Raw genomic sequence first — 57,515 nt, forward strand, 5'->3', positions numbered from 1 at the left:
GTGTATGTGCGCGAGTCGGAGCAATTGATGGACGAGGCGCGCGAAAAGGTGAAACAGTCCCTCGAGAAATTCGAGAACAGCGGCGTCACCGAGTGGGCGACAATCAAAACCGGCGTCCGTGACGCTCTTGGTAAGTTCCTCTACGAGCGGACCCGCCGCCGGCCGATGATTCTACCGATTATTATGGAAGTCTGATAATCGCCGCAAAGCGGCCAACCGTATGGTTGGCCGCTTTTTAGCGTTTGTATCTATTGTATTATTTGTCGCTTGTGCCTCCATACTATTTATGAAAAGGAACGGGAGGGACAACGATGATACAAAGCGACAATCCTGTCGTGCCGCAGCCCGGCACCGAACATCCTCACCCCCAGGGTCCGGCCGAGGCGCCCAAGCAGCGGCGGGCGAAGAAGAATGCGACGACGGAGAATATCGAGGAGTTGGGCGCCACCGAGGTGCCGACCGCCAAAACCAATATCCATGTGATGACCATTATCGGCCAGATCGAAGGCCATATGGTGCTGCCGCCGCAGAACAAGACGACCAAGTACGAGCACATCATGCCCCAATTGGTCGCCATTGAGCAAAACCCGGAGATCGAGGGCCTGCTGCTGCTGCTCAACACCGTCGGCGGCGATGTCGAGGCCGGTCTGGCGATCGCCGAGATGATCGCCAGCATGTCCAAGCCTTCGGTATCGGTCGTCCTCGGCGGCGGTCACAGCATCGGCGTGCCGATCGCCACTTCGGCCACTTATTCGTTCATCGTGGAAAGCGCCACGATGACCATCCACCCGATCCGCCTCACCGGGCTGGTTATCGGCGCCCAGAGTTCGTTCGACTACCTTGAGAAGATGCAGGACAGAGTGAATAAGTTCGTCACCGTTCATTCCGGCATCTCCGAGAAGAAGTGGAAGGAACTGCTGTATAAGACCGGCGAGTTATCGCGCGATATCGGCACTTCGGTCGTCGGCGGCGACGCCGTGCAGATGGGCCTCATCAACGGCGTGGGCGGCGTATCCCAGGCGTTGGCCAAGCTGCGCGAGCTCATCCGGGTAAGCAAAGAGGCCGGCAGGGGGCTAAGGCAATGAGTGTGCTGTGGACGGTGCTGCCGATGGAGCTGGTGCTCGACGGTTTTGAGAAGGGCTCCGTCTATGAGGAGGCGGAAGTGGCCGGCGCAAAGGTGATGGTGGAAAGGGTGGCGCCTTTTGCGAGCCGCATCGTCCGCTTGCTGTCGACCGCCCCGGACGACTACCTGCGCCCCGAACTTCAGCCGGGAACGATGCTGACGTACAAGCCGGCCCTGATGGCGCCCGAATAAGGACGAGAAGGCGCTCCCAATAACAATGGGAGCGCTTTATTTGCGCTGATAATAGAGGATTTCGCCGCCTTGCGGCGAAATTTCACCCTTGAGGTGGTATGTTTTGGCTAAATCCCTGTCCGAGCTGACGCCTGAGCTGAAGTGCGAACTGTTCGGCATCGCTCTTGTCACCGCCGCCGTCCTGACTCTGGCCAGTCTGGTCGGACTCAATATCGGCCCGGCGGGCGATTTTGTCGCCAAAATCCTCCGCTACTCCTTCGGCGCCGGCGCGCCCGTTCTGCCGATCATCGTGCTGGCGGTGGGTTCCCGCTACGTGTGGACGCGCAAAGCCGTCCATTATTCGCTGCGCTTCTGGGGCCTGATGCTGGTGTACATCACCGCGCTGGCCATCTACCATCATTTCAAAATTCCCGTCGACCGCGAGGTGCTCCCCGAAAGCCTTACGCCGGGCGGCGGTCTGATCGGCGGCATGGTGTTGTTCTCGCTCCGCAAATTGTTCGGCGTCTCCGGCGGCCTGATAGTGCTGATCGGCGTCGCTTTGTCCTCGCTGCTGCTGGCGACCGCCTGGTCGATCGGCGGCACGCTGCTCGCCGCCCGCAACAAAGCCGGCAAGGGCCTTGCAACCGCCCGCGACGCGGTTGCGACTACGCTCGAGAAAGCCCGCGACGAAGCAGCCGCGGACCGGGAACGCAGCTTTTACAACCAGGAGCGCGACGCTCCGCCGGTATTCGCTCCGCCCACAGCCCCGCCTCCGCTAGCCGTAAAACCGGACATCGAACCTGCGCCCTCGCTCCGTCTGGTCGAAAAACCCGCCCCTCAGCCGCTGCCGGCGCCGGCGGCGCTTGCCCACTACTCGCTGCCGCCTTTGTCGCTGCTGAGGAAACCGTCTAAAGCGCGGTCTCTCAAGACGACTAAGGAGCTGACCGACACCGCCCGGCTGCTGGAAAGTACCCTCGACGATTTCGGGGTTGGCGCGAAAGTGCTCAACGCCTACCAAGGCCCGGCCGTCACCCGCTACGAGCTTGAGCCGGCCGCCGGCGTGAAGGTGAGCCGCATCGTCAGTCTGTCTGACGATATCGCCCTGAAGCTCGCCGCCCACGGTGTGCGCATGGAGGCGCCCATCCCCGGCAAGGCCGCCATCGGCATCGAGGTGCCGAATAAGGAGGTTTCCCCCGTGTCGCTCCGCGAGGTCGTCGAAAGCGACGACTTCCAGCGCGGCGTCTCCCGTCTTACCGTCGCCCTCGGCAAGGATATCGCCGGCCAGCCGATAGTCGCCGACCTGGCGAAGATGCCTCACCTGCTTGTCGCCGGGGCGACCGGCTCGGGTAAAAGCGTCTGTATCAACACTCTCATTGTCAGCATCCTGTTCAAGGCCCGCCCCGACGAAGTGAAATTCCTGCTCGTCGATCCCAAGATGGTCGAGCTGTCCAATTATAACGGCATTCCTCACCTGCTGACGCCGGTTGTGACCGACTGCAAGAAAGCCGCCGCGGCCCTCAGATGGGCGGTGGGGGAGATGGAGCGGCGCTACGCGCTGTTCGCCGCCGCCGGGGTGCGCGATTTTGCCCGCTACAACGAGCTGCTGCCCGACGAGCGCCTGCCGCTCATCCTCATCATCATCGACGAGCTTGCCGATCTTATGATGGTCGCCCCGGTGGATGTCGAAGACGCCATTTGCCGCCTCGCCCAGATGGCCCGGGCCGCCGGTCTCCACCTCGTGCTCGCCACCCAGCGGCCGTCGGTGGATGTCATCACCGGCACCATCAAGGCCAACATCCCTTCGCGCATCTCATTCGCCGTCTCCTCCCAGGTCGACTCGCGCACCATCCTCGATATGGCCGGCGCCGAGAAGCTGCTCGGCAAAGGGGACATGCTGTTCTACCCGGCGGGTGCTTCGAAGCCGCTCCGCGTCCAGGGCGCCTTTATCGCCGACAACGAGGTGGAGGAACTGGTGGCCTATCTCAAGGAACAGACCGATCCGGAATACACCGAAGGGGTGACCAACTTCGTCGAGTACGGCGACCGCCAGGGCCGTGAAACGATGGAGGACGAACTGCTTGAGGAAGCGGTGCGCATGGTGCTGGAAACAGGCCAGGCGTCGGTGTCGATGCTGCAGCGCAAGTTTCGCGTCGGCTATACCCGCGCCGCCCGGCTGATCGACATGATGGAAGAGATGAAGATTGTCGGCCCTAATATCGGCAGCAAAGCCCGCGAAATTCTCATGACGACCGACCAGGTCAACAACCGCTATTTCAACAAGGAGTAGCGCCGATGCTTGAAAAGCCGTCGTTGCGGGCAGAATAAATATGATTTTCCTAGATGTGGTGATTGCTTTTTGCACAGAGTAATAGATTTGGCTGACGCCCTTAAACTTGACAACCCCATATTCATCGATATGCGCTCGCCGTCGGAATTCACGAACGGCGCCATTCCCGGCGCGATCAACATCCCCCTGCTCGACGACGCGGAGCGCGGCGAGGTCGGTACGATTTACAAGCTGACCGGACCGGAGGAAGCCAAGCAGCAGGGGCTGGCAATCGTGTCCGCCAAGCTGCCGGATTTGGTCGGCAGCATTCGCGCCCATTACCGGAGCGGCCGTGAGGTCGTCGTCTACTGCTGGCGCGGCGGCATGCGCTCGAAATCGGTCGTCGGCATCCTCGAAATCATGGGGATTCCGGCGTACCAATTGCTTGGCGGGTACAAGGCCTACCGCCGTTATGTGCTCGAAGCCCTCGAAGCCTTCGACCTCAAACCGACTGTTGTCACCTTGTGCGGCTCGACCGGCGTGGGCAAAACGACGCTGCTCTCGCTCCTCAAGGAACAAGGTGTGCCGGTTATCGATCTTGAAAAGCTCGCCAACCACCGCGGTTCGGTGTTCGGCAGCGTGGGACTCGGCAAACCGGCTACCGCCCAGAATTTCGACGCTCTCATCCTCCGGGAACTGATCCGTTATAACGACGCGCCCTATATACTGGTGGAGTGCGAGAGCAAGCGCATCGGCAATGTCTACACGCCTGAGGCGCTGTTCGCGGCCATGAAGAAGGGGCCGAAGATTCTCGCCTACGCCGATATCGAGACAAGGGTCACGCGTCTTATCGAAGAATACCTCGATGTTTACAACTCCCGCCGCGACGAAATCCACGCCAGTATCCTGGCGCTGCGCAAACGCCTCGGGGCGGCCAAGACCGACCGGCTGTTGGCCGCCTTTGCCGCCGACGAGGTGCGGGATGTCGTCCGCACTCTGTTGACCGATTATTACGATCCGCTGTACGGTTACGAAGCGGCCGATTCCGCCGACTATGCCTTTAAGGTCGACGCCGCGGACTTTTCCCGGGCGGCGGCCGGTATAATAGATTATCTCAATACTCTAAGGGGGGATATCCGTTGCCGACAGTAGGCGAGCTCCTGCGGGCCGAGCGGGAAAAGCAAAATTTGACCGTCAAGGATATCGAGAAAGCTACCAGCATTCGCGCTATCTATATCCAGGCGATCGAGGACGGCAAGTATGACGTGCTGCCGGGAGAAGTGTACCTCAAGGGCTTTATTCGTAATTACGCGTCCTTCCTCGGGCTCAATCCCCAGCAGGCGCTCGATGTTTACCGCGAAAGCCTGGCTCCCCAGCCGCAGGCTCCCCAGGCCGCTGCGCCTGCAGCGCCTGCCCCGTCCGCCATGCCGCCTAAGGTGGAGGCCGGCCGGGAGGAGGAGAAGAGCGGTTCGCTCGGCCGTTGGGTGATGGTCCTGGTGGTGTTGGCTGTCATCGCCGGCGCCGCCTGGGCGGTCTTCAACCACCTGAACCAACCGCCCGCCCCGCAGCCCAAACCGCCCCAAGTCCAGGTCCAGCCCGCACCGGCACCGGCACCGGCGCCCGCGCCCCAGAAAACGCCCGCTCCCGCCCCGGCGGCAAGGCCGATCGTGGTCGTCGCCAAGTACACCGCCGACTGCTGGACTCGCGTGACCGCCGATGATCGCGAGTTGTACGAAGGCATCCCGCGGGTTGGGGAGACCTTCACCTGGAACGCCAACCAGACGATGACCGTCCACCTCGGCAACGCCGCCGGCGTCGATCTCACCTACAACGGCCAGCCCCAGGGGCGGCTCGGCGGGGACGGAGACGTAATAAGCAAGACTTTCACCGTAAATACTACCGGTACGCAGAGATGACGATGAAGGCTGTGGATAACAGCCTTCATTAATTTGACCGACGGAGCGGACAATGAACAACGATTTTCTGCCGATATCCAAAGCGGATATGGACAAACGCGGCTGGGACAGGCTCGATTTCCTGTTCGTCAGCGGCGACGCCTATGTAGACCACCCCAGCTTCGGCCCGGCGATTATCGGCAGGCTGCTGGAGAAGTCGGGCTGGCGCGTGGGCATCATCGCCCAGCCCGACTGGCGGTCGACCGACGCCTTCAAAGCCCTCGGCAAGCCGCGCCTGGCGGTGCTTGTCTCGGCCGGCAACCTCGATTCCATGCTCAGCAAGTATACCGCCGCCCGGCGGTTCCGCTCGGACGACGATTATTCTCCCGGCGGCCGGGCCGGCCTCCGTCCGGAACGGGCCACCCTCGTGTACGCCAGCCGCATCCGCGAGCTGTGGAAGGATGTGCCGCTCGTTATCGGCGGCATTGAGGCCAGTCTGAGGCGTTTCGCTCATTACGACTACTGGTCGGACAGCGTGCGCCGCTCCATCCTGGTCGACAGCAAGGCCGATCTGTTGGTTTACGGCATGGGGGAGAAGCAGATCAAGGAGCTTGCCGCCCAGCTTGCCGCCGGCATCCCGGTTTCGGCCATCCGCGACGTGAAGGGCACCTGCTACCGGGCGTCTTCCCTGGAACATTTGTGGAATTATGCGGAGATTCCCGCGTTCGAGGCGGTCAGCGCCAGCAAGCGGGATTTCGCCGCCGCCTTTAAGCTGCAGTATGACGAGCAGGATCCCATCCGCGGCAAAACGGTGGTCCAGCCTCACGGCGGCGAGTATGTGGTGCAAAATCCGCCGGCCGACCCGCTGACGACCGCCGAGATGGACGAAATCTACGATCTGCCATACAGGCGGACGTATCACCCGGTATATGCCGCAGCCGGCGGCGTGCCCGCCATCCAGGAGGTAAAGTTCAGCCTGGTCAGCCACCGTGGCTGTTTCGGCGGGTGCTCGTTCTGCGCCATCGTCTCCCACCAGGGGCGGATAATCCAGACCCGCAGCGCCGAATCGATCCTGCGCGAAGCGGCGCTACTGACCGAGTTGCCTGATTTCAAGGGCTATATTCACGATGTGGGCGGGCCGACCGCCAACTTTCGCCTGCCCGCCTGCCGGTTTCAAGCCGAGCGCGGCGCCTGCAAGGACCGCCGTTGCCTCCATCCCGCGCCGTGCGCCAACCTCGACGCCGGCCACGGCGACTACCTGTCGCTCCTCAGGTCGCTCAGGCAGCTGCCGAAGGTAAAGAAGGTTTTTATTCGTTCGGGCATCCGCTACGATTACCTGCTCGCCGAGGGCGGCGACGAGTTTTTGCGCGAACTCTGCCAGCACCATGTCAGCGGCCAGCTTAAAATCGCCCCTGAGCATATTGCTCCCCAAGTTACCCGCCTGATGGGCAAACCGGGCAAGGAGGTATATCTGAAGTTCGCGGACGCCTTCCGCCGCATGAACGCCGAACTTGGCAAGGAACAGTACCTCGTGCCTTACCTGATGTCGAGCCATCCCGGCTCCGGCCTGCGCGAGGCGGTCGAACTGGCCGAGTTTCTGCGCGATATGGGCTATCACCCCGAGCAGGTCCAGGATTTCATCCCCACCCCCGGCAGCCTTTCCACCTGTATGTACTACACCGGTCTCCACCCGCTGACCGGCGAAAAGGTGCATGTTGCCAAGGACCCGCGCGAAAAGCGGCTCCAGCGGGCCCTTCTACAGTACCGCGACCCGAAGAACTATCCGCTGGTGCTGGAGGCGCTGACGAAGGCCGGCCGCCAGGATCTCATCGGTTTTGACGACAAATGCCTCATAAGGCCGCCGCGGCAGCCAGGGGGGCGGCCGCAAGGACCGCCGGCGAAGAAGGCCCGCACCCTGCCGCCTGGCCGCGGCAAGGGTAAACGGGAAACGAAAAGAGCCAGGGTACGCTGACCCTGGCTCCAGACTGTCGATAAAGGCCCATCTGCGGCGTTGCTCCTCAGAGCGCTTGCTTGCGTACGTCCCAAAGTACGCGCGCGGCGCGCTCTTCCGGTGCGCCTCGCATCTGGGCCTTTCTCACCAGTCTGACTTTATTGCGTATGTCTATTTTTTTGCGTCGTTTGCCGCCGGCGGATAAAAGACGGCGCGGCTTTTGGCGGAGAGCAGGCATATGGCTGACAGTCCATAGAGCACGACGGTGACCATGCCTTCGAGCAGGTTGATGTATAGCATCATAATCCCGCCCTGGATCACCATGAGAATGGCGATGACGAGCGCGAGGAAGCGCGCTTTGCGGTTGACTTTTAGCAAGCCGACCGTCGAGAGGCTGTACAGGATGGCGGCGAGAACGTGGAAGGGCACGGTGGTCATTTGCTGTTGAGCGATTAAGGTGCCCAGGGCGAAGATATTGGCAAAGGCCTGCAGCGCCATGAAGATGGCGACGGCGATTATCCCCCCCGTCAGCCTGGGGTCGAAAAACCTGAACCAGAAGGGTCGGTACTGCACGGCTACCACTGCCTTTCCTGTTTCTTGTCGCCCCTATTATACATTAATTGCGCCTTTGTTGGGAATAACTTTAACGCGATTACTTGACGGAGATGGGGGAGAACCATGGGCCACAGCCAGCCGTACCTGCAGGCCGCCTTGCTGTGCGAGGGGGTGACTACCGACAGCGAAGGCCACCACGACATCCATAACGAATTCACCCAGTACACGATGGGTTATTCCCAGCCCTTCACCATCCTGACCATCTGGCGGGGCGGCGCGGGCGGAGACACCGATTGGTACAGGGAGAGAAGCGAAATCGTCGCCCCCGACGGCCGGATAGTGGCGAGCGGCGATAACGGCCCCTTTACGCTGGCCGACGCCAGCTACCGCCAGGTGAACAGCCTGCTGCTGGAGGATGTCGATTTCACCCACGACGGCACCTACGAGGTGCGGGTTACGCTTACCGACTCACGGGAAAACGTAGTGGCTTCCGCATCTTATCCGCTGACGGTGGTATAAATGCCACCGTTTTCGTCTGCAGCTAGGATTTTTCAGTTGCGCGCCGAATAGATACAGGGTATAGTAGTTAAGACCGTTAACTAATATTTTATGCGCTGGAGGCACATTTCATGCGGCGTTATTTACCGCTGCTCCTTATATCGTTCCTGCTCGTGGTCGCTGCCGTGGCCGGCACCTTCCTCGCCGGCCAGGCCAGCAGGCAGAGCCCGGAGAATGTCAAAACTATCGTCGTTTACGCGAGTATCCCGGTCGATCAGGCTGCCGCCCTCGCCCAGGAGTTCGAAAAAACGGCCGGCGTCCGCGTCAGTATCGTGCCGCTGGCGTCAGCCGACCTGTTTGTCAAGCTAAAGACGGAACAAACCGCCCCGCGGGCCGATGTCGTGCTGGCGGGCGTCGCCACGCTTGACGCGGCCAAAAACTCAGGTCTCCTGGCCGCTTACTCCTCGGTCCAGACCGATATTATCCCGGCGCGCTTCAGCGAGGAAAACGACCTCTGGACCGGGCTGTGGTACGACCCTATCGTTTTCGCCGCCAATCGCGATTTCCTCAAGAAACTGCCCCAGCCGCCGGCAAAGTGGGCCGATTTGCCGCAAACGGCCGGCGTCCGCTTTGTTATGACAGATTTTCTCGTCGCCGACCAGGCCGCCAACCTTCTTTATTCGATGGCGGCCGCCAAGGGGGAGGAAGAGACCCTGGCCTATATGGCCAAGCTTCACCCCGCCGTCGCACAGTACGCCAAATTTCTGGCTACCCCGTCGCGCATGACCGGCCTCGGCGAGGCCGATATCGCCATAACGGTCCAGAGCGAAGCTATCCGTTATATCAATGACGGTTTCCCGTTGCAGATTATCGTGCCCGCCGACGGCACGGCGATAAGCATCACCGGCGCCGCTTTGACGGCGGGCGCCCCCCAGGCGGTCGAAGCCGGCAGGTTTATCGACTGGCTGACAGGCGACGACGCCCAGATGGTGCTGATGAAGAATAAGGTTTTCTTAATCCCCACGAACCCGGAGAACGCATTCGCCAAAGATAACAACGCCAGGAAGATCATGCCGTTTCCGGCCAAGGCCGTTCTTTCTCCCGATCAGAAAACCAAATTGCTGGACAAGTGGGTGCAAACGGTGCGCCTCAGCCCACGCTAGCGGAAAGGGGGGGCATTTCTGAAAGCAGGATTCATCAGCCTCGGCTGCGCGAAGAACCTCGTCGATACCGAGGTTATGCTCGGCCTCCTGGCCGCGCGTCAGATAGAAATAACCGACGATCCGGGCGAGGCCGAGATCATAATCGTCAACACTTGCAGCTTCATCGACTCCGCTAAGGAGGAGTCGGTCGCCACAATCTTGCAGGCGGCCGATTACAAGCAGGACGGCGATTGCCGGGCACTGATCGTCGCCGGCTGCCTCGGCCAGCGCTACCGTCAGGAGCTGCTTGACGAACTGCCGGAGGTAGACGCCATTGTCGGCACCGGCGCCTGGCATCGTATCGGCGAGGCGATCGACGCCGCCCTCGCCGGCCGCCGCGTCGTAATCGCCGGCGACAGCGAGACGATCTACGATCATACCATGCCCCGGCTGGTAACCACACCGGCCTATAGCAGCTATGTCAAAATCGCCGAGGGCTGCAGCAATTGCTGCTCTTACTGCGTTATCCCCCGGCTGCGCGGCAAGTTCCGCAGCCGTCCGATCGAGTCGGTGGTCGCGGAGGTCGAACGCCTTGTCGCCCAGGGAGCGAAGGAAATCAGCCTGATCGCCCAGGACACCACCAGCTATGGCCGCGATCTGTACGGCCAGCCCCGCCTCGCCGAGCTTCTGCGGGCGCTCGTCAAGGTGGAAGGGCTGGTGTGGCTGCGGCTGCTGTACTGCTACCCGCGTTATTTCAGCGACGAACTGATCGACCTCATCGCCGCCGAACCGAAAATCTGCAAATACGTCGATCTGCCCCTCCAGCACGCCCACGACGATATCCTCACCGCTATGAACCGGCGCGACAGCCGCACCGACATCGAGCGGCTGCTGGCGAAGCTCCGCGCCGCCCTTCCCGGCGTCGCCATCCGCACGTCGTTTATCGTCGGCTTCCCCGGCGAGACCGAGGAGCACTTCGCCGCCCTCCGCGATTTCATGACCGCGCAGCGGTTCGACCATGTCGGCGTCTTTACTTACTCGCAGGAGGAAGACACCGTCGCCGGCCGGCGCCCAGACCAGGTCGCCGACGAGGTCAAACAGGAACGCTATCACGCGCTCATGGCTATTCAGGCCAAGATTTCCGAAGAGATCGGCTCCGCCCTCGCCGGCAAAGTGCTCGATGTCCTGGTTGAAGGGGTGGAGGAGGACGGGGTGGCCCGCGGCCGTTCCTACCGCGAAGCTCCCGATGTCGACGGGCGCGTCTATGTGGAGAACGCCGCCGCCGGTCCGGGGGAATTCGTAAAGGCCCGTGTTGTCCAGGGCTTCGCTTACGATCTGCTGGCGGAGCGAACCGAAGAAGAATAATACCGGATGTCATTCGAAATGTTATTGGCCCGTTCATGACCCCCAGATGCTTGGCGGACCGAGGAAGCAAGCGGCGACGGTACTGCGCGCAGTACGGCGAAGCGAGCCGAAGACGGACCGGCAACGTATATGGGGGTTTATCAACTGCCTACAAGCACTTTATTTTCTTGCCTTTAGAAAAGGAATCGCGGAAAAAAACCGCGAAGCAATCATACGGGGTGATTATATGATAGTGGAAATCGTCAGCACGGGAACAGAGCTGCTCCTCGGACAGATCGTCAACACCAACGCGCCGTATATGGCCAGACGGCTTAACGAGATCGGGTTCGACGTTCTCTTCCAGTCCACGGTCGGTGACAACAGGGTTCGCATGACCCAGGTGCTCTCAACTGCGCTTGCCAGAGCGGACGTCGTCATCACCACCGGCGGCCTCGGCCCCACCCAGGGCGACATTACAAAAGAGGTGACCGCCGAACTGCTGGGACGAACCATGTACCTTCACGCTCCCAGCCTCGAGAACATAAAAAGCTTCTTTGCCTCCCGCCGCCTTACCATGACCGACAACAATATCCGTCAGGCCATGATCCCCGAGGGGGCGATCGTCCTCGACAATGCGCGGGGCACCGCTCCCGGCGTGGTGATCGCAACCGACAGGAACACCGTTATCCACCTGCCTGGCCCGCCCCACGAGATGGAGCACATGCTTGAGAACGCTGTGATTCCTTACCTCAGCGAGCGTTTCGGCCTCCAGGGGACCATCCTCTCCAAAGTCCTGCGCACCTTCGGCCTCGGTGAGTCGTCGCTCGAAGAGCGTATCAAGGACTATATCAAAAATCAGGGCAACCCGACCATCGCCCTGCTGGCCAGGAACGCCGAAATCCATGTGCGGCTGACGGCCAAAGCCTCGTCGGACGCGGAAGCCAAGGCGCTGATCGCCGACCTTGAGCGGCAGCTGCGCGAGCGCATCGGCGAGTACATTTTCGGCGAGGACGAAGACACGCTCGAGGCGGTCATCGGCCGCTACCTCACCGCGAAGCGCCTGACGCTCTCCTTGGCCGAGTCGTGCACCGGCGGTCTCGTCACCAGCAGAATCACCGATGTGCCCGGCAGTTCCGCATATCTTGCCGGCTCAGTGGTATGCTACAGTAATGACGTCAAAACGGCCGCAGTCGGCGTGCCGGCCGAGACGATCGCCGCCCACGGCGCTGTCAGCGCCGAGACCGCCACGGCTATGGCCGAGGGCATACGGGCCCGTTTCGGGACTGACCTTGGCGTGGGCATTACCGGCATCGCCGGCCCCGGCGGCGCCGTGCCCGGTAAGCCTGTCGGCCTCGTTTACATCGCCGTCACCGGGCCGGCGGGCACCAGTTGCTTCGAACACACCTTTACCGGCGTCTCCGGCCAACGCTCATTCATCAAGCACCGCACGGCGCTGGCGGCGCTGAATCATCTGCGCCAGTACATCGTCGGCGCCTTATAACCGGCGCCGGCATTACCACAATATACACCATCTACATATTAGGAGGAAAGCATTCTTGAAACACAGTACCGAATCAGGCTTCTTCGGCGGCATTCAGCTCAGCAGAAAAATCCTTGCCGCCATCACCGAAATGGGCTTCGAGGAGCCCTCGCCCATCCAGACCCAGACCATTCCCCTCGTTGCCGCCGGTCGCGACGTCCTCGGCCAGGCCCAGACCGGCACCGGCAAAACGGCTGCCTTTGGCATCCCGATCATGGAAAAACTCAACCCCGACAGCCGTCAGGTGCAGGCGCTCGTCCTCACCCCGACCCGCGAATTGGCCAACCAGGTTGCCGAGGAACTGGCCAAAATCGGCAAGTTTCGCCGCATCAAGGCCCTGCCGGTGTATGGCGGCCAGCCGATCGACAGACAGATCAGGGCGCTCAAGTTCGGTGTCCAGGTGGTCATCGGCACCCCCGGCCGCCTGCTCGACCATATCCGCCGCGGCACGATCAAACTGGGCCATGTGCAGACACTGGTGCTCGACGAGGCCGACGAGATGCTCGACATGGGCTTCATCGACGACATCGAGGACATCCTCAAGAGCGTGCCCGGCGAGCGCCAGACGCTTCTATTTTCGGCCACCATGCCGCTGCCGATCAAATCCCTCGCCAACCGCTACATGCGCTCCCCGGTGGAGGTGTCGGTAAGCCGCGAGAATATCACCGTTCCCCTCATCGACCAGTTTTACTATGAGACGCGCGACCGCCTCGACGGCTTGTGCCGTGTGCTGGAGACGGAGACAAACGCCAGGGCGATCGTCTTCTGCCGCACAAAGAAGGGCGTCGATGAACTGTCGTCTTCCCTGCAGGCGAGGGGCTTCATGGCCGACGGCCTCCACGGCGATCTGACCCAGTCCCAGCGCGACCGGGTGATGAAGAAATTCCGCGACAACCAGCTGGAGATCCTTGTCGCCACCGACGTCGCCGCCCGCGGCCTTGATATCGAACATGTCTCCCATGTCATCAACTACGACATTCCCCAGGACCCCGAATCCTACGTCCACCGCATCGGCCGCACGGGTCGGGCGGGACGGAAGGGGGTCGCGATCACCTTCATCGAGCCGCGGGAGTTCCGCCAGCTCAAGGAGATCGAAAAACTCACCAAAACCCGCATAATCCGCAATCAGCTGCCTTCCTCGGCCGATATTCTCGACCGGCAGCGTGAAGCGCTTAAAGGCCGCCTCGTCTATGTTATGGAGCAGGGCAACTATACCGCTTACCACGATGTGGTCGCCGACCTGGCCGCCGACTACGACGGCCTCGATATCGCCGCCGCCGCTCTCAAGCTGCTGCTCGAAGGCTTCCGGGAAAAGAACGACGAGCGGCCGTCCTTCGCCGACACTGGCGGAAAAAAAGGCATGGTCCGCCTGTTCGTCAACATCGGCCGCGCCCAGAAGATCCGCCCCGAGGATATCGTCCGCACCTTTGCCGAAGAGGCCGACCTCACCGGCAATGTTATCGGCGCCATCGACATCTACGACAAGTTCACCTTCGTGGAGGTGCCGGCCGACATGGCCGAACGCGTCGTGGCCGCTATGCACAAGAATACCATCAAGGGCTACAAGATAAACGTCGAACCCGCGAAAGCAAGATAAAAAAAACGGAGGGCTTCTGCCCTCCGTTTTTGCCGATTTTACAATTCTTTTTTGTCGAGACCGTACTTCTTCGTGAACCGTTCCAGCCGGCCGGTCGTATCCACTATCTTCTGCACCCCGGTGAAGAAGGGGTGGCATTTCGAGCAAACGTCAACCTTAAGGGCCTTCTTCGTCGAGCCGGAAACGAAGCTGCTGCCGCAGGCACAGGTGATCGTTGCCTGGTGGAACTGTGGGTGGATTTTTTCCTTCAACGCCAAATCCTCCTTGAGAATAATTTCATAAGCTCAAATATTCGCCTAATTCTAAATAGTTCCTGCCGCAGATGGAGATTTTCCCCATATTATCTTGCGATTATCTGCGCACGCGCCAGACGACAAATATTTTCATTGTTGACAGACCGAACAGGCGTTTGGTAAAATAAGTCTAGAAATTGTATGGGAGGACAAGCATGTGGATAAAGTGAAAGCTCTTGAGCATACACTCCGCCAGATCGAAAAGGATCATGGCAAGGGTTCGATCATGAGAATGGGCGAGATAGACGCCCGGATGGGTGTGGAGGTCATTCCCAGCGGCGCGCTGTCGCTCGATGTCGCCCTCGGCGTTGGCGGCATCCCGCGCGGCCGGGTGGTGGAAATCTACGGCCCCGAGTCGTCCGGCAAGACGACCGTCGCCCTTCACATCATCGCCGAGGCCCAAAAGGCGGGCGGCATCGCCGCCTTTATCGACGCCGAACACGCTTTGGATCCCGTTTACGCCCGCAAACTGGGCGTCGATATCGACAATCTCCTCATCTCCCAGCCCGACTACGGCGAGCAGGCCCTCGAGATCGCCGACGCGCTGGTGCGGAGCGGCGCGATCGATGTTATCGTCATCGACTCGGTCGCGGCCTTGGTGCCGAAAGCGGAGATAGAAGGGGAGATGGGCGATTCCCATGTCGGCCTCCACGCGCGCCTCATGTCCCAGGCGCTGCGCAAGCTGACAGGCATTATCTCCAAATCCCGCACATCGGCGATCTTCATCAACCAGATCCGCGAGAAGGTCGGCGTAATGTTCGGCAATCCCGAAACGACGACCGGCGGCCGGGCGCTGAAGTTCTATTCCTCGCTCCGCCTTGAGGTCCGCAAATCGGAGACCATCAAGCAGGGCAACGACATCATCGGCACACGCACCAGGGTCAAGGTCGTCAAGAACAAGGTCGCGCCGCCTTTCAAGCAGGCCGACTTCGACATCATGTACGGCGAAGGCATCTCCCGCACCGGCTGCATCGTCGACATGGGCACCGGACTCGACATAATAACCAAGAGCGGCGCGTGGTATTCCTACGGCGAACACCGCCTCGGCCAGGGCCGGGAAAACGTTAAGGATTTCTTCCGCGACAACCCGTCGATCGCCGACGAGATAGAGGGCAAGATCCGTGAATCGCTGCTTGCCGGCGCTGTCAAGGGTTCCAGCGTCGCCGCTGCCGACGCCGACGATGGCCTCGAATAAAGCCTGTCTCCCGGCGGCGGTCAAGCTGCTCGCCGCCCGCGACCACAGCGAACAGGAACTACGACGGAAGCTGCTCCGCCGCTACGACCCGGAGGAAACCGACGCTGCCATCGCCGTCCTCAAGGCGCGCGGCTATCTGAACGACGCCGCACTGGCCGGGCGCCTGGCCGCCAAGTGCATCGACGACGGCCAGCACGGTCGCCTCGGTATCCGCCGACGCCTCATTGAACGGGGACTGCCGAAAACGCTGGTCGATACCGCACTGGCCGGCTACGACCCAGCAGCGGATTATGACCGGGCGGCCACATTGGCCGCGCGAAAGTTCCCGGAGGGAGAAGCGGCCGACGCCCCCAAGGTCGGCCGTTTCCTTGCCGCCCGCGGTTTCGACGGCGAAACTGTGCTGGCGGTTCTTCGGCGTTTTTACGGTTACGACTGACCCGCAAGCCCGCGATTTTGGCGATAAGTTTTCCCAAAGTAAGATATTTTGTCAACTTGACACTTGTTTGAAAAACATTTACAATTAGATTGGCCAAACGTGTACGATAGCTGAATTACAGGGATAGCCATCGGTGAACATGTCTAAAAGCCGAGTTGATACTCGGCTTTACCCGTATCCGTACATAAAAGGAGGTGGAAACTATCAATTTGGAACTGATCATAGCTGCGGTCGTTGCCGGACTGATCGGTGCCGGCATCGGTTACTACATCAGGCGTAATATCGCCGAGTCCAAGGTCGCCCTTGCTGAAGACGCCGCCAAAAGGATTTTGGAGGATGCGCAAAAGGCCAGCGAATCCAAGAAAAAGGAAGCGCTGGTTGAAGCCAAGGAAGAGATCCATCGACTGAGAGCCGAAGCTGACCGCGAAATCAAGGAACGCCGCACTGAGCTCCAGAGGCAGGAACGCCGGCTGGTGCAAAAAGAAGAAAATCTCGACCGCAAGATCGATTCGCTGGAGAAAAAAGAAGAGTCCCTCAGCCGCAAAGAGGCTGATCTGGAAAAGAGCCAGGAAAGAATCCACGAGCTTTACGCCAAACAACTGGCCGAGCTGGAACGATTGTCCGGCCTGACTTCGGATGAAGCCCGCAGCCTCCTACTCGCTAACGTCCAGGAAGAGATCAAGCACGAGACGGCGATGCTCATCAAGGAACTTGAGCAGCAAGCCAAGGACGAAGCCGATAAGAAGGCCCGGGAGATTATATCCCTCGCCATCCAACGTTGCGCCGCCGACCATGTCGCGGAAACCACGGTATCGGTTGTAGCCCTGCCCAACGACGAAATGAAGGGCCGCATCATCGGCCGCGAAGGCCGCAACATCCGTACCCTGGAAACACTCACCGGCATCGACCTCATCATCGACGATACCCCTGAGGCGGTTATCCTGTCCGGATTCGATCCCGTCCGGAGGGAAGTGGCCAGAATCGCCCTCGAGAAACTCATCGTCGACGGCCGTATCCATCCTGCCCGCATCGAAGAAATGGTGGAAAAGGCTCAGAAGGAAGTCGAGCAGAAAATCAAGGAAGCTGGCGAACAAGCTACGTTCGAAACCGGTGTCCACGGACTGCATCCCGAGATCATCAGGCTGCTCGGCCGCCTGAAATACCGCACCAGCTACGGACAGAACGTCCTGAAGCATTCTATCGAAGTCGCCCACCTGGCCGGCGTCATGGCCGCCGAACTGGGCGTCGACGTGATGCTTGCCAAGCGTGCCGGTCTCCTGCATGACATCGGCAAAGCGGTCGACCACGAGGTGGAAGGCCCGCACGTCACCATCGGCGCCGATCTCGCCAAGAAGTACCGCGAGTCCGCCGAAGTCATCAATGCCATTGGCGCCCATCACGGCGACGAGGAACCGAAGACCGTCCAAGCGGTGCTTGTCGCCGCCGCCGACGCAGTTTCGGCAGCCCGGCCGGGAGCCCGCCGCGAAACGCTGGAAAGTTACCTCAAGCGCCTCACGCGCCTGGAGGAAATCGCCGATTCGTTCGACGGTGTCGATAAGTCGTTCGCCATTCAGGCCGGACGCGAAGTCCGCATCATCGTAAAGCCCGAGAAGATCGACGATCTGACCGCAATCCGCCTGGTTCGCGATATCGTAAAAAAGATCGAGAGCGAGCTGGAATACCCAGGTCAGATCAAAGTAACGGTTATCCGCGAGACCCGCGCGGTGGATTACGCGAAATAACGCTGGCACAAAACGTTACAACGGCCTGTCACCAGGCCGTTTTTAATTTCTGCCAGCAGCGCGCCGGCAGGAATTGACCGCCCGTGGCGAGAATATCTTATGCAAGCTGCTTTCATATTACTTTTTGTACGGACGGTGAGAGAAGTTGCCGAAGCTGCAGCAGGACTCAGAATGCATTTCCCATGGAGCCAATCTGCTTATATCGATTTTGGTCCGCTATCCGGAAATCAGTAAAGTCAATTACGACGCCGAAGCCGGCGCCATTAACCTGACATTCATGTTTTCCGGCAATCCGGCCGCCGCAGAGCTTGCGGCCATTAAAGGCCGGCTTCTTGCCAGTATTGAGGCCTATCACTCCCTTGAGGGCATCAGGGGCGGCAGCGCCGACGTTCGTTGCAGCACTTGCGATTCGGTGGCCATGCTGACCCTGCGCCGCGATGTGGAGACCCTTTCGCGAGGCGAGATCGCCCTGGTGATCGCGCTGCTACGGGAAGCGCTGCAGGATCGTCTGGTGGCTGACGAAAACGACGCCATCCTCGAGGAAGACCTCCTCGTCCAGGACGAAGTCATCGGCACAATGCTTGAAAGCATGAAGAAGGACCACAGCGGCAATGCCCTTATTGGCATCCGCGAAGACGGCCGGGTGCTTGTTTTCAACAAATAACGACGCTTTTCGCCCCAAATCTTTGCTAAATGTTGCAATTATTTGAATTTTTCCCATGAAAAAAAAGGAATTTCCTTGCTTGTACCGAATACCTCAACGACGAGGACTTGTAGCGTTTTCGCTATATTTGAAGGAGGGTACTTACAAGCATGGAAGTTCTTAAGGTGTCAGCAAAGTCCAACCCCAACTCGGTGGCCGGAGCATTGGCGGGCGTGCTCAGGGAACGCGGTGGAGCGGAAATGCAAGCCATCGGCGCCGGGGCCCTCAACCAGGCTGTCAAGGCGGTAGCGATCGCCCGAGGCTTCGTAGCTCCCCATGGGGTCGATCTTATATGTATCCCTGCTTTTACCGATATCATGATCGACGGAGAAGAGCGGACCGCCATCAAGCTGATCGTCGAACCCCGCTAAATCGTATCTGAAAACCTGTTCCTGAGGGAACAGGTTTTTTGTTGCCCGCCGCCGAAGGAAGGCATAATATAGTGTATGGATATCGAGACAAGGAGTGAGATCATGCAGGTAGAAGTCATAACCGGGTCGATCACGGAAATCATCTGTGACGCCCTGATTGTCAACGTTTTCGAAGGAGTAAACCTGCCGAGCGGGGCCACCGGGGCGGTGGACACGGCCCTCGACGGACAGATCGCCGGCCTCATCCGCAGCAAGCAGGGCGCCGGCAAATACGGCGCCACCTCGATCCTCCACATTTGCACCGGCGTTGGCGCCAGGCAGGTCATTCTCCTCGGCCTCGGCAAGCAGGAAGAGTTCACCCTCGACCGCCTGCGCGACGTCGCCGGAACAGCCATCAGAGCCGCTCAGAAGCTCGACGCCCGTTCGGTCGCCACCGTAATCCACGGGGCCGGCCAGGCCGGTTTCGACCCACAGGCGGCCTCTCAGGCGCTCGTAGAGGGTACGCTGCTCGGAAACTATCGGTTTCGCCACTATAAAACCGCAAAAGACGATGTGGTTCTCCCTGAGAATCTTTATATCATCGATAATGACGCCCAAAAAATCACGGCGATAACCGCCGGCGCCCGCCGCGGACAGACGATCGCCGCCGCCGCCAACCTCGCCCGCGACCTTGTCAATCATCCCGCAAACCATATGACGCCGACCAAGATGGCGGCCCAGGCGGCGGAAATCGCCGCCAAACTCGGCCTGGAACTGCAGGTGCTGGACGAAGGGAAGATCGCTGCCCTGGGGATGAGCGCCTTCCTGGCTGTCTCCCAGGGCAGCCACGAACCGCCGCGGCTGATCGTCATGAAATACACCGGCAATCCCGGCAGCAAGAATCTCCTCGCTCTTGTCGGCAAAGGGGTAACATTTGACAGTGGCGGTATATCGCTCAAGCCGAGCGAAGGGATGCACGAGATGAAGGACGACATGGCCGGCGCGGCGGCTGTCCTCGGCGCCCTGCAGGCTATCGCCGAACTTAGGCCGCCGGTCAACATTCTCGCGGTCGTCCCCTGCACCGAGAACCTGCCTTCGGGGTACGCGTTCCGCCCCGGCGACGTGATCGGCTCGCTCGGCGGTAAAACCATCGAGATCATCAGCACCGACGCCGAGGGTCGCCTGATCCTCGCCGACGCCATCGCCTACGCCCTGCGTCTTGGCGCGACCCACATTGTTGACCTTGCCACCCTTACCGGCGCCTGCGTCGTCGCTCTCGGCAATATCACATCAGGCGTTATGGCCAACGACCGCGCCCTGTGCCGCCAGGTGCTCGACGCGGCGGGGGCGGTGGGTGAGAAGATGTGGGAATTGCCGCTTCACGAGGAATATAAGGAACAGATCAAGAGCGACATCGCCGACCTGAAAAACTCCGGCGGCCGTCCAGCCGGCGCCATTACCGCCGGGCTGTTCATCGCCAACTTCACCGGCGACAAACCGTGGGTGCATATCGACATCGCCGGCACCGTATCCAGCGACAAGGACAATGGCTATAATGTCAAGGGCGCCACCGGGGTCGGGGTGCGGACGCTCGTCCGCCTGGCGGAGAACCTCGGCGCATGGTAGCCGATCTGCATGTCCACACCACCGCTTCCGACGGGCGTTATACGCCGGAGGAAGTCTGGGAACAGTCGATCCAGAGCGGTCTGACCCACGTGGCAATCACCGATCACGACACCATCGACGGTTTTCTGGCGCTGACCGCCAAACCTGCCGGCGGACCCGCGCTCATTCCCGGCATCGAATTTTCAACCGACCTGCCGGCCTGCGAAGTCCACATTCTCGGCTATCTTTTCGACCCGACCGACCCTGAGCTAAACCGCCAGATAAAGCTTATTGCCGCCGACCGCTTCAGCCGCGCCGAGCGGATGGTCGCCAAGCTCGCCGCCCTCGGCTACCCGGTCGGCTACGACCGCGTGCTGGCCATTGCCGGCGACACTTCGTCCGTCGGACGGCCCCACGTCGCCGCCGCCCTAGTCGAACGCGGCTATTTTCCCGATATCGGCACAGTGTTCGATGTTCTCCTCGAACACGGCAAGCCGGGCTACGTGACCCACTACAAGCTGACCCCGGCCGACACCGTCGCCCTGATCAAGAAAGCCGGCGGCTTAGCCGTGCTGGCCCACCCCGGCCTGGTTGGCGACGATGCCGTCGTGCGCGCCATGCTGCGCCTCGGTATTGACGGCATCGAAGTTTATCATCCCGGCCACGATAAGGCCGCCACCGCTAGATACCAGGCGATGGCCACCGAATACGGACTGGCGGTCACGGGCGGCTCCGATTTCCACGGCATACCAGGACGCTACCCTGAAACCCTCGGAGAATTCACCGTTCCTGCCGACCTTGCCCTGCGTCTCCTCGCACGGCCTGTCCAGGCATGAAACAGGCTGTGGCCGCATATAATCTCTGTAGAGCACGCTCACAGGGGGAGGCTTTATGGGCGAGGAAACCGCCGTCGTCGAAGAACTCAGGGCCCGCGTCCGGGAGCTCGAAGACAAGGTCGAGGCATTGCGCATCAGCCGTCGGGTGCTGATGAACCTTATCGACACCCTGGAGAAGGAGAAACGCGACCAACTCGACAAGCTGTCCAGTCAGAACGAGAAGCTGCAGCAGAACAACTGCCGCTACGCCCGGACCATCATGCACCGCAACATCCGCATCACAGAACTTGAGGAACAGCTTCGCCTGTTGCACGCCGGCAAGAATCGGACAGGAAATACTTTTACTTGACAACACCTGCAAAGGTGTTTATTTTTATTTATGAGCAGGCAAATTAATGTTGCCAGCCTATTAAGGAGGCCGTCATATGGAGGTCATCGCGTTAGTAGGTCCGAGCGGGACTGGGAAAAGCCATCGCGCGCTGATTGTCGCCCACGACCATAACGTTGACGGCATCATCGACGACGGGCTGCTCATCAAGGACAGCAAAATTATCGCCGGCCACTCGGCCAAAAAAGAGCCGAGCAAGATCCGCGCCGTCAAGCGGGCCATCTTCTTGGAACCCGACCACGCCGAGGAGGTGCGCAAGGGGATTGAGTCCATTCATCCCGAGCGGCTGCTTATCCTTGGCACCTCCCGCAATATGGTCAACAAAATAGTCGATATTCTTCAACTGCCGCTGGTCAGCAAAGTCATCAACATCGAAGATATCGCCAGCAAGCACGAGATCGCCAAAGCGCGGGAAAGCAGGGCGAAAGAGGGCCGGCACATAATCCCCGTGCCGACCATCGAGCTCAAGCCCTATTTTTCGGGCTATTTAATCGACCCGCTGGAGATATTCTTCAAAAAGTCGCAGTCAACGGCCAAACGGCGCAAGCTCGGCGAAAAATCGATCGTCCGCCCGACATTCAGTTATTATGGCAAGCTGTTCATCGCCGACGCCGCCATCGCCGCCATTGTCGACAACGTAGCAACCAGCGATATGTCGATAACCCGCACCGGCCAGGTCACCATCAAAAATTCCCATGACCGCGAAAAAGGGATTTCCATATCCTTGGACGTAACTATAAAGTATGGTCTGCCGCTGAGGGATATTCTCGTGGACGCCCAGCAGCGCATCAAAAACATGGTTGAATACATGACCGGCATGATGGTCAAAGATGTCAACATCGAAGTCAGGCGCTTAAGCATTGATTAATTATAAAGGGGGGAGTGTCTTGCCGAAAGCTATAGGGCGGCGGGTGCTGTTTTCGGGCTATGCTAAATTGCCCACCGGCATAACCGCCACCGAACTCTACCGGGTTATCGGCCTGGTTATCCTCGTGGACATGGATACCGAGACCATTCTCGAAGCCGACTGTACCCTGGCAACTCAGGTCGCCCGCAAACATGTGGCCGAGACGCTCATCGGCCAGTCGCTCAAGAATGGCCCCGAGCCCCTCGTCCGTCTCGTCGACCAGGTCTATCAGGGCAGCGCGAAAAAAGCCATCATAACAGCTCTGCGCATCAGTTTCGATAAGTATAGGAGCTTTAAGGAGGGAGCGCTTCCGGCCATGCTCGACTAAAAGCTTCGGCCGTTGATAACCCACCATCTGCGGCGTTGCCGCTGCGGGCGCTTGCTAGCGTACGTCCGAGTACGCGCGATGCTGTTAAACCGTGCCTGTGCAAACCATGTAGGCATACTTGGTCGCGGAGGAAACGGTGCAGCGCGTCCTCGCGGCGCCTTGCATCTGGCGGGTTCTGAACGGCCTTATGTGTTTATGTAAGGACTTTATTGTACGGCCCTTGGCCGAATTCACGTAAGGGAGTCTTCCCTGATGAATCCATCTCTCAAACTGGTCGGCGTGGGGTTTGCCGTCGGCAGCCTGAGCGGCCTCCTCGGCATCGGGGGCGGCGTGTTCATGGTACCGATCATGGTCACATACTTTGCCGTCACTCAGCATATCGCCCAGGCTACCTCACTGGCGGTGGTCGTGCCGACAGGCATGGTCGGCGCCCTCATTTACGGCTTGCACGGCAACGTCGACTTTGGCATCACCCTCAACCTCGTCGTCGGCAGCATGCTCGGCGCGACCGTCGGCGCCCGTCTGGCGAAAAAATTGCCCGCCGCCCAGCTCAAGCGACTGTTCGGAGTAATGCTCATCCTGGCGGGCGTGAGGATGGTGCTATCATGACGACCATCCTCCTTACCCTCGCCATCGGCCTGGTGGGCGGCGTACTTAGCGGCCTCCTCGGCATTGGCGGCGGCGTTGTCCTTGTACCGATGATGGTCTTCATCCTTGGCATCGCCCAGCATGCCGCCCAAGGCATCTCGATGCTCGTCATCATCCCCACGGCGCTTGTGGCTCTCTGGCATTTCCACAAGGACAAAATGGTCGACTACCGCATGGCCGGTCTGCTCGCGCTCGGCGCGGTCAGCGGCGCGTTCATCACCGCCAACTTCGTCCAGTACATCCCCGGCAGCGACCTGAAAAAGCTGTTCGGCGTATTTATCATCTATACCGGCATCCGTATGGTCGCGGCTAAGCCAAAGAAATAAAAATCCATCCGACACGGATGGATTTTTTATTGCATAAAACGACATATACTGAGATAAAACATATTGCCAACTCCTGTCAATTCATGGTATCATAGTAATAACAAATTTCAATGTTATTACTAACATAATAACACGTGCGGGGTGGCTTATTACTATGTACATCACATGGCGTAAACTCAGCAACCGCTATTATGCGTACTTGGTGGCTTCCTACTGGGACAAGGAGAAGAAGGCGCCCCGGACCACGGCCCTATATCTGGGCAGCAGCCTGCCGACTGCCCAGAAAAACCTGGAGAAGCATCTCTTCAACCTGCCGCCCAATCAGCTTTCAAGCCGGGCCAAGATCGACCTGCTTGCCAAGCTGGGGGAGAAGGCGCCTGACGAGGTTGTCAACATGCCTTCCCGCGACCGGGCCAAGGAATCGGTGTTGCGTCAGCTCACCAAGCTCAAGGCGCGCCACGCCGCCCGCGCCGACATCGCCTTCGTGCTCGACAGGGCCATCGAACGCCTGTCGTGACCTAATCAGCACCCTACGGTCGCCCCTGAGGGGCGGCTTTATTGTTTATCGCCGGCACTTTTAGCTGTGCCCCGTTTCCTTGTTTTCCCGTCCATTTATAGGATATAATAGCCCCAGGAGTGATGACAGGTTGAACGAAAACAATAAACAAAAAAGATATCACACGATTACATACGGCTGTCAGATGAACGAAAACGACACCGAGCGCCTCGCCGGGCAGCTTAAAGCGCTCGGTTACGAAGAGACGGACCGTCCGGCCGCCGCCGATGTCATCCTGGTAAACACGTGCTGTGTCCGCGAGAGCGCCGAGAAGAAGATCCACGGCAAGATCGGCGAGCTAAAACGGCTTAAGGCCGCCAATCCCAACCTTATCATCGGCGTTGCCGGCTGCATGGCCCAGAAGGACCGGGACAAGCTGTTCAAACGCGCCCCCCATATCGACCTCGTCCTCGGCACCCATAATCTCCACCAGTTGGGCGATATTATCGCCGAGCTTGGCCACTCCCGCGGCCGGGTGTTGGCGGTGTGGGACCAGGCCGAGCGCCTGGCCCCCGGCGTGCCTACAATCCGCAAAAACAAAATCGCCGCCTGGCTGCCGATAATGTACGGCTGCAATAACTTCTGCACCTACTGCATCGTTCCCTACGTCCGCGGCCGCGAACGCAGCCGCCCGTTAGGCGAGGTGGTGGCTGAGGCGGCCGACCTCGCCGCCCAGGGGTTCCGCGAGATTACGCTCCTCGGCCAGAACGTCAATTCCTATGGCAAAGACGAAGCAGACCACGCCGATTTCGCCGACCTGCTGGCCGCCGTCGACAGGGTGGAGGGCCTCGCCCGCATCCGCTACATGACCTCACACCCCCGCGATATGAATAGCAAGGTAATCGACACCATCAGGCGGAGCCGCCATGTATGCGAGCATTTCCACCTGCCCATTCAGGCGGGCAGCGACGCCGTGCTGAAGGCGATGAACCGCGGCTATACCGCCGCCGGCTACCGCAGCCTCGTCGCCGACATCCGCGAGGCCATGCCCGGCGCCAGCCTTTCCACCGACATCATCGTCGGCTTCCCCGGAGAAACGGACGAGATGTTCGCCGACACACTCGCCCTTGTTGAAGAGATCCGCTTCGACGCCGCCTATACCTTCCTGTACTCCCAGCGCTCCGGCACGCCGGCCGCCGACCTGCCGGGCCAGATTCCCCTCGCAGTCAAAAAAGAGCGTCTGCAGCGCCTCATGGCGCTCCAGAACGATATCAGCCTGGAGATCAACCGCGCGCTCGTCGGCGCGGAAACAGAAGTGCTGGTGGAAGGGGAAAGCAAAAACGACGCGAATAAAATGATGGGGCGAACCCGCACCAACAAGATCGTCATTTGGGACAGGACCGGCCGCGAACAAACCGGCGACCTGGTGACAGTGACCGTCGACACTGCGCAAACCTGGGTCCTGAAAGGGACTCTTACAGCCGTAAAATAGGGAAGAGGGGGCCCACATGTCAGTCAGCTACACGCCGATGATGGAACAGTACCGCGACATCAAGCGCCGCCACCCGGACAGCATTCTCTTTTTCCGTCTCGGCGACTTCTACGAGATGTTTTTCGACGACGCCGAGCTGGCGTCGCGCGAGCTTGAGATCACCCTCACCGGCCGGAGCGCCGGCGCCGCCGAGCGCGTCCCGATGTGCGGCGTTCCCTACCACGCCGCCGATAACTACATCGCCCGGCTTATCAACAAAGGCTACCGCGTGGCCATCTGCGAACAGGTCGAAGACCCCGGCGCCGCCAAAGGCATCGTCCGTCGCGAGGTCATCAAGATCATAACCCCCGGAACAGTTCTGTCCGACGCTCTGCTGGCTGACAAGGGCAACAATTATCTTGTCCTCCTCCACGAAGAGGACGATACCATTTTCCTGGCCGCCGCCGACGTCTCGACCGCCGAATGCGTCTGGGCCGAATTCGCCGGCCCTCACCGGGTCGGCAACCTCTGCGACCAGTTATTCCGCCTCACACCGGCCGAGATCGTGCTCGGCGGCAAGATCGGCGCTCTGACCGACATCCAGTCGTTCACCGCCAACCGCCTGCCGCGCTGCACCTACACCAGCCTGGTGGTCGACGACTACGCCGCCATCGCCGTCCTGCCGGAACGCCACTTCGGCGCCGGCGAACTGCCGCCCGCGGCGGGCGCCGTCCTGTCGCTGGCCATGCTGCTCCATTACCTATACCAGACAGTCAAGAGCGACCTCACGCATCTCAACCGGCTGACGAAATACGACGCCCGCGAATACCTCGCCCTCGACGCCGCAACCCTTCGCAACCTCGAAGTCACAGCCAATATGCGCGACGCCAGCCGCAAGGACACGCTGCTGGCCGTACTCGACCATACCAAAACAGCCATGGGCGGCCGCCTGCTGAAAAAGTGGCTGGAATACCCTTTGCTGAATCCCGCCGCCATAGCTGCCCGCCAGGACGCCGTCGGCGAACTGGTCGCCAAGCAGCCCGTCCGCCAGCAGTTCCAGCAGTCGCTGGCGGAAATTTACGATTTCGAACGAATCCTTACCCGCATCGAGGTGGGCACCGCCAACGCCCGCGACCTTGTCGCCCTCAAGGCCTCGCTGGCTGTCCTGCCGGCCATTAAAACCGGCCTTGCGCCCCTGGAGGCCAAGCGGCTGACAGCCGCCGGCCTCGCCCTCGCCACCCACGGCGATGTCCATGACCTCATCACCGCCGCCATCGCCGACAGCCCGCCCCTTGCCGTGCGCGAGGGCGGCATGATCCGCGCCGGCTACGACCTGGAGCTTGATGAACTCCGCACTATGGCCAGGGACAGCCGCCAGTTCGTCCAGGACCTCGAGGCGCGGGAGCGGGAGGCCACGGGCATCAAATCCCTCAAGGTCGGCTATAACAAGGTGTTCGGCTATTACATCGAGATCACGAACGCCAACGCCGCCAGCGCGCCGGCCACCTACACCCGCAAGCAGACGCTCGCCAACGCCGAGCGCTACATAACCCCGGAACTGAAGGAATTTGAGATCAAGATCCTTGGCGCCCAGGAGAAGATCGTCGCTATCGAGTACCATCTTTTCTGCCAGATTCGCGAATACGTCAAGGCGCGCATCGGCGAAATCCAGCACACAGCCCGCCTGGTGGCCGAAATCGACGCCCTGGCGTCGCTGGCCGAGGCGGCGGTCCGCGGCGGCTACACCCGCCCGGCCCTCAACACCGCCCGCGAAATCGTCATCCGCGACGGCCGCCACCCGGTCGTCGAGAAGATCCTCAAACGCGAGCTGTTCGTCCCCAACGACACCGACCTCAACCACCGCGACTGCGAGATCATGATCATCACCGGCCCGAATATGGCCGGCAAATCGACCTATATGCGCCAGGTCGCCCTGCTCGTCCTGCTTGCCCAGGTCGGCAGCTTCATCCCGGCCCGCGAGGCGTCCATCTGCCCTGTCGACCGCATCTTTACGCGTGTGGGGGCGAGCGACGACCTGGCTACCGGCCAGAGCACGTTCATGGTCGAGATGAATGAGGTCGCCAACATCCTCCGCCACGCCACCGCCGACAGCCTCATCGTCCTCGACGAGATCGGCCGCGGCACCAGCACCTTCGACGGCATGAGCATCGCCCGCGCCGTCATCGAATACAGCAAGGACAAGATCAGGGCCAAGACGCTGTTCGCCACCCACTACCACGAGCTCACCGAGCTTGAGGAGACGGCCAGGCGGATCAAGAACTACTCCGTAGCCGTCAAGGAACGGGGCAACGACGTCGTTTTCCTCCGCCGCATCGTCCCCGGCGGCGCCGACAAGAGCTACGGCATTCATGTCGCCCAGCTGGCCGGCCTGCCGAAGAAGATCGTCGAACGCGCCCAGGAAATCCTCGCCGAGCTTGAGCAGGGGCAGCGCCACGTGCAGGCTGCGGCCGGCGAAGCCGCGGCTACCGTCTCCCCGGCCGCCGGGCAGGCTTCGCTGTTCGCTTCCAGTCTCGCCGAGGAGCTGGCGGCCATCGACATTATGACCCTCACGCCGCTGGAGGCCCTCAACATCCTCTATAAGCTGCAAATCCAGGCCAAACAGGAGGCTGGCAAGCCATGACCCAGCCGGTGATCCGCATCCTCGACGAAAATACCGCCAACAAGATCGCCGCCGGCGAAGTGGTCGAGCGCCCCGCCTCGGTGGTCAAAGAACTGGTCGAGAACGCCCTCGACGCCTACAGCCGCAATATCGAGGTAACGATCGCCGACGGCGGCGTAAGCTTCATCCGCGTCGCCGACGACGGGGTGGGCATGAGCCGCTCCGACGCCGAACTGGCCATCCTCCGTCACGCCACCAGCAAGATCAGCACCGCCGAAGACCTCTTCAGCGTTCATTCGCTGGGCTTCAGGGGCGAGGCGCTGCCCAGCATCGCCGCCGTTTCCCGCTTTGCCCTCACCACCCGGCCGCATGACGCCGACCTCGCCGCCTATGTCGAGGTCGCGGGCGGCGTTATCACCGACTCACGGGAAGCGGGCGGGGGAGTGGGCACGGTCGTCACCGTCGCCGATCTGTTCTTCAACACCCCGGCCCGCCGCAAGTTCCTCAAGGCGCCGGCTACCGAGAGCGGCCATATTCACGACATCATCGGCAAGCTTGCCCTGTCTCATCCCGAAGTCGCCTTCCGGCTGGTCAACAATGACCGCCTCGTCCTCGCCACACCGGGCAATGGCGATCTTCTGGCCGCAATCTCCAGTCTCTACGGTCCGAAGGCCGGCCCCGAGCTGCTGCCCGTCACCCATGAGGAGGAGGGGCTGGTCGTCAGCGGCTATATCGCCAAACCCACCCTGCTCAAAAGCAGCCGCCTGTGGCAGACCTTCATCGTCAACGGCCGTGTCGTGTCGAGCCGCATGCTCGCCAAAGCGCTCGACAACGCCTACCATTCGCTGCTGCCCAAGAGCGGCTACCCGCTGGCCGTACTGACCATCGTCCTGCCGGCCGACGCTGTCGACGTCAATGTCCATCCCCAGAAGAGCGAAATCAAGTTCAGCGACGAGAGTAAACTCTTCAAGGCCGTATACCGCGCGGTAAGCGCCGCGTTGGCCGCCGCCCAGCCCGAGCAGGCTGCGGCTGCCGCCACCGCCGCCCCGTGGCCGCGGAACGAGCAACCCCAAAGCTCCGGTTACCGGCAGAGCTACATTCACCACGAATATACGCCGCGTACGTCCGTACCGGCATCCCCGCCGCTGTGGCGGGAGACGCCGCTGCCCTTTGCCGCCGCCCGCGAGGCTATCAGGCAGGAAGACGCGCTGGCCGGCCTGGACGACGCCCCGCCGCAAGGCGGTGCGGGTGGCCAAGCGCCTGGCATGAGCCTCGCCCCGCTCGGGCAGGTGGACGACTGCTACATCGTCGCCAGGGGCGACGGCGGGCTATACATCATCGACCAACACGCCGCCCACGAGCGCATTCTCTATGAACGCCTCAGCGCCGCCAGCGGCCGTATACCCGCCCAAACGCTGCTTGTGCCGGTCTTCCTCGACCTCGATCCCCGCGAAGCCCTGCTAGTCGGCGAGTACCTGACTGTATTCCACGATCTTGGCTTCACCCTCGAACAGGTCGGCCCGGCCACCTTCCGCGTCACCGAAATGCCGGCCGACGTGCCCCCCGGCGAAGCCCGCGATTTTCTCCACGATATCCTCGTCCTCCTCGATGGCCGCACAAACCCAAGCGCCGCCGAGCTTCGCCACGCCTGCCTCCAAACAGCCGCCTGCCGGGCAGCCGTCAAAGCGGGCGACAACCTCTCCATGCGCCAGATCCAGGCGCTGCTCCAGGAACTGGCCGCGACCTCGCTGCCCTACACCTGTCCCCACGGTCGGCCGGCCATCGTGCGCTTCGGCCCCGACGACCTGGCCAAAATGTTCAAACGCACTTAGGTGACACCATGAACCTGATCGTTACGACCATCCACAAACCTACTCCCGCCGCGGCCTGCTGCGCGCAAGCGCTGGCCGACCGCCTGGGCGCGCCCCTCGTCGAGCGGGGCCGGCGCTCACTCGACACCCTGTGCGCCGATCACGGCGTGGACACCGTGCTGGTAGCCGCCAAAAGCGGCCCGGTCGTCCATACGCCTGGCGGGGAGTACTTTTTTCACCTCAGCATGGCCGAACTGCGTATAAACAATCTCAAAGATGGAAAACCTGACCACATGATAGCCGCCATGGGCCTTGCGCCGGGCATGAGCGTTCTCGACTGCACCCTCGGCCTGGCTACCGACGCCGCCGTCGCCAGCTTCGTCGCCGGGGACGAGGGGAGGGTGGTCGGCCTCGAAGCCTCGGCGGTCATAGCCGCGATCACCGGCTACGGCCTCGCCGGGTTCGCCAGCGGCCGCCCCGATGTCGACGCCGCCCTGCGGCGCATCGAAGTCGTGAGCGCCGACTACAACGCCTACCTTGCCAGCCTGCCGCCCGCAGCATTCGATGTCGTCTACTTCGACCCGATGTTTCGTATTCCGGTCGCAGCCAGTTCCAGCCTGCGGCCTATCCGCCACCTAGCCGATCCCCGCCCGGTCAGTCCCGAAGCAATTGCCGCCGCGCGCCGGGTCGCCAGGTGCCGCGTCGTCCTGAAGGAGGCCAGCGGCAGCGGCGAATTTGCCCGCCTCGGCTTCAAGAGCGTTGTCGGCGGCAAACACAGCAGCGTCCATTACGGCATACTGGAAGCGGGGTGCTGACCGTGGATCGCCTCATCGCCATCGTTGGTCCGACCGCCGTCGGCAAGACACGACTCGCCATCGACCTCGCGCTCAAACTGAACACCGAGATAATCTCCGGCGACGCGCTCCAGGTCTACCGCGGTCTCGACATCGGCACCGCCAAACCCGAAGCCGCCGAGCGACGCGGCGTTACCCACCACCTCATCGATATCCTGGGCCCCTGTGAGGAATTCAGTGTCGTCGATTTCCAGCCCCGCGCCGCCGCCCTCATCGCCGCCATCAACGCCCGCGGCCGCATTCCCATCCTCGCCGGCGGCACCGGCCTCTACGTCCGCTCCCTCCTCGAGGATTACCGCTTCAATGCCGCACCCGGCAGCGAAGAAATCCGCCGCCGCCTAGCGACCCTGGCCGCAAGCCACGGCACAGCCCATCTTCACGGCCTGCTGCAGGCCGCCGATCCGGAGGCGGCCGCCCGCCTGCACCCTAACGACACCCGCCGCGTCATCCGGGCTCTGGAGAGCTTCGAGCAGAGCGGCGAGCAGGTCTCGCGGGCCAGGAACGACGCACCGGTATACGACAGCCTGGTCATCGGCCTCACCATGGACCGCGGAAAGCTCTACGACCGCATCAACCGGCGGGTGGACGACATGATCGCCGCCGGACTGGTGGCGGAAGTCGCCGGTCTGCTCAAGGCCGGGGTTCCCCCGACCGCCCGCTCCCTCCAGGCCATCGGCTACAAGGAACTCGTGGACTATCTCGGCGGCGGCGTCGACCTTGCCACTGCCGTTGAGAGCATAAAACAGGCGACCCGCAACTTCGCCAAGCGACAGTTTACCTGGTTCAGGCGCATGCCCTACATTCACTGGATCGACGTTGACAAATTTGCAGAATATGATACAATGTTGGCATATATTTACAGTCTGGCGGCAGGAAAGTTCCCGCGCGGCTAGAAGTATAACCGGAGATAGGTCGCGAGCTTAAAGAAAAAAATTTTCGGAGGGGTTTCTTCATGACGACAACGAAAGTAATCAACCTGCAGGACAGCTTTCTTAATCAGGTCCGTAAAGAAAATGTGCCTGTCATCATCTATCTGGTCAACGGCTTTCAACTGCGCGGCTCGGTGAAAGGCTTCGACAACTTCACCGTCATCATGGAGAACGAAGGAAAGCAGCAGTTGGTTTACAAGCACGCCATCTCGACCATCACACCCTTCCGGCCACTGAACTCCAACCTCCACGATAGGCGCGAGGAACCGAAAACCGAGAAGTAAACGGAAAAACCCGGGCAACCAAGCCCGGGTTATTTTTTTTGCGGAGACGGCGGAGCAGTTTTTGCCCGCCTTATTCTATCACCGCCGCTGCTGCCGAGGCATATAATGATTATCACCGAAATGGTAGGGGCGGGGTGAATATATGCCGTATCTGTGGCCCAAGGACGTGCTGGCGGCGGTTGAAGCGGGCGAACTGCCGCCGGTAGAGGCATGCCGACTGCTAAGGGAAATGGATACCGTCGTCGCGCCGGCGGCCCGCGCCGACAACGGCGCCGCCCAGCAGCGGGTGGAGGAAATCCTGCGGGAACTCGACGCCCTCATCGGCCTTGGTGAAGTCAAAAAACTCGTGCGTGAGCTGTACGCCTTCATCGAAATCCAGAAATGGCGGCAAAAAGAGCGACTCGTGACCGAACCGCTCGTCATGCACATGATCTTCAAGGGCAACCCCGGCACGGGAAAAACGACGGTAGCGAGAATAATGGGGAAGATATTCCGGGCGATGGGCGTTCTGAGCCGCGGCCACCTCATCGAGGTGGAACGGGCCGACCTCGTCGGCGAGTATATCGGCCACACCGCTCAAAAGACCAGGGAACAACTGAAAAAAGCCTACGGCGGCATTCTGTTCATTGACGAAGCTTATTCACTGGCGCGCGGGGGCGAAAAGGATTTCGGCAAAGAGGCTATTGATTGCATGGTCAAATCGCACCATTAAAATACATTATCCGTGGCCTTTATTAAGTTCGAAATATAGCTTGTAGATGTGCTTACAAGGCAGCTTGCGGCCTTTAAAATCGGCGCACGCGCAGTTGCCGAGCGTGACGGCGTAGCCGTTGATCACTCCCGTCGCGGTGGCCGTATCGATGGCGGCATCGCTGATCTCGCTGGCCCGCTGCTGGCGTTTGACCTGCTCCGGGCGGCTGTGGATGCGCCCGTCCCACGGGCCGAAGGCCGGGAGGACGCTATCCCCTTCGCGGAGTTTGTCGTGGCCGTCGGGGTAGATGCGGCCGCGGGTGATATTGAGCGTCTCGTGGAGAACCCCGAAGTCCGCCGCCCCTTTTTCCCGGCACGCCCTTAGCGCGACTTGCGCGCAGACGTTGGCGTCCTCGCCGGCGTCGTGGTGGCGAAATACGATGCCGTGGCGCTCGGCGAGAGCTGCCAGGCCGTAGCGCCTCCAGCCCGGCCAGGTGCGCTGGGCGATGACCTTGGTGCAGGAGTACTCCGCGTTGGGGCGGGGGATGCGGTAGAGATCGAGGGCCTGAATGAGGACATTGACGTCGAATTCGGCGTTATGGGCGATGATGATCTTTCCCTCGAGATACGGGCGCAGATCGGGCCAAAGGTCGCAGAATTCGGGCTTGTCCGCCACTTGGTCGGCGGTTATGCCGTGGATTTTCACGAATCCCGGATCGAATAGGAGTTGGGGAGGGCGTACCAGCCACGACGGGTTGGCCACAACCCGGCCGCCGGCCACAAAGGCCAGGCCAATGGCGCAGATGCTGGTCCATTCCCGGTTGGCTGTTTCGAAGTCGAGGGCCACGAAGTCGCATTCCTGCGGCATTGAAAGGAGTTTGTCGGCGGCGGGCATCATTTGCATCGTCCTTTGCGTTATCCTTTTTTCTTGGCTTTGGCAAGATCGGTAGCGCCGAAGCGTTCGGCAGCGCGGGCCAGATAGCCGGCCACCACTTCTTCCCGGTCAGTATCCGGTCCAGGCTCGTAGGTGTCCATGGCGGTGAACTGCCAGTCGCCGCCGTCCTTGGCGAGGGTGAACTTCATCACCGCATATTGGGTGTTTCCGGAGACGGCCATGCTGTTCACCCGCTGCCGGCTGTAGAGGCAGATGCCTTCGATGGTCGTGCCGCCCGGACGTGGGCCAAAGATGTTGACAGCCTCAACATAGTGCAGGGTATAGCTGCCCCAGCCGGCAAGCCACGAATCGAACTGTTCGCGCGACAGTTTGAGCGCCGGCTTATCGATCGACCGCAGTTTGACGATATCCTTTTCGTTGAAGGCGTCCATGCGCAGCAGCAACAGCCGGACCGCCTCCCACTCCTCGGGGCTGACATACTTGTCGGCCCTGGCTATTTGCTGCACCTCCAGAGCCGCGCCATACATGCGGCTGCCGACAATGTCGGGACGCAGCCTGCCTTCGACGACGACCGCGAGATCGTCTTTCTGGTAAGCGCGCGGCAGTTGCTTGATCGGATGGTACTGCTTGCCTTCGTCGCTGAGGAGGCCGTAAGTGCCCAGCGATTCGACCCAGCGAACCTTGCCTTTGAAACGGAAAAGCGGTTTGTCGTCAGCCGCGGCGGCAACAATGGGCAGCAGCGCTAACAATATCGCCAGCATAAGAACGATTAAGGGCGTTTTTCTCATCAGGGACCTCCTATCGTGTGGGAGACGGGCTAAAGACCGCTGTCACGTCGGCGATCATCGGCCCGCTCCCCTCGGCCGCGGGCGGCAGATATCCAGGGGTGGCCCGCGAGGCCGCAGGGCGGTCGCCGACAGCGATTTCGCCTTCCCAGAGGATTTCTTTCGACCAGAAGAGCGTGCCTTCGGCCTTATAGATATACTTGCCCGGCAAAACCGGCCGCCCGGCGGCGTCGGTGCAGTCCCAGGCGAGCGAATGCCGCCCCGGGTGATGGGTCGCGCGGGTGACGGCGTCCACCTCGGCGGTCGGCGGGCCGTCCACGCCAGCCGCCTTGCGCCAAAGCGGCAGGCAGTCGGGCCGGCGCTCATAGCCGCCTTTGCCGGTAAACCAGGTAACATACAGTGTTTTTACAAACCTGCCGCCGCTGTCCTCGATCCACACCGCCATCTGGTTGCTGGCGATGGTTGGCATGCGGTGGAGCTCGTAGCTGATCGTCACCGTACCGGGCGCCTGTCCTTCGGTCCCGGCGGCGAAAGTCGCAGCCGCCGCCAGAAACAGCGCCAGCGCAACAACCGTAATCCGTCGAATCGGTCGCATAATCCTGCTCCTTGTTTCTCGAGTCTCCTGTAGCCTTCGACATTGGCCGGCGAAATCCTGTAGACGGCATAAGGCGGACCGGCAAACAAAAATCCCCCGGTTTGACGGGGGATTGGGGGATGGTGGACGATAATAACGGTTAGCGACTCTGGTCTTTGGACTGCGGCAGGTTGTTTTTCAGTTCGATCATCTTCTGGCAGGACGGACAGGTAATAGAGTTGTGCCGTTTCTGGATTTCTTCTACCGTCAGCTTTATCGGGCTGCGGCATTCAGGACAGTTGAACTTCACAAATAACCCTCCCTGGTCAGGTGATAAGGATAGCATTCGCCGTCCGCAGCCAAAAACCTACGCTAGAATATTGGAACTATTTGCCCTGTTATCTATAAAAATTTCAGGTCGATGCCGATTTCCGGACGGCTGCCGCGCGCTTTGGTCGCATCGCGCCTTTCCACCACGGCCTTCTCCAGCACCGCCCGGACGGCGGCCCGTTTTTCCTCATAGGGGAGATCGCCGGCGGCAAAATGCTTCTGTAGAGCGGTCACAAGCTCGGAAGGGGAGAGGAAGGGGGATGCGGCCGCCATCTCGCCCTGGATTTTTTTCTTGTTCTGTTCAATGTCGTGCAGGCGGGCACGGATATCGGCCAGTTGACGCTCCACATCATCATCGCTGACCATCTGCTGCCTGTACCAGCGCAGCAGCATTTCCCGCTGCTTGACCAGCCGTGCCTCGTTGTCGGCCAGGCGATCAAGGGCAGTTTGGAGATTCTGGGCGCCAGCCTGGTTGGGCCGGGAGACGAGGTACTGTTTTATCTGTTTCGGATTGGCGCTCAACTGGAGCAGATGGTCAAAAACAGCCTTGTCGAGCGTTTCGGTTGGTATGCGGCGGGCGTCGCAGCGTTCCTGCCCGGAATATATGTAGGTGTTGCTGCGCTGGCTGACGCAGACGTAATAGCTTATCGGCTCGGATGCCTTGCCGGCGTAGGCGATCGTCATCTTCCGGCCGCACTTGGCGCAATAGACGAGGCCGCTCAAGAGCTGCTCGTGCTTGAGGTTGCGCTTGGCCAGCGACTTGTTCTCTTTAAGCTGTCGCTGGGCCGCATCCCAAACGACGGCGGCGACAATCGCCGGCACCGGCACCTCGATCCATTCCGCCTCCGGTCTGAGTTCCCTGACCCGCTTGTTCTGGCCGACCTTCCGGTACTTGTAGCGCATGGCCACATGGGTGCCTTTATAGAGGGGGTTGGTCAGCAACCGGTAGACGGCCGACACGATCCATGGTTTTTTCAGGCGGGGAGAGGGGATGCCCTGCTCGTTGAGCCGCTTGCAGATTGTCGCCGTGCCGACCTTCTCGGTCACCAGCCAGTCGTACATCCGGCGGACGATTTCGGCTTCAGGTTCGTTGACGGCATAATTGCTCACCGTGCGGTCGAAGGTGTAGCCGAACGGCTTGGCGTCAGCTATGATCTTGCCCTTGGCCGCCTTGCCGCGTTTGCCGCGCAGCGACCGTTCCTTAATTTTCTCCTTCTCGTAGTCGGAAATGGCGCCGCGGATGGAGTAGAACAGCTTCCCCTCGGCGGACTGTTCGAATGTAACCGACACAAAAACCAGTTCCGCTCCCGCACGCTCCATCTCCTCGGTCAGGATGAGCTGATGGGCGAGGTTGCGGGCCAGGCGGTCGGGGTCGTAAACAATGACATAGCTGACTTCGCGTCCGGCAAGCTGTCCGCGCAGCCTGTCAAGCGCCGGGCGGTCGATGAACTCGCCGCTGTAGCCGTCGTCGACGAACTCTTCCACATCTTTTGCGCCCAGTTCCTCGGCCCGGCGACGGCATTCCTCGAGCTGGGTGTCGAGGGAATAGCCTTTCTCCGCCTGCTCCGCCGTGCTCACCCGGGCATAAATAGCCGCTCTGGTCATAATGGTCCTCCCGCGATTGTTTATCATTGCTGCAATAGTTCAATATCGGCGCGCCTTTTCCTGCCTGGCAGCCGATGAAACGGGTAATACGACCGGGGCGCTTTATCATATACTGCCATGAGGTGGTCGAAGTGGTCCGTGCCAAGAAAACCGCCGATAATAAACAAGAACCAATCGTCTCCGTTCGCCACGCGGGCGAATGGGACCAGAACCGCCACGGCCCGTCCTTCCTCCGGCCGCTAGTCGACGGGGAACGGCGACGGCTGGCGGCCGCAGCCGTCAAGGCTTCGCCCCGCGCCGGCCCGCCTGACTGATAGCCGCCTCAGCGCCGCCTGAGTGCGGCGTTTTTTTATTACAGTTTGGTTAAATACATGGAAGACCACAAAGACGAGCTTGTCCTCATCCTGGCAGGCTACCAGCGCGAGATGGAGACTTTTCTCCAGACGAATCCCGGTCTGCGGTCCCGCTTCCCCATCCATATCGACTTCCCTGACTATTCCCAGGGAGAACTGTTGTCGATCGCCGAGCAACTTTGCGCCAGGCGTCAGTACCAGCTCACCACGCAGACCCGTCTGGCACTCCTGCGGATGCTCAATCCCCCCGCCAACCGCGACGACGACAACTTCGGCAACGCCCGCACGGTGCGCAACATCATCGAGAAAGCGCTCCGGCGCCAGGCGGTGCGCCTGGTGACCAAAACCAATATCACCCGCGAGGAGCTCATGGTCATCGAACCTTGCGACCTTCCGGAGGTAGAATGATGAAAGAATTCGCCGTCGTCGGCCGGCCCAATTCCGGCAAGACGCTGTTCACCCTCAATTTCGCCGCCTATCTCGGCTGCAAGACGGTCGACATTACCTTCAGGGCCCCTGACGGGCTCCTCGATTGCCGCCATTTCGGCATCGGCGAGGCGCGGCGGGAGCTATGCGGGCCCATGACCCACAAAACGCGCGCCGTCCAGTCGCTTGTGCTGAAAGTTCCTGTCGGCAAAACGGCAGTCAGCTTCAAACTCACCGACACCTGCGGCGTAAGTGAACAGATCCACGGCGATGAGGGCATCCGCCGCGGCATGGCCCAAGCGCTGAGCCTCATCCGCGCCACCGATTTCATTGTCCATGTCATCGACGCGGCTCTGGCCACGGACGCCTTCTTCGGCAGCGACGCCAACATCGACCGCGAGATCTACAACTACGGCGTCGCGCGCTGCCGCTACATCCTGCTCGCCAACAAAACCGACCTCCCGCCGGCGCGCGACAACCTTGCCAGGCTCACGACCGTCTTTCATCAGGCCACCGTCCTGCCGGTATCCGCGCTATACAGCACCGGTTTCGCGGAAGTGAAAGCGTGTGTGGGCGCCAATGTCTGACGGGTTTGCCGTCGCCGCCCTGGCCGCAGCCTTCTGCTCGCTGGCCGTCAAAATCACTGACGACTGGCTCGACCGCGACCGCGACGCCGCCATCGGCCGGGTCAACTGGTCCGCCCGGCTCGGCGCCGGCGCAATGGTCTACGCCGCGCTTTTCCTTGCCCTGGCTGCCGGCATCAACGCCGCTGTCAGCCTGGCCCTGTTTTTCGCCAGCTACGTCGTCGGCATGTTTACCGACCTCGGCCGCCGTCTGCCCAGCCGGCTTACCGGCTGGCAGGAATCGCTGCTCGTCCTGGCCGCTGGCGTGGGGCTCTGCGGCTGGCGGACCATGCTGTTCGCCGGCCTGTTCGTTGCCGCCGTCCAGCTTATTGACGACTGCATCGATCTGGCCGACGACCGCCTCGCCGGCCAGCGCAACTTTGCCTGCCGGTTCGGCGCGGTGGAGTGCCTGCTTTGCGGTCTGACCCTGCTGCTGGCGGCCTGGTGGCTGGACGCCGGGCTGTTCGCGCCTGTGTTCGCCGGCGTCGCCACCGTCTACTGCCTCGACCTGCGAACCAAGGAGGTGATGAGATGATTATCGACTACCTCCTGTTCGCCCTGGCCGCATTCCTGTTCGGCTATATCCTCGGTAAGCGCCTGGGCAGGGAAGAGGGCAGGGAGGAGGGCAGGGCCCTCGCGCCCCTGCTCCTCAGGGAACAGTCCTTCGCCCAGGGTTACTGCGCGCTCTGCCACGCCGCCCGCCTGCCTGTATCGGAGCGTTGATAAGCTTCACCAGCACACTTTCGTATGCGAAGGAGGCATTTACGCCTCTTTCGTCATTTTTTGCAGGAAATGACGGCAATTGAACAAAATATAGAGGTTAGAAGAAAGGATGATTCAATTGCCTGATGTACAGGGAAATGTCAGCGGCATTCGCAAGAGCACGCTGGAAATACTGGAGAGCCTTTATAAAGTCGAAGTGCCTCCCGGAGAAGCCGTGAGCGCCGAGCTCGCAGACATTATGGCCCGCCTCACCGCCCAGCTCGGCCGCGAGATCGCCGTCTACTTAAGCCGCCGCGGCCAGGTCGTGAGCGTCGCCGTCGGCGACACCCGCACCGTCGCCCTGCCGGAGGCCGCCGGCCGCCGCGCCGCCCACCGCCTTAGCGGCATCCGCTGCATCCATACCCATCCCACCGGCGACAGCGAGCTAAGCGCCCTTGACCTCACCTCGCTCAAAGAGATGCGCTTCGACCTCATGGCCGCCCTCGGCGTCGACGCCGACGCAGCCGTGAGCCAGGTCAGCTTTGCCTATGTTTCCGGCTGGAGCGGGGAGGAGGAGGCGCTCGTCGACACCATCGGCCCTCTATCCATCGACGATTTCATCGCCATGGATCTCACCTACCTCACCGTCCAGCTCGACCGCAGCCTTGAAGAACGCGGCAAATCCGTAAACCTTGCCGAGAAGGAACTGGCCATCCTGGTCGGCGTCGAACGCCAGTCCGGCTGGGATATCGCCGATTCTCTCGAAGAACTCGCCCAGCTTGCGGAAACTGCCGGGGCTGTTGTTGTCGATCGCCTGTGGCAGAAGCGCGAGCGCCCGGACGCCGCCCTATTTGTCGGCCGCGGCAAGGTCCAGGAGATCGCCGCCGCCCGCCAGGAGAAGGGCGCCAACCTCATCATCTTCGACGACGAACTGTCGCCCGCTCAGCAACGAAACCTCGAACAGAGCCTGGGCACCAAGGTGCTCGACCGCACCGCCCTCATCCTCGACATCTTCGCCCAGCGGGCCCGCACCCACGAAGGCAAGCTCCAGGTCGAGCTCGCCCAGCTCAAATACAACCTGCCGCGCCTCGGCGGCCAGGGCCTTGTCCTCTCCCGGCTGGGCGGCGGCATCGGCACGCGCGGCCCCGGCGAAACCAAGCTTGAGGTCGACCGGCGTCGCATTCGCGACCGGATCGCCGACATTGAGCGGGAAATCAAGCTCTTCCGCCGCCATCGCGATCTCCACCGCCAGCGCCGCCAGGACGTCCGCATCCCCGGCATCGCCCTCGTAGGCTACACCAACGCCGGCAAATCCACCCTCTTAAACGCCCTCACCGCCGCCGACGTCCTTGCCGAGGACAAGCTTTTCGCCACCCTCGACCCCACGACCCGCAAGATAACCCTGCCCGGCGGCCAGGAAGCGCTGCTCACCGACACCGTCGGCTTCATCCAGAAGCTTCCCCATCAGCTGGTGGCCGCTTTCCGCGCCACCCTCGAAGAAGTCGTCCAGGCCGATCTCCTCCTGCACGTCATCGACGCCAGCCACCCCCGCCACCAGGAGCAGAACGACGCCGTATTCCACGTCCTCGGCGAGCTCGGCGCCGCCGATAAGCCAGTAATCCCCGTCTACAACAAGAGCGACCGCCTCGACAACCCCCACCTCAAGGAACGCCTGCTGCGCAATCCCGACAGCGTCGCCATCTCGGCCCTGAACGGCGAGGGGATCGCCGACCTGCTGGACCGCATCCGCGCCTTCCTGCGCCGCCGGAGCGTCGACGCCGTCCTGCTTGTGCCCTACAGCGACAGCGGCGTTCTGGCCCGCCTTTACGACCTCGGCGCCGTCAACGCCGCCGAATACACCGACGGCGGCATCCGCGTCAGCATCGCCCTGCCTCCCGAGGAAGTCGCCGTATTCCAACAATACCTGTTGACTGACGAGGTGACTGATGATGAATGATTTACCGGATAAAGCGAAAGACTTCACCCGCGCCCTGGAAGAAGCGGCCCCCGTTTTTGCCGGCCTGGACGCCGTGGCGCGCGCCAACACCGCCAAAGTCCTCGAAGCCTTCCGCCGCCACCAGGTCGGCGACTTCCACTTCCGCGCCACCACCGGCTACGGCTACGGCGACGCCGGTCGGGACAAGCTCGACGAAATCTGGGCCGACATCTTCGGCGCCGAGAAAGCCCTTGTCCGCACCCACTTCGTCTCCGGCACCCACGCCCTGGCAGCAGTCCTTTTCGGCCTGCTGCGGCCTGGCGACGAACTGCTGTCAGTTACCGGCGCCCCCTACGATACCATGCAGACCGTCATCGGCCATCCGCAGGCTTTCCCCGGCTCGCTGGCCGACCACGGCATCGCCTACCGCGAAGTTCCCCTCACCGCCGCCGGCGAGGTGGACGGGGAGGGGGTGGCTGCCGCCATGACCGCCAGAACGAAGCTGGTGCTTATCCAGCGCTCCCGCGGCTACAGCCTCCGCCCGCCGCTCAGCGTCGCCGCCATCGGCCGCGCCTGCTCGCTCGTAAAAAGCCTCAAGCCCGATTGCATCTGTTTCGTCGACAACTGCTACGGCGAATTCGTCGAAACCAGCGAACCGACCGCCGTCGGCGCCGACATCGTCGCCGGGTCGCTCATCAAAAATCCCGGCGGCGGCATTGCCCCAGCCGGCGGCTACATCGCCGGCCGCGCCGACCTTGTCGAACTGGCCGCCTGCCGCCTCACCGCTCCCGGGATCGGCAGCGAACTCGGCGCCACCCTCGGCGACAACCGGCTCCTCTACCAGGGACTGTTTCTCGCCCCCCACACCGTCGCCCAGGCCCTCAAAGGCGCCGTCTTCGCCGCCTCGCTCTTCGCACGGCTAGGGTACAATACCCTGCCGCGCTATGACGCGCCCCGCAGCGACATAATCCAGGCCATCGAGCTCGGCTCGGCCGATAAGATGGTCGCGTTCTGCCGCGGCCTGCAGCGCTGGTCGCCGGTGGACGCCCACGTCCAGCCCGAACCGAGCGCCATGCCGGGCTACAGCGACGCCGTTGTCATGGCCGGCGGCACCTTTGTCCAGGGCTCGTCCATCGAGCTGAGCGCCGACGGACCGCTGCGCCCGCCGTACGCCGTATACCTCCAGGGCGGACTTACTTTCGAACACGCCGTCCTTGGCATAACCGGCGCCGCCCGCGCCGTCTGCGGCGGATAGCTAGTTTACAAGTTTCAACACATATTTACCTTATTCACTGTTAATAGACAGGAAATTACCGGCCGGCGTCGAACAATAGCATAGAAAAACCGCGGAAATCTTATATTCGGTGGGGTCACGTGGAGTATATAGCTATCACCCTGCTGGCCATTGCGGCCACGACATGTGTCGTATACTTGCTTGCGAACAAAGTCTTCGGTGTCCGCCTGCGCCTCAAGTCACTGGTGCTGTGCGCCGCTTGCGCATTATTTCTCAGCCTGGTTCTGCCGCGCATCGTCGTTAGCTTCGCCGGTCTCGCAGGCACCGTTGGCTTTTTAGCCGTTTTCGCCGTAATCTTCGCTTACTTCGTGGCGTATTACGACGACCCTCGCGATCTGCCGGCCAGTCCCGTATCCGCCTTGCCTGCACCGCCTGCCGATACATTAGGCGACCGCACCGCTCTGGTTTCGGCTGCAGCCACCTTTATCGCCGCCGACCGCGACGACAACCATGCACAGAAAATAACGACGGAAGAACCTTCTATACAACCGACAGCGGCGGTTGCCGCCCCTGTGCCTCTCTTCCCGCCGACCGCAGCAACAATCTCCGAGCCTGAACCTGAACCTGAGCCCGAGCCCGAACCTGAGCCCGAGCCCGAGCCCGAACCTGAGCCCGAGCCCGAGCCCGAACCTGAGCCCGAGCCCGAGCCTGAGCCCGAGCCCGAGCCTGAGTCAGTACTTTCCGCTCTCGACATTGATCTTGAGCTTAGCCTTATCGCCGCTTCCGAGCCTGCCCCGGACGGTGAACCGGCTGATAAAGAAGAAACGCCGCTGACCATCCTGCCACCAGCCTCACCACCTGCCGCTGCGGCTGACCCTGAACTCCACTCCGACCCCGCCCCTGAGGTTGAGGCCGTCGCCGAAGCGGCTGACGAAGCCGCCGGACCCGGTGAAGTCACCGCTGATCCTCTGGCCGCTTTCGCCTTCGCCGACGACATTTCCCCCGAGCCGTCCCCGGAAAGCGAGTCGCCTGCAGATATCCAGCAAACGGATGCTGCCGACGCTCCCGAAAACGATAGCCAGCCGATGGAGGCGAATGAAGTGACAATCCCGTCGCACCCCGCCTCGGATAGCCTCGACGACCTGATGGACTTTGCCTTCACCGAGAAGGAGTCCGGCCGCCACCAACAGGCTCTCGACGCTTTCCGGCGCGCCCTGCGCCTCTATCGCTTCAGTGAAGCGGCTCCGTTCCTGGCGATTGAAATCGCCAACCTGCTAAAGAACAGGGGATCATACGACGAAGCGATCGCCGTGCTCTCCGAAAGCCGCAGCCTTCTGGCGCTGCTGGAAAACGAGGCCCTCGACCAGGAGTTCGTCGTCACGATCGCCTATCTGCGCATCGTCAAGAACACCCTGCTGCAAAAGAGGGTGGGGTATCTGCCATTTAGCCGGATTCCCGCGGACATCAGCAGTGAGATCGACGCCGAGTTCCGCGAGTGGCGTAATTTAGCCTAGTACTGATAATTTTTTGGGAGGAATACGGATGAAAAAAAGTGTCGACATTCTCGGTTTGCCGGTAATCAGCATCAGCGAGGGCCTTGAACTCGGTACGGCCAAGAGCCTCGTGATCAACCCCGCCCAAGGCGCGGTTGCCGCGCTCGTCATCGACGACGGCAAGTGGTATCTGGGCGCCAAACTGCTTCCCTTCGCCGCCATCGCCGGCCTTGGCGACTCGGCTATCACCGTCGAAAGCGCCAGCAACGTTGTGCCGGTCAGCGGCGCCCCGGATCTTGAGAAGCTCCTCGCTGCCGGCGTCACTGTCATCGGCGCCAAAGTCCTTACCAAAACCGGCCGTATCCAGGGCAAGATTACCGAGATTGCCGTCGACGCCGCCGGCAAAATCGTCAGCTGCGAGATAGAAGAGGCCGACGGCGGTATTGCGCACATCCCGACCCAACGCGTCTTCACCTTCGCCAAAGATGTCGTCATCGTTGCCGACGGCGATGCCGCCGTACCCGCCGCCAAACCGGCCGAAGCTCCTCCGGCGGCCGCCCCGGCTGCCGCCGCGCCTGCCCAGGCCGCCGCAGATGACGACTCGGCAAAGAAGTTTGACGACAAGCAACGCAAATACCTGCTCGGCAAGAAAGCCAACCGCCGCATCGAAACCGACAACGGCGTGGTCATCGTCGAACAGGGCGGCGAAATCACCGAGGAAGTCATCCAAAAGGCAAAGCTGGCCGGAAAGTTCGTCGAGCTTTCCATGAGCATCTAGCAACCGAGCCCCCCGCACCGCGGGGGTTTCCTCTCTCTACATCCTCTCTGACGATTGGAAGTGCCTGCCGTGCAGCCAACGACAACGAAACCTGTCGCCAAGAACATCATAATCTTCCTCGGCGTTATCGTGCTTTTCAGCGTCATCGGCACCGTGACGCTTAATGCCGCCTTCACCGTCACCAATGACGTCTATGGCGGCGTCCGGGTGGGTGATATAGATGTGGGCGGCCTGACACTGTCAGAGGCGGAAAAAAAGATCGCCGCCGCCTTCGATGACTGGACGAAGCACGCACCTATCACCCTTGTCTATCAAGACAAGAGCTGGACGATAGCGGCCAGCGAAATCGACCTGTCCATCGATGCCGCGGCCTTGGCCAAAGAAGCCTACGCCGTTGGCCGGACAGGCATCATCTTCCAGCAGTTGCAAGAAAGATACCTTACCATCAATCGCGGGCATGTCATCCCGCTCGCCGTCGGTTACAGCGCCGACAAACTCCACGCCCGCGTGACCGCCATCGCCGCCGCCATTGACCGCGAGCCGCGTAACGCCTCCCTCAAGGTGGTCGCCAACTTCAGCGTCACCCGCTCGGCTGACGCCATCGGGCTTAAAGTCGATATCGCCAAAACACTTGCCGATATCTCCGCCGGCTTGAGCGCCAAAATACCATTCAAGCTGCCGCTGACCGTCGCCGAACTGAAGCCTTCCATCACAGCCCGCGATCTCGATGGCATCGACGGTGTCGTCGGTTCCTACACCACCCAGTTCAGCCTCGAAGACAAAAACCGCTCCGAAAACATCGTCATCGCCGCCAAGCACGTTAACGGCGTCATCGTGAGGCAGGGAGACACATTCTCCTTCAACACCAATGTCGGCCCCCGCCTCGCCCAAAACGGCTACAAAATCGCCCCCGTATTCATCAACGGCAAGCTTGTTCCCGACTGGGGCGGGGGAGTGTGCCAGGTGAGCAGCACTCTTTACAACGCCGCGCTCTTGGCCGACATGAAGATTGAAGAACGTACGCCGCATTTCAGACCGCCGGCCTATGTGCCGCTGGGTCAGGACGCCACCGTCGCCGACAACTACCTCGATTTCAAATTCCGCAACACCTCGGGCCACAACATCTATATCCTCAGCGACGTCGCCGGCGACCAGATCAACATCCACATCCTTGGCCGCCTACAGTCCAACCCGCCGGAAATCCACATCGTCGCCGCCGACAAAAAGGTCTGGGAGCCTAACACCGTTATCAAGCAAGACCCCAAGTTGGAGCTTGGCAAGGAAGTCGTCGAAGTGGAAGGGCAGAAGGGCTTCCACATCAGCACCTATCGCGTCAAATACGCCTCCTCCGGTCGCGAGACCGGCCGCGAACTTCTGGCCACCGACGAATACCAGCCCGAGGACCGAGTGGTGCGGGTTGGCACAAAAACCCCGGCCCCGAAAAAATAGGCCCTGCTTACCGGGCCATAAAAACGGCGTTCAGCCGTTTTTATTTTTCCGGCTGGAGGATGAACAGGCGGTAGCGCCGAACTATGGTAAGATAAGCCACAACGGGGGATTAAGCATGTCCGATGCAATCAGTCTGGTAATCGGCCAACCGCTCCAGATCAAATCTCTGACCCCTAGGGCCACCCCACCTTTCACATCACGGATCGTCGCTGAGACTCCCCACACCATCACAATAAGCATCCCTTACGACCAGGGCCGGATAATCCTTCTGCCGGTCGGAAGCCGACTGGAACTAACCGTTACCCAGGGGTTACAAGACCACGTCTTCACCGGCGAAATCCTCTCCCGCGATCTGGAGGAAACCAAAACCTACACCCTGATGCGCCCCCAGGCCATATCACGCGCCACCGCCGCCCGGACAGTAACGGAAGGCATGTCCCGGGTCATCGCCGTCACCAGCGGCAAAGGCGGTGTCGGCAAAACCACCTTCACCATCAATCTCGCCATCGCCCTTGCCGCGCAAAACAAAAGGGTTTTCATCATCGACGCCGACCTCGGCACCGCCAATGTCGACGTGCTGCTGCGCCTGAGCGCCAAATACAACATCACCCACCTCCTGTCAGGCGACAAAAGCCTCCTCGACATCGCCGTCCCGGCGCCCGGCAACATTGCCGTCATCCCCGGCGGCTCCGGCCTGCAGGCCCTCACCCAAATGACCGAGACCCAATTCAGCCGTTTCATCGCCAGCTTCAACCAACTAGACGGCCTGGCCGACATAATCCTCCTCGACACCGGCGCAGGCATCTCCCGCGATGTCTCAAACTTTCTCCTCGCCGCTGACGAAACGGTAATCGTCACGACCCCCGAGCCCCACGCCATCACCGACGCTTACGCCATCATCAAAGTCACCCACAATCTCGCCTGCCAGACCAAGCAGATGCTGGTCGTCAACCGGGCGGAGAACCAGCAGGAAGCCGACATGGCCGCCAGCCGCCTGCTGGGAACGGTCGGCCGTTACCTGGGACGGGAGATAGAGTACATCGGCTACATCCAGGACGATCCGCTTGTCAGCCGCAGTCTCAAACAGCAGCAGCCCTTCCAGTTGGCCAGCCCCCAGTCCGTCCCGGCCCGCAACATCAGCGCCATCGCTGCCAGGCTGCTCAACAAACCCGTCCCGGCGCCAGCCGGCATGACAGGGTTCATCAGTAAAATGTTCTCCCTCATGAGAGGCAAATAAGTTCTTTAAATTAACATAATATGTGCATCTGCCGATAAAATAAAAAGAGGGCCACAGCCCTCTTTTTATTTTACCTCAATGTATTTGACGGAAAACGCCGATAACTTTGCCGATAATCGCCACCTCGCGGGAGATGATCGGCTCCAGGTAATCGTTCTCCGGCTGCAGCCGAATATGGTCCTTCTCGCGGAAAAACCGTTTAACCGTAGCCTCATCCTCACCGACCATCACGACGACAATCTCGCCGTTGCGGGCGGTATCCTGATCCCTCACCAGCACATAGTCGCCGTCGAGGATGCCGGCGTTGATCATACTGTCGCCCCGCACAACCAGCATAAAAACATTGTCGCGCCCGACCAGTTCGGTGGGGAGGGGGTATGTCTCCTCGATATTCTCCACCGCCAGTATCGGCTGGCCGGCCGTTACCCGGCCAACTAGCGGAACATGCGTCAGTGCCTTCTGCCGCCAGGGGGTCTCCTCGAGAACGTCGATCGCCCGTGGCTTGGTCGGATCGCGGCGGATAAAACCAAGTTCCTCAAGCTTTGCCAGATGGCTATGGACGGTGGAACTGGAGCTCAGCCCGACCGCTTCGCCGATTTCCCGCACCGACGGCGGATAACCCTTGGCCCGCAACATATCTTTAATATAGGATAAAATCTGCTTTTGCCGAGAACTTAAAAAGCGTTCCTTGGTCACAAGCTCATCTCCCGTTACAGATTTACGTAACCTTGTTGATATCAATTATAACAGCTATTGGTAAAAAACGCAAACATCTGTTCGAATTTTTTCCGCAAACCCCTTGACCGAACATATGTGCCGTGATATTATTAAGGCGAACATATATTCGGGAGGGCGCCGCAATGATGAAGCGTAAACTCAACTCTGAATCCCTCATCAAAATCGCCATGGTCGTCTTGTTCCTTTTCTACGCCTGGTCCGCCGGCTCCGGCGTCGACGCCAGCAGCCCATCCGGTGAAGGCAGATACCAGCTCGTGCAGGTAGCTGGCGGAGACACCGTCTGGTCGATAGCCGCCCGCGCCGCCGGCGACAAAGACGACATTCGCAATGTCGTCATGGCAATAAAGAAAGCCAACAACCTCGACAATAACGTCCGAATCCACCCCGGTCAAATGCTAAAAGTGCCGGAAAAAAAATAAGCGACAGTCGGTTTGCAGCGTCCCCGTAAAGCGGTGGACGCTTTTGTTTTTATTGCTCAAATCGACAAAAATACGTTATTTTGAAAATATTTTTACATTATTACACAAATATGTAAAATATGACAAAATCCGCAGCAGGAATCCGTCGTACCACCGCGAATAAACGGATTTTGGAAACGGCTCTGTTATCCAGAGTGCCCGTTTGAGAATTTTTCGTAGCGGTGATTTAATGTTTCAGTCTTTCCCCTTGGCCCGGCGAGCATATCTACTCATGGTGATCTTCGTCACTATCCCTTTCGCCATTCTTGCTTTCCAGCACGCCCATTACGCCAAGCAACATCTTCTCAATGAAAAAAAACAGGCCCTGCTCACGATCGCCACCATCCTCGAGCAGCGCTTCCCGGGCTCCTTCGACACTCCTGATAACCATTCCGGGGTATTTTCCGCTGTCGAAAAGCGCCACATTCTGTACGACAAATTGCAGCCGATCCTCAGGGAAGTCGCCATCGAGTGGCCAGGCTACGGCTTCGGTTATTATGATAAAGCTTTGCATGTCGTCGCTCTCATCCCGGAGGACCCCCGGCTCCTGGGAAAAACCGCATCAGATGAGGCGCTGCAAGTATATAGAAGCAAACACACCGAAACCGTTTACGTCAGCAACGGCTTAACCCAGGGCAACACCGACATCCTAAGCGTCAATTACCCGTTATACTATCGCGGCGAAATCATCGGCCATATTGGGGCGAACGTCAAGGGCAAAGACATTCAGGCCGCCTATTATACCGAATTTGGCAAAACGCTGGGCTTACTGGTGATCATCCTGTTGGTCATCCTCACCGGCGTATGGTGGCTGATCTGGAACAACAACTGCTCGCTCGCCATGCTGGCTGAACACATAAAACAGGGCGGGGAAGAAGAAGACTACTTTCGCGACTTCCCGCAAATAAAGCCGCTGCTCGACACCGTCGCTGATCTCCGACAACGGCTTCGCAACGAATACGTGGCCCAGGTGCGGGTCACGACCGAAATAGCGCGCCTCGACCGCCTAAACCTCATCGGCGAGATGGCTACCGGCGTCGCCCACGAAATACGCAACCCCATGACGGTTATCAGGGGTTACATCCAGCGAATGATGCTGAAGGCCGATACAACCCAAACCGCACAATATGCTGTCATTATCGAGGAAATCGACCGCATGAACGAAACGCTGACCGCCTTCCTTACACTGGCCAAAAACAGGCGGGTAGAGATTGGGCTGCATAACATTAACGGCATAATCGACAATCTCATGCCGCTAATCGAGGCGGATGCAAATAAAGCAGGGGTTCAAGTGGAATTTAGCCCCGCAGAACGCCCCCTCATGGTCTATGCCGACGACAAAGAGATCCGCCAGTTGGTGCTAAATCTGGCCCGTAACGCCATCGAAGCCACACCGGCCAAGGGAATGCTGTCTGTAAGCACGACGCTGATCAACAAAGCGGTCTGCCTGACCGTCGCCGATACCGGCGAAGGAATAGCTCCCTGGAACCTCGAAAAAATATTCGACCCGTTCTTCACAACCAAAGATACCGGCACCGGACTGGGGCTGGCAATTTGCAAGAGTATCATCGACAGGCATCATGGACGTATCGATGTTCATTCCCGCCGCGGGGCAGGTACGGTCTTCACCGTCGAACTGCCGGTCGTCGCCTGAGAAATAACCCGTCGTTTTCGCTCTGCGCGCCATATTACCGCAGACTTTCAATCGAGGCTTATTTTTTTGTCTATTTTAACGTCCGATAATATCTATTATGTTAATTTAAGATGGCTGCGGGCAAATTTGTCGCCAAATTTTCCTCGAACAATAGCGCAACCGTCGGCAAGGGTACTGCACGGCACTCCCCTCGCCAACGGCTGCTGTTACTTAGACATAATAGCTGTTATGCGACAGGCGTGGACGTTCCCTTACTGTATGATGCCACCGCTCCGCGCTGGCTGGCGCATGGATTGCAGAAGTCGCAAAATGCCTGGGTCCGAACGTACCGCCCCCTCATAAAAAACGGCTTAAAACGCCTCCTAGGAGGTCACTTTTCGGGCCAATAAGACACAACCCAAATTTGAAGTAGATTGCTGCCTCAAGTTTACCCTTTGTCTACCTTTTTGACCAGATATTGCATTACAGGGCCGTCGCCAATCCATTGCAATACAAGGATAATGATATGACCAGACCCATGACATATATCTTGTATAATGTCGATTTACTCCGCGTAGCCCCTCCTTTAAATGAGACCTCTTTCCACCCCGGTAAGCCCCTCCCGCTCTTCCATGTTACGTTTTTCACAATATATCCCACTCATCTTCTATTGCACGTTCTCTCATGTATACAAGCATAGCTGGAGGAATTTAGCAGAGATTAGAAGAATATCTTTGTAAGAATTTTATAGGAGGTGCGGCTAATGAGGATATAGACATTTACCCGCCCAATTACTACTACAGGGTCACCCGTCTATGCGACCATCTGAGAAGCCAAAGCTTGGATCAGCTGACAAAAGCCCGACATCTGAAGGAACTCGAATCAATTTTAAACGAGCGGATGAACGTCATTAGAGCAGACAGGCTGCGCAGAAATGGTAACGCTTAGCAACATATAGACACCGGGGCATATCTGACGATATGCCCCTTTTGTTTTTCATCCGGCGCGTCTTCGCTCCCGCGAACTGCGTATTATTTCCTTTGTAGCCGCCCACAATAATAACGCAAATATGCGACGAAGGATGTGGTTCGCTTGCCTATCAAATCCTCAGATAAGTCGAAGTCCACTAGCCACCTGTACGAATTCGCCGAAGAAGTCGCCGCTTTTGGCAGCCTTACCGACAAAATGAAGGCCGCCGAAGACTGCACCGATGCCACCGCCGCCAAAAATGCCGCCGCCAGATGGAAACAGAGCCATGGACAAGCAGATCCCCTGGCTTAGCGACCTCTACGACTCGGATCTGGCGACGGACGACGAGGTGGCGGCGGAGCCCGAAAACCAGCCCGACGACGAGGACGGCTTCTGGGACAATATGCTCTTTCCAATCTGACCGTTAAGTGCGTCGCCGTAGAGGCGACGCACTATTTTGCGCCTGCGCCATGCATAGCAAACCGCCCCGGCACGCATATTACAGATAACAATTTTTCGGAGGTGACCGTAATTGCCCCAGCCCGCCAGCCTTGCCCCCAAGGAACGAGCCTACCTGCAGGACGCCCTCCAGATGGAGAATCTTTGCATCGCCAAATGCGGGGTCTACGCCGACCAGTGCAACGATCAGGCCATTAAATCCCTCCTCTTCGACGTCGCCCGCAACAAGCGCCAGCACGCAAACAGGCTTAAACAGCTCCTGGGCCAGCAGTCAGGCCCCGCCGACGGCCGCCAATACCGGTAAAAGAGGTGAATTATATGGCAAACCGCGCGCCCTACCAGCCCAACCGTAATCGTCTGTCCGACCGGGATATGCTCCTGGATCTGCTTGCCACAGAGAAATACATGTCCCATCTTTACGACCACGCAATCATGGAAGCAACCGCCGACACCGTCCGCGATACCTTCGTCGCCCTCCAGCAGGACGAGCACGAAACAGCGCAGATGCTGTTCGACTTCATGCACCAGCACGGTTGGTACACCACCGGCGCCAACCGCCAGAAGGCCGGGCGCCGTCTGCAAAGCAGCCAGCCATTGTCCGGCGGCCGGTCGCAGAAAAACATGCAGAACAGTTCCCCTCAGCCGAAGACCGACAGTCGCTACGCGGTCACAAGCGGCTCCCGCCGCCTCGGCCAGAATCTCGGCGCAGGAATGAACCGCGGCCAGGGAAACAACCAGCCCGCCTGGAGCGGACATGCCAGACAGCGGTACGATAAAAACCGCCCGGAAGGGGATTACTAACGCAAAACCAGGACACACAGTCCTGGTTTTCATTTTAAGGCAATGTTACGTCCAGCGCATCCATTACCCGCTCAATCGGCGTAAACATCGTCGCCTGCTCCGAGCCTGCGAACAGCAGTCCCACCGCGTGGTTATCCTCGCTCAGCACCAATGACCCGCTGTCGCCAGGCATGCTCATCGGCCCGGCCAGTATTTGCCCGGCGAATACGCCGTACTCGCCGAAGCTCATATCCACCCTGAGTGTCACGTCGGTGGCGAGAACGATGCCGGTCGTCAAGCCTGAACTCCGGCCGCTCTTTTTCACCGCCATCCCCAGCGTCACCTCTCTGACACCGTTCACCTCGCCCACATCCAGCACATCGGCCGCCACCGCGTCGGCCGTCACCGGCGCGGCCACCGCGCAGTCGACCATATTAGGGGCCTCGTTATCGCGCCATACCTGCACCCGGTACTGCGGGCGGAAGGTGCCGATGATCCTGTTGATCAGCGTCTCGAACGATCTCGCAATGCGGCATATCGGCGGAACGGCCTGGCCGTGGAGCGGCACGAAGCGTCGCAGATGACCGATGACGGAAGCATCCTTATCCCCGCCGTCGTACAGAGCTGGCTGCAGGATGGCATCGCCGACCGCCGACCGCCCGTCGGCGCCATTGGTCAGGTTGGCAAGCACATGATTGTTGGAAAGGATCAGCGCCTCGCCTGTGCTGCGGTCACGAACCAGTGCGCCGAACGTCCCGGCCGAAACCTTATAATGGCCGATGCTCACCCCCGGCCTTGCCGGCCGGTGCACTCCCGTGCGCTCCGTGAGCAGGCGGATATCGCCAACCTCCATTACATCGCTGACCGCGCCGGCGATCCTCTTTGGCACCACCGCCGTCCGGGCGAGTTCGTTGCGAGGGTATTTCTTCCTCACCAGCACCACCGCAGCCTCCTGGCCTATGCTCTCCCCCCGCACCGTTTTAACCCCCCTGCCAACGCCGACGACATTATCAATCACAGCCAGCTCTCGATAAAGGGCCGGCCAGTCGATCCCCTTCACCGCCCCACCTCCCCCGAACATCTAATTTATGATATGCGGGCACGGTAATGGCGGCAACTAGCTAAACCTTCGCCAGCTTGCCTATTTCCCCGATCTGCGCCCACGCCGCCTTGGCGCCGCGGGCGATGCACTGAGTCAGATAGCCGCTCTGTTTGAAACCGATATCGAAAACTTCCGGCCGGATAACGACGTCCGCGTACCTGACGCCTTTCAGCAGCGTCACCTCACGGTTCAGTATATCGATGCATTGCAGTACGATCTCGCTAACCGTTCGCAATTCCTCGTTATGTTGACCCGAATAGCCCAGATCGACCGCAATTATGACCTCCGCCCCCATATGGTGAAGAATATCGGTCGGCAGATTATTCTTCACCGCGCCGTCCACCAGTTGCATCCCCCGATACTTTTTCGGGGCAAAGATTCCCGGCACAGAGATGCTCGCCCGCACCGCCTCGCTCAGCAGTGTGGCGGTAAAATAGCGGGCGTTCAGTATTTCCCGCCAGCCATCGCGGGGGGTGACGAAAAAAACGGTATCGCCGGAAATTATATCGACCGCCGTAATCGCCAACGGTATCTGCGTGTCCTTGACCGTTCGCCGCTGCACGAGGCCGGCCAGATAATGCTCGATTTTGTCGCCCTTGACGAGACCGCCGGGAAAAACCGACCAAAACCGCGACCGGTTGCCGAACAGCCACTTTACCCCCTGTTTGAACAGTTCCCCCACCGTCAGCTTCAGATCGACAAGCTCCCCCACCTTCAGGTTCGCTGCCATCGTCTCCAGCTCGCGGGCCCGATAGCCGCAGGCATAAAGCGCGGCGATCACCGCCCCGGCGCTTGTGCCCGCAATCATGTCGATGGGGATATTGTTTTCGGCCAGCACCCTGAGCACCCCGATATGAGCCGCACCCCTTACCCCGCCGCCGCTGAGAGCCACCCCCACCTTCGGCCGGCGGCCGTACTCACGGCCGTTAATTTTTACCGCAATTCTCTCCCCCACCGTCCACACCTCCTCCCTATTATCCTATGAAAGTCGGCCGGCCCGGTGCGAAATAGAAAAGCCGCCTACACGCGTAAGCGGCCGGAAATCAGCATTTTCCCGCCAATATTATCATCCTCGGGTCCTCAGGGCCGTACGGCCGGGCGTCAAAGCCACCATACGTCGCCTTAACAGTCAACTGGCATTTTACCAGCAGCGCCGTCATCTCCTCCAGCGAATAAGCGCGCAACACGAAATCATTCTGGATCTTGGCCCCCGTCACCTGATTGAGCAGCACCCTTTTCATCATTGCCACGCCGCGCTGCAGCTCCACCTTGTACGAAAGCACATACTCGCCGCTGGGATGGCGCCAATAGCGGTTGAGATTGTTGCGCCCCATCCAGTCGCGGTTTAAGAGATCGATCAGAAAAAAACCGCCAGGCCGCAGCGCCGCCGCTACCTTGGCCAGCACGGCCGCATTTTCGTCGTCGGAAAAGTAGCCAAAAGCGGCGAACATATTGATGACCGCGTCAAACTCGCGGTTATAATCGAGCTCACGCATATCCAGCCGCCGGAAGGTAACGTCCGCGCCCTCCTCGGCGGCCTTCTGCCCGGCGATCGATAGGAACGCCTCGGTGGCGTCCACGCCGGTCACCCGGTAGCCGCGTTTCGCAAGCTCGATGGCGTGGCGGCCGTAGCCGCAGTAAAGGTCGAGGATATCCGCCCCGGACGGCAACCCGAGCACATCGGCGATGAAGCCGACTTCCTGGGCGGTCCCGGCCGGCGAATATGTTTTTCCGTCGCCAAAGAAATCCTCCGTCATCGCTTTCACATCACCGTCCAACTGCCAGCGTCTATATTGTGCCGCCGGCAAACGATCTTTAGCCGCAGGTCGCCTGCGGCCTGCCATTCCCGCCCCGCTTGGTCGGGTAAGTCATAACGCAGTTCCTGGTAGTCCGCTTCGCCAGATACAACGCGGCGTCGGCGTGCTCCAGCAGCTCGATGTCCGAATGGGCGTCGAACGGATACCCCGAAACGCCGATACTTACCGTCAACGCCTTGCCAGGCTGCTTATCGCAGCCGACGAACGGCTGATCGGCTATCAACGACCTAAATCGTTCGGCGAAGGCGCACGCTTCCGTCAGGTTTGTCTCCGGCAACAGTACGATAAACTCTTCGCCGCCGTAGCGCACGGCAAAATCGACATCGCGGCTCACCTGCCGCATAATCTCCGCTACCTGGCGGAGCACCTCGTTGCCGAGGCTGTGGCCGTTGTTGTCGTTATAACGTTTGAAATGGTCGATATCGATCAGAATGAGCGACAGCGGCCGGGAATAGCGGACCGCGCGCTTAAACTCGTGATCGAGCTGACCAAGAAAATAACGGTAGTTATAAAGACCGGTGAGGCCGTCGGTGACGGCCTGGACCTCCACCCGCGCCACATGCTTGGCGTGGGTGATCGACAGCGCCACCTGCCCGGCCAGCGACCCGATAAGATCGCGGTCGTAGTGGTGCAGCGGCCTTTCGGCTGTTGTTTCAACATCCAGCACGCCGATAACCTTATCGGCGCAAATGAGCGGCACAGCCAGCTCGCTCACCCCATTGCCGATCGCCGGTATATAGCGCGGATCCTTGGATACATCCGGCACGAACACCATTTCGCGCTTTAACACAGCATTCCAGGTCACGCCCTTGCCGTAGGGGATGCGGACATTGGGCGGATAACCGCGGCTGGCCTTCATCACAAGCTCCTGGCGCTCCTCGTCGAGGAGCAGTACGGCGGCGCAGGCATAACCAAGCTCGCCGGTAATCCCGGCCACGATCTCGTCCAGCACTTCATCCTCGTTAGCCGTCCGCTGGGCGACCGAAGTAATGCGATACAGCGCCGCCAGCTTCTTATGCGCCTGGTCAAGGTCCATCAGCCGGAAATCGAGCTTCGACATCGCAGCCAGCAGGTCGCGGTTCGCGGCGGCATACTGTTGGGATACAGCGGAAAATTCCTGTTCGAGGCAAACAGCTTCGGTGACATTCAGGGCACACACAGCCATAGAGCCGTCCGTAATGCCGGGGAGGAAACTCCAGGAAAAAAACTCCACCAACCCGCGCACGGTTTCGTGCCGGAAATGGGGCAAACGGACGGGCCGCCCCGTCCGGACGGCCGTTTCGTAAGCCTCGCACAGCGGGTCGGCTGCCGGCCCGTATACCAGGCGGAGCAGCCGGGTGAACTTTTTGCCCCTTGCGAACCGCCAAGCCGTACCCCTGCGGCGGCTGGACGTTATCTGCGAAATATTGCCGTTGCCGTCGACGGTCAGGGCCGTCGCCGGCACGGAATCGAGCAGCGCTGTAATAATGGCGTGATAACCGGTCGGATCTGACACCATATCGCCCTTCCTTCGCGGACAAACATTACGCCTACAATTCGCTGACTGTAGGGGAAAATCCTGCCGATTACAGACGAAAAAAGCCGTCCCGATGGGACGGCTTCAGGCTGCCTGAGTTTTGTTGCCGATAATAGGCTTATTTACCCTCCACAAGGGCGGCGCCGCGCTTGATGGCCTGCTCGTTGATCGCGAGCAGCTCGGGTTTCTTGGCGAACATCTTGGCAAACGCCTTCAGGACCGACTCCTGGCTCACCGCTTTGGTTGCGGCGATAATCGTCCCCAGCACCACCATATTGGCCACCTTGGCGTTACCGAGCTCGTTGGCGATATCGTTCGACGGCACGAGGAGAACCTTTACATCGCTGCGCTTGCTGCCCCGCTCGATGAGCGAGCTGTTAATGATCAGATTGCCGCCCGCCTGCAGCGACGCCTCGAACTTATCCAGCGAAGGCAGGTTCATGGCCACGACCGTCGTCGGTTCGCTCACGATCGGCGCCCCGACCGGCTCGTCGGAGATAATGACCGAGCAGTTGGCCGTCCCGCCCCGCATCTCCGGACCGTAGGACGGAATCCAGGATACATGCTTGTTCTCCAGCATCCCGGCGTAAGTCATCAGTTGCCCCATCAGCATGACGCCCTGGCCGCCG

General features: G+C 60.4%; 62 protein-coding genes (2 of these 62 cut by a window edge). 49 read left to right on the plus strand and 13 right to left on the minus strand.

The annotated features are described in order from the left end of the window. From RIN56_01855 to RIN56_01885, 7 genes are all read left to right on the plus strand, one after another. A protein-coding gene (locus RIN56_01855) for a ribonuclease J (protein MDR7865527.1) crosses the window boundary here: on the plus strand, window positions 1–195 show its 3' end. The gene continues 1,464 nt to the left of window position 1, outside the view; the window shows 195 of its 1,659 coding nt (coding positions 1,465–1,659); its start codon lies off the left edge, out of view; it ends in the stop codon at window positions 193–195. Between the two features lie 116 nt (window positions 196–311). After that, on the plus strand, window positions 312–1,085 hold the full coding sequence (locus RIN56_01860; GenBank protein ID MDR7865528.1) for an ATP-dependent Clp protease proteolytic subunit: 774 nt from the start codon (window positions 312–314) through the stop codon (window positions 1,083–1,085). Continuing rightward, on the plus strand, window positions 1,082–1,315 hold the full coding sequence (locus RIN56_01865) for a YlzJ-like family protein (GenBank protein ID MDR7865529.1): 234 nt from the start codon (window positions 1,082–1,084) through the stop codon (window positions 1,313–1,315). Before RIN56_01860 ends, RIN56_01865 begins: the two co-directional genes overlap by 4 nt. A gap of 103 nt (window positions 1,316–1,418) precedes the next feature. Then, a complete protein-coding gene (locus tag RIN56_01870) occupies window positions 1,419–3,581 on the plus strand; it encodes a DNA translocase FtsK 4TM domain-containing protein (protein ID MDR7865530.1) in 2,163 nt (720 codons plus the stop codon). A gap of 69 nt (window positions 3,582–3,650) precedes the next feature. After that, window positions 3,651–4,712, plus strand: coding sequence for a tRNA 2-selenouridine(34) synthase MnmH (mnmH, locus tag RIN56_01875; protein MDR7865531.1), 1,062 nt, complete (start codon window positions 3,651–3,653; stop codon window positions 4,710–4,712). Next, window positions 4,700–5,476, plus strand: a complete 777-nt coding sequence (locus tag RIN56_01880; GenBank protein ID MDR7865532.1) for a DUF4115 domain-containing protein — start codon at window positions 4,700–4,702, stop codon at window positions 5,474–5,476. Before mnmH ends, RIN56_01880 begins: the two co-directional genes overlap by 13 nt. Window positions 5,477–5,528: 52 nt before the next feature. Further along, complete coding sequence (locus RIN56_01885) at window positions 5,529–7,427, plus strand: YgiQ family radical SAM protein (GenBank protein ID MDR7865533.1); 1,899 nt, start codon at window positions 5,529–5,531, stop codon at window positions 7,425–7,427. A gap of 150 nt (window positions 7,428–7,577) precedes the next feature. Here the strand turns inward: RIN56_01885 and RIN56_01890 are convergent, their stop codons facing one another. Then, complete coding sequence (locus tag RIN56_01890; protein MDR7865534.1) at window positions 7,578–7,979, minus strand: hypothetical protein; 402 nt, start codon at window positions 7,977–7,979, stop codon at window positions 7,578–7,580. A 105-nt stretch (window positions 7,980–8,084) separates the two neighbouring features. Between RIN56_01890 and RIN56_01895 the strand changes: the two genes are divergently transcribed. The 5 genes from RIN56_01895 (at window position 8,085) to RIN56_01915 (ending at window position 14,082) form a co-directional block, all read left to right on the plus strand. Next, window positions 8,085–8,480, plus strand: a complete 396-nt coding sequence (locus RIN56_01895) for an immunoglobulin domain-containing protein (GenBank protein ID MDR7865535.1) — start codon at window positions 8,085–8,087, stop codon at window positions 8,478–8,480. Window positions 8,481–8,590: 110 nt separating this feature from the next. After that, a complete protein-coding gene (locus RIN56_01900; protein MDR7865536.1) occupies window positions 8,591–9,622 on the plus strand; it encodes an extracellular solute-binding protein in 1,032 nt (343 codons plus the stop codon). A gap of 18 nt (window positions 9,623–9,640) precedes the next feature. After that, entirely contained in the window at window positions 9,641–10,966 is a 1,326-nt protein-coding gene (gene rimO / locus RIN56_01905; GenBank protein ID MDR7865537.1) for a 30S ribosomal protein S12 methylthiotransferase RimO, read from the plus strand. 226 nt (window positions 10,967–11,192) lie between these two features. After that, entirely contained in the window at window positions 11,193–12,446 is a 1,254-nt protein-coding gene (locus tag RIN56_01910; protein ID MDR7865538.1) for a competence/damage-inducible protein A, read from the plus strand. Between the two features lie 55 nt (window positions 12,447–12,501). Further along, window positions 12,502–14,082 (plus strand): DEAD/DEAH box helicase, encoded by a 1,581-nt coding sequence (locus RIN56_01915; GenBank protein ID MDR7865539.1) that lies wholly within the window; start codon window positions 12,502–12,504, stop codon window positions 14,080–14,082. 38 nt (window positions 14,083–14,120) lie between these two features. On the opposite strand, the gene rpmE is transcribed toward RIN56_01915, so the two are convergent. Next, window positions 14,121–14,333, minus strand: a complete 213-nt coding sequence (rpmE, locus tag RIN56_01920; protein MDR7865540.1) for a 50S ribosomal protein L31 — start codon at window positions 14,331–14,333, stop codon at window positions 14,121–14,123. 199 nt (window positions 14,334–14,532) lie between these two features. On the opposite strand from rpmE, the gene recA reads away from it, so the two are divergent. From recA to RIN56_02020, 20 genes are all read left to right on the plus strand, one after another. Beyond that, window positions 14,533–15,570 carry a recombinase RecA gene (gene recA, locus RIN56_01925; GenBank protein ID MDR7865541.1) on the plus strand — a complete coding sequence of 346 codons (1,038 nt, stop codon included), beginning with the start codon at window positions 14,533–14,535 and terminating at the stop codon, window positions 15,568–15,570. Further along, complete coding sequence (locus RIN56_01930) at window positions 15,557–16,006, plus strand: regulatory protein RecX (protein ID MDR7865542.1); 450 nt, start codon at window positions 15,557–15,559, stop codon at window positions 16,004–16,006. Before recA ends, RIN56_01930 begins: the two co-directional genes overlap by 14 nt. Window positions 16,007–16,209: 203 nt before the next feature. Continuing rightward, window positions 16,210–17,748, plus strand: coding sequence for a ribonuclease Y (rny, locus tag RIN56_01935; GenBank protein MDR7865543.1), 1,539 nt, complete (start codon window positions 16,210–16,212; stop codon window positions 17,746–17,748). A 208-nt stretch (window positions 17,749–17,956) separates the two neighbouring features. After that, window positions 17,957–18,412: a hypothetical protein gene (locus RIN56_01940; GenBank protein MDR7865544.1), complete on the plus strand. Its 456-nt coding sequence runs from the start codon at window positions 17,957–17,959 to the stop codon at window positions 18,410–18,412. Between the two features lie 149 nt (window positions 18,413–18,561). Then, window positions 18,562–18,822, plus strand: coding sequence for a stage V sporulation protein S (locus tag RIN56_01945; GenBank protein MDR7865545.1), 261 nt, complete (start codon window positions 18,562–18,564; stop codon window positions 18,820–18,822). 102 nt (window positions 18,823–18,924) lie between these two features. Continuing rightward, window positions 18,925–20,427, plus strand: a complete 1,503-nt coding sequence (locus tag RIN56_01950; protein ID MDR7865546.1) for a leucyl aminopeptidase — start codon at window positions 18,925–18,927, stop codon at window positions 20,425–20,427. Next, window positions 20,421–21,242, plus strand: coding sequence for a PHP domain-containing protein (locus RIN56_01955; protein ID MDR7865547.1), 822 nt, complete (start codon window positions 20,421–20,423; stop codon window positions 21,240–21,242). Before RIN56_01950 ends, RIN56_01955 begins: the two co-directional genes overlap by 7 nt. Window positions 21,243–21,297: 55 nt before the next feature. After that, window positions 21,298–21,591, plus strand: coding sequence for a translation initiation factor 2 (locus tag RIN56_01960; protein ID MDR7865548.1), 294 nt, complete (start codon window positions 21,298–21,300; stop codon window positions 21,589–21,591). A gap of 76 nt (window positions 21,592–21,667) precedes the next feature. Continuing rightward, entirely contained in the window at window positions 21,668–22,498 is an 831-nt protein-coding gene (locus RIN56_01965) for an Asp23/Gls24 family envelope stress response protein (protein MDR7865549.1), read from the plus strand. A gap of 19 nt (window positions 22,499–22,517) precedes the next feature. Further along, the gene (locus RIN56_01970; GenBank protein MDR7865550.1) at window positions 22,518–22,865 is read left to right on the plus strand and encodes a DUF3870 domain-containing protein; all 348 of its coding nucleotides are present in this window, start codon (window positions 22,518–22,520) and stop codon (window positions 22,863–22,865) included. A 252-nt stretch (window positions 22,866–23,117) separates the two neighbouring features. Next, window positions 23,118–23,474 carry a sulfite exporter TauE/SafE family protein gene (locus RIN56_01975; protein ID MDR7865551.1) on the plus strand — a complete coding sequence of 119 codons (357 nt, stop codon included), beginning with the start codon at window positions 23,118–23,120 and terminating at the stop codon, window positions 23,472–23,474. Beyond that, window positions 23,471–23,839, plus strand: coding sequence for a sulfite exporter TauE/SafE family protein (locus tag RIN56_01980; GenBank protein MDR7865552.1), 369 nt, complete (start codon window positions 23,471–23,473; stop codon window positions 23,837–23,839). The genes RIN56_01975 and RIN56_01980 overlap by 4 nt, the downstream gene beginning before the upstream one ends. A gap of 154 nt (window positions 23,840–23,993) precedes the next feature. Further along, the gene (locus tag RIN56_01985) at window positions 23,994–24,356 is read left to right on the plus strand and encodes a hypothetical protein (GenBank protein MDR7865553.1); all 363 of its coding nucleotides are present in this window, start codon (window positions 23,994–23,996) and stop codon (window positions 24,354–24,356) included. Between the two features lie 130 nt (window positions 24,357–24,486). Further along, the gene (miaB, locus tag RIN56_01990) at window positions 24,487–25,827 is read left to right on the plus strand and encodes a tRNA (N6-isopentenyl adenosine(37)-C2)-methylthiotransferase MiaB (protein MDR7865554.1); all 1,341 of its coding nucleotides are present in this window, start codon (window positions 24,487–24,489) and stop codon (window positions 25,825–25,827) included. A 16-nt stretch (window positions 25,828–25,843) separates the two neighbouring features. Next, a complete protein-coding gene (gene mutS / locus RIN56_01995; GenBank protein MDR7865555.1) occupies window positions 25,844–28,447 on the plus strand; it encodes a DNA mismatch repair protein MutS in 2,604 nt (867 codons plus the stop codon). Continuing rightward, window positions 28,444–30,258, plus strand: coding sequence for a DNA mismatch repair endonuclease MutL (gene mutL, locus RIN56_02000; protein MDR7865556.1), 1,815 nt, complete (start codon window positions 28,444–28,446; stop codon window positions 30,256–30,258). Before mutS ends, mutL begins: the two co-directional genes overlap by 4 nt. An 8-nt stretch (window positions 30,259–30,266) precedes the next feature. Beyond that, the gene (locus RIN56_02005; protein ID MDR7865557.1) at window positions 30,267–31,052 is read left to right on the plus strand and encodes a class I SAM-dependent methyltransferase; all 786 of its coding nucleotides are present in this window, start codon (window positions 30,267–30,269) and stop codon (window positions 31,050–31,052) included. Continuing rightward, the gene (gene miaA / locus RIN56_02010) at window positions 31,046–31,984 is read left to right on the plus strand and encodes a tRNA (adenosine(37)-N6)-dimethylallyltransferase MiaA (protein MDR7865558.1); all 939 of its coding nucleotides are present in this window, start codon (window positions 31,046–31,048) and stop codon (window positions 31,982–31,984) included. The genes RIN56_02005 and miaA overlap by 7 nt, the downstream gene beginning before the upstream one ends. 59 nt (window positions 31,985–32,043) lie before the next feature. Further along, a complete protein-coding gene (gene hfq, locus RIN56_02015) occupies window positions 32,044–32,304 on the plus strand; it encodes an RNA chaperone Hfq (protein ID MDR7865559.1) in 261 nt (86 codons plus the stop codon). Between the two features lie 142 nt (window positions 32,305–32,446). After that, complete coding sequence (locus tag RIN56_02020) at window positions 32,447–33,016, plus strand: AAA family ATPase (protein MDR7865560.1); 570 nt, start codon at window positions 32,447–32,449, stop codon at window positions 33,014–33,016. Window positions 33,017–33,022: 6 nt separating this feature from the next. Here RIN56_02020 and RIN56_02025 read toward each other — a convergent pair whose 3' ends face one another. The 5 genes from RIN56_02025 to RIN56_02045 form a co-directional block, all read right to left on the minus strand. Then, window positions 33,023–33,898, minus strand: a complete 876-nt coding sequence (locus RIN56_02025; protein ID MDR7865561.1) for a 3'-5' exonuclease — start codon at window positions 33,896–33,898, stop codon at window positions 33,023–33,025. A gap of 11 nt (window positions 33,899–33,909) precedes the next feature. Then, window positions 33,910–34,677 (minus strand): hypothetical protein, encoded by a 768-nt coding sequence (locus RIN56_02030; protein ID MDR7865562.1) that lies wholly within the window; start codon window positions 34,675–34,677, stop codon window positions 33,910–33,912. Window positions 34,678–34,687: 10 nt separating this feature from the next. After that, on the minus strand, window positions 34,688–35,269 hold the full coding sequence (locus RIN56_02035; protein ID MDR7865563.1) for a DUF2271 domain-containing protein: 582 nt from the start codon (window positions 35,267–35,269) through the stop codon (window positions 34,688–34,690). 139 nt (window positions 35,270–35,408) lie between these two features. Continuing rightward, window positions 35,409–35,558, minus strand: coding sequence for a hypothetical protein (locus RIN56_02040; GenBank protein MDR7865564.1), 150 nt, complete (start codon window positions 35,556–35,558; stop codon window positions 35,409–35,411). Window positions 35,559–35,650: 92 nt separating this feature from the next. Beyond that, a complete protein-coding gene (locus RIN56_02045; protein ID MDR7865565.1) occupies window positions 35,651–37,183 on the minus strand; it encodes a recombinase family protein in 1,533 nt (510 codons plus the stop codon). 74 nt (window positions 37,184–37,257) lie between these two features. Here RIN56_02045 and RIN56_02050 point away from each other — a divergent pair, with 74 nt between their 5' ends. The 11 genes from RIN56_02050 (at window position 37,258) to RIN56_02100 (ending at window position 47,414) form a co-directional block, all read left to right on the plus strand. Then, window positions 37,258–37,497, plus strand: a complete 240-nt coding sequence (locus tag RIN56_02050) for a hypothetical protein (GenBank protein ID MDR7865566.1) — start codon at window positions 37,258–37,260, stop codon at window positions 37,495–37,497. A 57-nt stretch (window positions 37,498–37,554) separates the two neighbouring features. After that, the gene (locus tag RIN56_02055) at window positions 37,555–37,944 is read left to right on the plus strand and encodes an AAA family ATPase (GenBank protein ID MDR7865567.1); all 390 of its coding nucleotides are present in this window, start codon (window positions 37,555–37,557) and stop codon (window positions 37,942–37,944) included. Beyond that, window positions 37,944–38,549 carry a GTPase domain-containing protein gene (locus RIN56_02060; GenBank protein ID MDR7865568.1) on the plus strand — a complete coding sequence of 202 codons (606 nt, stop codon included), beginning with the start codon at window positions 37,944–37,946 and terminating at the stop codon, window positions 38,547–38,549. Before RIN56_02055 ends, RIN56_02060 begins: the two co-directional genes overlap by 1 nt. Beyond that, window positions 38,542–39,120 carry a hypothetical protein gene (locus RIN56_02065; GenBank protein ID MDR7865569.1) on the plus strand — a complete coding sequence of 193 codons (579 nt, stop codon included), beginning with the start codon at window positions 38,542–38,544 and terminating at the stop codon, window positions 39,118–39,120. The genes RIN56_02060 and RIN56_02065 overlap by 8 nt, the downstream gene beginning before the upstream one ends. Next, the gene (locus RIN56_02070) at window positions 39,117–39,308 is read left to right on the plus strand and encodes a hypothetical protein (GenBank protein ID MDR7865570.1); all 192 of its coding nucleotides are present in this window, start codon (window positions 39,117–39,119) and stop codon (window positions 39,306–39,308) included. Before RIN56_02065 ends, RIN56_02070 begins: the two co-directional genes overlap by 4 nt. A gap of 118 nt (window positions 39,309–39,426) precedes the next feature. Then, window positions 39,427–41,244: a GTPase HflX gene (gene hflX, locus RIN56_02075; protein ID MDR7865571.1), complete on the plus strand. Its 1,818-nt coding sequence runs from the start codon at window positions 39,427–39,429 to the stop codon at window positions 41,242–41,244. Beyond that, window positions 41,237–42,478: a methionine gamma-lyase family protein gene (locus tag RIN56_02080; GenBank protein ID MDR7865572.1), complete on the plus strand. Its 1,242-nt coding sequence runs from the start codon at window positions 41,237–41,239 to the stop codon at window positions 42,476–42,478. The genes hflX and RIN56_02080 overlap by 8 nt, the downstream gene beginning before the upstream one ends. A gap of 176 nt (window positions 42,479–42,654) precedes the next feature. Next, window positions 42,655–43,971, plus strand: coding sequence for a hypothetical protein (locus RIN56_02085; protein MDR7865573.1), 1,317 nt, complete (start codon window positions 42,655–42,657; stop codon window positions 43,969–43,971). Between the two features lie 28 nt (window positions 43,972–43,999). Continuing rightward, on the plus strand, window positions 44,000–44,728 hold the full coding sequence (locus RIN56_02090; GenBank protein ID MDR7865574.1) for a PRC-barrel domain-containing protein: 729 nt from the start codon (window positions 44,000–44,002) through the stop codon (window positions 44,726–44,728). Between the two features lie 69 nt (window positions 44,729–44,797). Next, window positions 44,798–46,177 carry a VanW family protein gene (locus RIN56_02095; GenBank protein MDR7865575.1) on the plus strand — a complete coding sequence of 460 codons (1,380 nt, stop codon included), beginning with the start codon at window positions 44,798–44,800 and terminating at the stop codon, window positions 46,175–46,177. 115 nt (window positions 46,178–46,292) lie between these two features. After that, complete coding sequence (locus tag RIN56_02100; GenBank protein ID MDR7865576.1) at window positions 46,293–47,414, plus strand: AAA family ATPase; 1,122 nt, start codon at window positions 46,293–46,295, stop codon at window positions 47,412–47,414. A gap of 75 nt (window positions 47,415–47,489) precedes the next feature. Here RIN56_02100 and lexA read toward each other — a convergent pair whose 3' ends face one another. Further along, complete coding sequence (gene lexA / locus RIN56_02105; GenBank protein ID MDR7865577.1) at window positions 47,490–48,110, minus strand: transcriptional repressor LexA; 621 nt, start codon at window positions 48,108–48,110, stop codon at window positions 47,490–47,492. 164 nt (window positions 48,111–48,274) lie between these two features. Between lexA and RIN56_02110 the strand changes: the two genes are divergently transcribed. The 6 genes from RIN56_02110 (at window position 48,275) to RIN56_02135 (ending at window position 52,472) form a co-directional block, all read left to right on the plus strand. After that, a complete protein-coding gene (locus RIN56_02110; GenBank protein MDR7865578.1) occupies window positions 48,275–48,571 on the plus strand; it encodes a LysM domain-containing protein in 297 nt (98 codons plus the stop codon). Window positions 48,572–48,842: 271 nt separating this feature from the next. Further along, window positions 48,843–50,264 (plus strand): ATP-binding protein, encoded by a 1,422-nt coding sequence (locus RIN56_02115; protein MDR7865579.1) that lies wholly within the window; start codon window positions 48,843–48,845, stop codon window positions 50,262–50,264. Window positions 50,265–51,326: 1,062 nt separating this feature from the next. Then, entirely contained in the window at window positions 51,327–51,524 is a 198-nt protein-coding gene (locus tag RIN56_02120) for a hypothetical protein (protein MDR7865580.1), read from the plus strand. After that, complete coding sequence (locus tag RIN56_02125; GenBank protein MDR7865581.1) at window positions 51,499–51,633, plus strand: hypothetical protein; 135 nt, start codon at window positions 51,499–51,501, stop codon at window positions 51,631–51,633. The genes RIN56_02120 and RIN56_02125 overlap by 26 nt, the downstream gene beginning before the upstream one ends. Window positions 51,634–51,744: 111 nt before the next feature. Beyond that, complete coding sequence (locus tag RIN56_02130) at window positions 51,745–51,975, plus strand: hypothetical protein (protein MDR7865582.1); 231 nt, start codon at window positions 51,745–51,747, stop codon at window positions 51,973–51,975. A gap of 14 nt (window positions 51,976–51,989) precedes the next feature. Then, window positions 51,990–52,472 (plus strand): spore coat protein, encoded by a 483-nt coding sequence (locus RIN56_02135; GenBank protein ID MDR7865583.1) that lies wholly within the window; start codon window positions 51,990–51,992, stop codon window positions 52,470–52,472. 34 nt (window positions 52,473–52,506) lie between these two features. Here RIN56_02135 and RIN56_02140 read toward each other — a convergent pair whose 3' ends face one another. The 5 genes from RIN56_02140 to RIN56_02160 all read right to left on the minus strand — a co-directional run. Then, window positions 52,507–53,511: a hypothetical protein gene (locus RIN56_02140; protein MDR7865584.1), complete on the minus strand. Its 1,005-nt coding sequence runs from the start codon at window positions 53,509–53,511 to the stop codon at window positions 52,507–52,509. A gap of 61 nt (window positions 53,512–53,572) precedes the next feature. Beyond that, the gene (locus RIN56_02145) at window positions 53,573–54,508 is read right to left on the minus strand and encodes a patatin-like phospholipase family protein (protein ID MDR7865585.1); all 936 of its coding nucleotides are present in this window, start codon (window positions 54,506–54,508) and stop codon (window positions 53,573–53,575) included. Between the two features lie 88 nt (window positions 54,509–54,596). Next, window positions 54,597–55,310, minus strand: coding sequence for a class I SAM-dependent methyltransferase (locus RIN56_02150; protein ID MDR7865586.1), 714 nt, complete (start codon window positions 55,308–55,310; stop codon window positions 54,597–54,599). 58 nt (window positions 55,311–55,368) lie between these two features. Then, the gene (locus RIN56_02155) at window positions 55,369–56,868 is read right to left on the minus strand and encodes a sensor domain-containing diguanylate cyclase (GenBank protein ID MDR7865587.1); all 1,500 of its coding nucleotides are present in this window, start codon (window positions 56,866–56,868) and stop codon (window positions 55,369–55,371) included. Window positions 56,869–57,004: 136 nt separating this feature from the next. Continuing rightward, window positions 57,005–57,515, minus strand: the 3' portion of a protein-coding gene (locus RIN56_02160; protein ID MDR7865588.1) for a 2-oxoacid:acceptor oxidoreductase family protein. The gene runs 29 nt beyond the window's last position; 511 of the gene's 540 nt are visible here — the last part of the coding sequence; its start codon lies off the right edge, out of view — the gene reads right to left on this strand; it ends in the stop codon at window positions 57,005–57,007.

This window comes from Sporomusaceae bacterium (assembly GCA_031460455.1).
Taxonomy (GTDB): domain Bacteria; phylum Bacillota; class Negativicutes; order Sporomusales; family UBA7701; genus Anaeroselena.

Bases quoted from the DNA above. Each gene is read 5' to 3' on its own strand.
- RIN56_01950 (MDR7865546.1), top strand. From the start codon at position 18,925: ATGCAGGTAGAAGTCATAACCGGGTCGATCACGGAAATCATCTGTGAC.
- RIN56_02045 (MDR7865565.1), bottom strand. From the start codon at position 37,183: ATGACCAGAGCGGCTATTTATGCCCGGGTGAGCACGGCGGAGCAGGCG.
- RIN56_01955 (MDR7865547.1), top strand. From the start codon at position 20,421: ATGGTAGCCGATCTGCATGTCCACACCACCGCTTCCGACGGGCGTTAT.
- RIN56_01985 (MDR7865553.1), top strand. From the start codon at position 23,994: ATGTACATCACATGGCGTAAACTCAGCAACCGCTATTATGCGTACTTG.
- RIN56_01900 (MDR7865536.1), top strand. From the start codon at position 8,591: ATGCGGCGTTATTTACCGCTGCTCCTTATATCGTTCCTGCTCGTGGTC.
- RIN56_02025 (MDR7865561.1), bottom strand. From the start codon at position 33,898: ATGCAAATGATGCCCGCCGCCGACAAACTCCTTTCAATGCCGCAGGAA.
- RIN56_02005 (MDR7865557.1), top strand. From the start codon at position 30,267: ATGAACCTGATCGTTACGACCATCCACAAACCTACTCCCGCCGCGGCC.
- mutL (MDR7865556.1), top strand. From the start codon at position 28,444: ATGACCCAGCCGGTGATCCGCATCCTCGACGAAAATACCGCCAACAAG.
- RIN56_02065 (MDR7865569.1), top strand. From the start codon at position 38,542: ATGTCTGACGGGTTTGCCGTCGCCGCCCTGGCCGCAGCCTTCTGCTCG.
- RIN56_02125 (MDR7865581.1), top strand. From the start codon at position 51,499: ATGGACAAGCAGATCCCCTGGCTTAGCGACCTCTACGACTCGGATCTG.
- RIN56_01895 (MDR7865535.1), top strand. From the start codon at position 8,085: ATGGGCCACAGCCAGCCGTACCTGCAGGCCGCCTTGCTGTGCGAGGGG.
- RIN56_02080 (MDR7865572.1), top strand. From the start codon at position 41,237: ATGAATGATTTACCGGATAAAGCGAAAGACTTCACCCGCGCCCTGGAA.
- RIN56_01910 (MDR7865538.1), top strand. From the start codon at position 11,193: ATGATAGTGGAAATCGTCAGCACGGGAACAGAGCTGCTCCTCGGACAG.
- RIN56_01865 (MDR7865529.1), top strand. From the start codon at position 1,082: ATGAGTGTGCTGTGGACGGTGCTGCCGATGGAGCTGGTGCTCGACGGT.
- RIN56_01945 (MDR7865545.1), top strand. From the start codon at position 18,562: ATGGAAGTTCTTAAGGTGTCAGCAAAGTCCAACCCCAACTCGGTGGCC.
- mutS (MDR7865555.1), top strand. From the start codon at position 25,844: ATGTCAGTCAGCTACACGCCGATGATGGAACAGTACCGCGACATCAAG.
- RIN56_02050 (MDR7865566.1), top strand. From the start codon at position 37,258: ATGAAACGGGTAATACGACCGGGGCGCTTTATCATATACTGCCATGAG.
- RIN56_02100 (MDR7865576.1), top strand. From the start codon at position 46,293: ATGTCCGATGCAATCAGTCTGGTAATCGGCCAACCGCTCCAGATCAAA.
- RIN56_02035 (MDR7865563.1), bottom strand. From the start codon at position 35,269: ATGCGACCGATTCGACGGATTACGGTTGTTGCGCTGGCGCTGTTTCTG.
- RIN56_02070 (MDR7865570.1), top strand. From the start codon at position 39,117: ATGATTATCGACTACCTCCTGTTCGCCCTGGCCGCATTCCTGTTCGGC.
- RIN56_02115 (MDR7865579.1), top strand. From the start codon at position 48,843: ATGGTGATCTTCGTCACTATCCCTTTCGCCATTCTTGCTTTCCAGCAC.
- RIN56_02020 (MDR7865560.1), top strand. From the start codon at position 32,447: ATGCCGTATCTGTGGCCCAAGGACGTGCTGGCGGCGGTTGAAGCGGGC.
- RIN56_01965 (MDR7865549.1), top strand. From the start codon at position 21,668: ATGGAGGTCATCGCGTTAGTAGGTCCGAGCGGGACTGGGAAAAGCCAT.
- RIN56_01975 (MDR7865551.1), top strand. From the start codon at position 23,118: ATGAATCCATCTCTCAAACTGGTCGGCGTGGGGTTTGCCGTCGGCAGC.
- RIN56_01860 (MDR7865528.1), top strand. From the start codon at position 312: ATGATACAAAGCGACAATCCTGTCGTGCCGCAGCCCGGCACCGAACAT.
- RIN56_02150 (MDR7865586.1), bottom strand. From the start codon at position 55,310: ATGACGGAGGATTTCTTTGGCGACGGAAAAACATATTCGCCGGCCGGG.
- hfq (MDR7865559.1), top strand. From the start codon at position 32,044: ATGACGACAACGAAAGTAATCAACCTGCAGGACAGCTTTCTTAATCAG.
- RIN56_02055 (MDR7865567.1), top strand. From the start codon at position 37,555: ATGGAAGACCACAAAGACGAGCTTGTCCTCATCCTGGCAGGCTACCAG.
- RIN56_02030 (MDR7865562.1), bottom strand. From the start codon at position 34,677: ATGAGAAAAACGCCCTTAATCGTTCTTATGCTGGCGATATTGTTAGCG.
- RIN56_02135 (MDR7865583.1), top strand. From the start codon at position 51,990: ATGGCAAACCGCGCGCCCTACCAGCCCAACCGTAATCGTCTGTCCGAC.
- RIN56_01960 (MDR7865548.1), top strand. From the start codon at position 21,298: ATGGGCGAGGAAACCGCCGTCGTCGAAGAACTCAGGGCCCGCGTCCGG.
- RIN56_02155 (MDR7865587.1), bottom strand. From the start codon at position 56,868: ATGGTGTCAGATCCGACCGGTTATCACGCCATTATTACAGCGCTGCTC.
- RIN56_02090 (MDR7865574.1), top strand. From the start codon at position 44,000: ATGAAAAAAAGTGTCGACATTCTCGGTTTGCCGGTAATCAGCATCAGC.
- RIN56_02110 (MDR7865578.1), top strand. From the start codon at position 48,275: ATGATGAAGCGTAAACTCAACTCTGAATCCCTCATCAAAATCGCCATG.
- RIN56_01885 (MDR7865533.1), top strand. From the start codon at position 5,529: ATGAACAACGATTTTCTGCCGATATCCAAAGCGGATATGGACAAACGC.
- RIN56_01980 (MDR7865552.1), top strand. From the start codon at position 23,471: ATGACGACCATCCTCCTTACCCTCGCCATCGGCCTGGTGGGCGGCGTA.
- RIN56_01930 (MDR7865542.1), top strand. From the start codon at position 15,557: ATGGCCTCGAATAAAGCCTGTCTCCCGGCGGCGGTCAAGCTGCTCGCC.
- RIN56_02060 (MDR7865568.1), top strand. From the start codon at position 37,944: ATGAAAGAATTCGCCGTCGTCGGCCGGCCCAATTCCGGCAAGACGCTG.